Source organism: Pseudomonas sp. E1BtOHC1 (assembly GCF_058744285.1).
This window is the reverse complement of sequence record NZ_CP196023.1, coordinates 922,501-980,171: the sequence shown is the minus strand read 5'-3', so window position 1 is coordinate 980,171 and position 57,671 is coordinate 922,501. Positions and strand designations below refer to the sequence as shown.

Below are 57,671 nucleotides of genomic sequence, written 5' to 3'. Positions count from 1 at the left end.
AGGAACACCCCGCTGATATCCAGATCACCGATCATAGGGGCGCTCCATCGATGCCATGGGGAAGGGGTTCTTCAAGCTCGCTGGTGGCGACGAATTCCACCCCCGGCAGCAGCGCCAGGCGCAGGCCACTGAGGGCGTGCAGCAGGTGCAGGCGGGTTTCGTCGTCGCCTTGCAGGCCCTGGCTGTTGAGCGCACGCCGGGTGCGGTCCAGGGTCATCAGCAACGCACTGGGAGCGGGCAGGCGTTCGCCGGCCTTGAGGCAGGCCTTAAAGTATTCGCCGACCTCGGCCACCACCTGGCGCAGCAGGGACTGAGCCAGCCCCTGCACCCGCGGCGCATAGGCCTGCAGGTCCAGGACATTGAGCGCAACACGCAACTCCCGCAGGGCGGCACCGGTGTCCTGGCCGGTCATGGCCAGGCGCGGCAGGTGCTGCATCAGCCGGTCGAGCATCTGCGCCCCCATGTGCCGGTGCTCGGCCAGGGTTGCCGGCTCGGAGAGGCTGACAATGTCGCGCCAACTGAAGCGGGTCAGGCGCTTGGCCGCCAGTTCCGAGCCGAACGGCCGGGCAATCAGGGTCCAGACAAAGGCAAAGAGCAGGCCCATGGGCCCGGCCAGGTTGGAGTTGGCGAAGCTCAGAAAGTCCGCGTCGTAGGCGCCCTGGATGCTGATGAAGGACGAGGTGTTGACGATGGTCAGGAGCATACCCAGGTAGAACCGCGGCTGTACCGTCAGGGTGCCCACACAGATGAAGGGCACGGCAAAGGCCAGCACCAGCATCGGGAAGTCGTGCAGGTTGGGCAGGATCAGGAACAGGTAGAGGCTGGCGAACAGCACCGACATCGCGGTCCAGAAAAAGAACCGGTAGATCTGCGGCGCGGGGTCGTCCATGGAGGCGAAGAAGCTGCAGGCCACCGCCGCCAGGATCACCGCGCTGCCGCCGTCGGTCCAGCCCAGGAGGATCCACAGCACCGAGGCGACGATGATCGCGAGCACCGTCGAGCCCGCCGAATACAGCATCAGCCCGCGGTCAAGAAACGGCGTCAGCCGGCCCAGGCGCCAATGCCGGTAGACCGCGCGCCAGGGAGCCTGACTTTCGCTCTGGATGGCGTGCTGCAGGCTGCGGCAGTCTTGCCACAGATCGATCCACTCGCCGAGGCGATACAGGGCGTTGGACAGCAGCAGCTGGCGCCGGTCATCCAGGGCTTCAGGGCTTGGTTGCAGGGTTTCAAGCTCATCGCGCAGAGCTTGCCAGCGTTCCACTGAGGCATCCCGGGCGGTGCCTTGCAGCCATTCCTCGGCCTTGGCCAGCAAGGGGGCGAACTGCGCCACCAGTTCCGGGGTACGCCGTTCCAGGGCGTACAGAGCATCGTCCAGAGCATCCACCACCGGCAGCAGGTTGATCATCCGCCCGCGCAGTTCCTTGGTGTTGCGCACCGTCTGCGGCCGGGCGCCTTCGTGGGGCAACTGGCCGATCATCAACTCCAGGGTGTTGAAGGTGCCCACCATCGATGTGCGCAGGGCGCTGACTTCTTCAGGCTGCACATTGCGCGCGAGGAAGCGCTGGCTGTAGACCGCGGCATCGGCGAACCACTTGCCGGCGGAATCGACGAACACCGGGGCCAGCCGCCGGGGCCAGAACATGCTGCCAATGACCGCAGCGCAAATGATGCCGAGGAAGATTTCCTCGGTTCGTGCCTCGGCCACATCCCACACCGCCAAGGGGTTGTCCACCACCGGCAGGGCAATCAGCGGCAGGGTGTAGCCGGCCAGCATCAGGGCGTAGTTGTTGGCAGTGCGCAGGTGCATGGACAGGAACAACAGGATCCCGGTCCACAGGGCGATGATCACCACCAGCAGATAGGGGCTCTGCACGAACATCGGCACCAGCAGCACCGCAGCCGCCGCGCCGAGAAAGGTACCGATCGCCCGGTACAAGGCCTTGGAACTGGTAGGGCCGACAAAGGGGCTGGAGACGATGTACACCGTGGCCATGGCCCAATAGGGACGCGGCATCTGCATCAGCATGGCGATGTACAGAGCGATCATCGAAGCAGCGAAGGTGCGCACGCCGTAGAACCAGTCGCGCGCGGGGGGCATGCCAGTGAAAAAGCCTTTCAAGATGACAGCACCGGTACATGGCTGGCGGACTCGAAGGCGCGAATCACCCGCAGTGCCGCTTCCAGGTCGCTGGCGCTGATGCCTTCGAGGACTTCATGGCGCAGGCGCACCAACTCGCTCTCCACGGCTTGCACCAGCTCGCGGCCGGTGTCGGTCAGGCTCAGGCATTTGGCCCGGCGGTCGTGGGGGTCTTCACTGCGGCACACGTAGCCGGCGCTGCACAGTTGATCCAGCAAACGCACCAGGGATGGGCTTTCCATCCCCGCGGCCTGGGCCACCGTGACCTGGCGCACGCCCTCGCCCAGGCGCCCGATCATCAGCAGGGGCACCGCGCAGGCTTCGGAGATTCCAAAGTTGACCAGGGTGGTCTGGCAGATCCGCCGCCAATGCCGGGACGCGACCACCATGCCACTGCTGATGTTCATGTGGAGTGATTCAAGGGAGTTGGACACAAGACTGTTCGCACACTGTTAGTTTGCTAACTATCAATATGGCATCCACGGCTAAATCCAGTCAAGTTTTGTAACAATTACCCAGGCCAAGCGTTTTGCTGATCCGCCCCTAACCAAAACGGATACTGAAAAGGTATCTGTTTTTTCATGACTTTTTGCGGAGATCGCTCATGCCCAAGCACGCCGTCTTTAACCATGAAACTCGAAACTGAACTGCGGGATCAGTTCATGGAGCAAGCACAAGCCTGTCAACGTTCGGCCTCGCAGATCATTCGCGAAATGATGCGCGATTTCGTCCAGAAGCAGCACGAATCCAGGGAGTACGAAGCTTTTTTGCAGCAGAAATTTCAGCTCGCCCGGGCCTCTATGGAGGCTCAGCACGGGCCCAGCCATGAAGCAATAGAAGCCGAGTTCGCTGCCAGGCGCGCCCGGGCATCGAGGCTCGAATGAACATCGTCTTTGGGTCTCTTCTCGCCAATGGCCACCGCCGAGCTAGCCCCCTCGCCCCCTGCGCAACAACACATCCAACTGATCCACCACCTCCGCCCAATCGGCATCGTCGAGCAGCTCATCGCGCAGAAAGTCGGCCTGGCTCTTGCTCCAGAAGAACGCGTCCGCCAGGTGCAACTCCGGTTTCAGCGGGGAATGGGTAGCGATGAATCGATCGATGCTCACCGGGTCATCGGCCAGCCCCAGCTGCTTGAACAGCGCCGGCAGATTGTGGGTCGGTGATTCCATGGTCTGGCTCCTGATCAGTGAGAAACTTCGCAAACCTGAGCGTGGGGCACCATTTTCAGGTACTGAGCCATGCTCATGTGCACCAGGTTGTGGTGATTACCGGCCTCCAGATAGATGTCTTTCTGCCGGGTCAGCCAAGGGTCGATGACAACATCCAGGCCATAGGATTCGCCAAGGGCCGGCACCGCGCCGCGCTCGCAGTCGTTGAACAGATGGGCCAGGGTGCTTTCCCGGGTGATCTGCCACTCACCGCTGCCGCGGACCTTGCTCAAATCCAGATGACGGCTGGCGGGCAATACCGCCATCAGGTAGTGGCCGTGGTGATCGTCGAGAATCACCGACTTGGCCACCCGCTCCGCGGGAACCCCCGCCACGCGTGCGGTCTCCAGGCTGCTGGCCGAGTGAGGGTGAGTCACCAGATCAAATTCGCAATGCGCCAGCTCCAGGCTGCGTTGCACGGTTCTTGCCATACGCATGATGCACCTCGGTGCCCCGAAACCGATTCGAGGCGACAGGTTGACGTTCCCTCAAATGAGTCTAGGTCGGGCCAGGGTTGCCGCACCGCGCAACTTCCGAACGGCATTCAATTCGCTCTGGGCGAGCTGCAAGGCGTTGCCACAGAGGCGCACATGACAAACAGCCGGGCCCGGGTGCTGCCAGCGGCGAACTCGGTGACTTTGTGCCAGCCGGCCGGCAACGGCGCGAACTCCTCGGGTTGATCGTCGGTACCCACCAGCCAGACCCGGCCGCTGCCCACTGGCAACGAGCCCAGTTGATCCAGGTAGACCTCATCCGGTTGGTCGATCAGGGTGCCGAAACCATAGGCGTTCGGCCTGCCGGAGGCGCCCCCCGGCAACGGCGGCGTATACAGCAACGGCTGGGCGTCGGTACGGTTGTAGTAGACGTAGCTCAAGTACCAGAGCATGTCGCTGATGACGATGCGGTCGCCCGTGGCGTAGTGGGTGTTGACGTAATCCACCATCACGCTGATCTGGTCGTTGACGTCGACATCGGTGTTGTTTCGCAGCCCCTGGGCTTCGATCCCCACGAAGACCAGCAACAGGGCCAGGGCCAGCAGTCGAGCCGTTCGCAGCCAGCGGTCGATGACCATCGCCACGATCAACGGCAGGCCCAGGGCATAGGCGGTCAGGTAGCGTTCGATGAACACCGGGGAAATGAACGACACCGCAAACACCAGCAACAGCGGCAACAGGGTAAAACTCGTCAGCAGCCCGCCCAGCCTGGTTCGCGAGTGGTCACGCCACACCGGCACCAGGCAGACCAGCAGCATCAGCAGCGGCAACCCCACGAACAGCGGCCAGGGCAGGCTGTCGCCTTCGTCCTGGAGTAACAGCTGCCAGGTCATCGCCGGCAGGGACGACCAGGTCACCGCAGGCTCCCAACCGACATCGCCACCGGCCTTCAACTCGTCCAGGTGCCGCAGCAGTTCCAGCAGTTCGGGAACCCAGGGCAGATACAGCACCACGACGCAGGCATTGGCCAGCCACCAGACCGGCCGACCGAGCAAACGCCGACCGTCCTCGGCTCGGGCTCCCGATAACGCCAGGTACAGCCAATGGGCCAGAACACAGAGCACCGTGAAGTAATGGGTGTAGAACGCCAGCGCCAGCAACAGGCTGTAGATCAGCAGGTAGCGCCAGCGCCGGGGTTGGCGCACCCAGTACGCCAGGGCCAGAGTCGCCCCCAGCAGCAACATGCCCAGCAGGGCATACATGCGCACTTCCTGGCTGTAGCGCACGGCGGTGGGCAGCAACGCCAGGAGCACCCCGGCGATAATCGCCGCTCGTCGGCCAGCCAGCAGTGCCACCAGCCAGACACCCAGTCCCACTGTGACAATCCCCGGCACGGCGCTGAACATCCGCACCGACAAAATGCCGTCGCCGAACAGTTCGATCCAGCCATGCAGCAGCATGAAATACAGTGGTGGGTGGACATCGTGAGCGGCATGCCACCAGATCTCCACCAGGGAATACTGACTGAGCAACAGACTGGAGCCTTCGTCGCCCCAGATGGCTGCCGCCGTCAGGTCATAGAAGCGGACGCCGGCGGCCAGCAGCAAGATCGGCAGCAACCCATACTCCAGCACCCGACGAGCCAGCCGCTGCCACCCTGCGCCCTGCTGCACGTGCGCCTGCTCCGACAAACGCCCGACCAGATCCGGCGCTTTGCGAAATTCCATTCCCTGCTCCCCTCACCCGCATGACGTGGCTGCAATGACCGACACAGCATCTTCTTTTGCCTGGAAAACCGCAAAGGCCCGACAGCCGTTGCAAAACATCGGAATCTTCGCTGACTGCATAGGTGCGCCTCTAGCGCCTTCTGTATGATTCGCCCATCTTCAAGGTGCTCCCTCGCGGCTTTGCGAATTAAGGACAATTCATGCGTATCGGTCTTCTTCCATCATTGACCCTGGCCCTGGGCACCTTGTTTGCCGCCCTGGCCCAGGCCAGCTCCGATGACATGTGCTTCCCGAGCTGGAAGCTCTACTCCAACCAGCTGGATGCCTGCAGCAACCTGCCTTTTCTCAGCCCGGGCAACGACAGCCGGGTCAACCTGCGCCTGCTGCTGGCCGACCAGGGCAGTCTGCCTTTGACTCCCCGGGCCTTGACCCAGGATGACCTGGGCCTGGGTTTTGGCCCCGTGCCCTTCCCGGCCTATCGCCTGCGCCCGGCAGATCCCGATACCAGTAGCGAGTCCAAGGCCACTCCGGCACCCGCCACCGAGCAGCTCGACAACCTATTGCAGGCCCTGGGCCTGAGGCGCGATAGCAAGGACACCGCCGGCGACGCTTTTTTGTCCGGAGAGGGCAGCCGCTGTCGCAGCAACTCGGACGCCAGCGCCCTGGCGTTTGTCGAACAGCTCAACAAGACGCAACTCAGCGACGAGGAGCGCCAGGCCCTGGCCGAGGCCCGGGTGCAACTGCTGGCCAGCTGCGACTGGAACGCCAGCGAAATGAACAGGCTGCTGCCGGGCAACCTGAACTCGGCAGAGGCCAAGGCGTTCGCCCGCTACCTGCAGGCTGCCGCCGACTTCTATAGTGGCCGTTTCAGCGAAGCCGGCAACGGTTTTGCCGCCCTCAAGGACAATGCCCAGCCCTGGCTGGCCGAAACTGCGGCCTACATGGGCCCGCGCACCACGCTCAACCTGGCCCAACAGAACGCCTTCGATGAATGGAGCATGGTCAGCCTGGAGCATGTGGACAAAGCCGTCCTGCAACAGGCCGGAAGCGGTTTCGAGGCCTACCTGAAAACTTATCCACAGGGACGTTACGCCGTGTCCGCCAAGGGCCTGATCCGGCGGGTGCACTGGCTGGCGGGGGATTACCAGGCGCTGGCCGACGACTATGCCCAGCAATTGACCCAGGCTCCGGGTACGCCACGCAACATGCGCCTGGAAGACGTGGTGGAAGAGGTCGACTACAAACTGCTGAGCATTCCCGGCGACAACTTCCAGGCCCCGCTGCTGCTGGCGGTCAGGGACCTGATGCGCATGCGCGCTGAGACGCCTCCGGCATTGACCCGCGAAGCCCTGCAACAGCAGAAGGCCCTGTTCGAAGGACAACCGGCATTGTTCGACTATCTGCTGGCGGCCTTCAGCCTGTATGTGGAGCAGCAACCGGCCGCGGCGCTCAAACAACTGCCGACCCAGTTGCCGACGCAACTGGACTACCTGAGCTTCAGCCAGCAGACCCTGCGCGGCCTGGCCCTGCAGGCCCAACAGGACTGGAAAGGCGCCGAAGCGCTGTGGCTGCAACTGCTGCCCCTGGCCAAGCAACCCCTGCAACGGGAACAGCTGGAACTGGCCCTGGCCTTCAACTACGAACGCAGCGGCCAACTGGCCAAGGTGTTTGCCGCCGACTCACCGATCAAGACCACCCAGGTCCGCGACATTCTCCTGCGCCAGGTGGCCTCGCCCAAGCTGCTGCGCCAGCAGGCACGGCAGGCCGACTCTGCCACCGAGCGCAACACCGCCTGGTTCGTGCTGCTGTACAAGGACCTGACCCGCGGCCAGTACGCAGCCTTTGGCGAAGACTTCAAGCAACAACCCAGCCCCCTGCCCGAAGAAACCCTCAGCCGCGGCCTGGGCTACCTCTTCGACTATGGCCCCTCACTGGCGGTATTCCAGTGGTACGGCAAGCCTGACAGTGGCGAAGAGAGCAGCTATGCCTGCCCGAGCATCAAGGACAGCGCCGCGGCCCTGCAACAGGACCCGAAAAGCCCGGCCGGCCTGCTCTGCCTCGGAGAGTTCATGCGCCTGAACAACTTCGACCAGATGCCCCTGGATACACCGCCCAACGCCCAATCCCTGGGCGGCACCCAGGACAACTTCCCAGGCAAGCCCTTCTCGCGACTCGATGGTTATCAGGTGGTAATCAACAACCCCAAGGCCAGCCGTGACGAACGCGCCTATGCCTTGTACCGGGCGATCTACTGCTACGCCTCCTCCGGCAACAACCGTTGTGGCGGCGCCGGTGTCGAACCGGCCGTGCGCAAGGCCTGGTTCCGCCAGCTCAAGGGCAAGTTGGGGGACACCCAATGGGGCCAGTCGCTGCGTTACTACTGGTGAATCCAAAACGCCTGGCCTGCTGCCTGCTGTCACTGTGCCTGTACTGGGCAGTACCGGCAGGCGCCACCGTTGACGCGGCGCACTACGACGCCTTCTGGCTGTGGAGCGGGGTCAAGACCCAGCCAGTGCTGGCCCAGGCCAAGACCCTGTACATCCTCCAGGGGCAGATCAGTCGCTCGCGGCGCCATCCCGGGCGCGGTGTCGAGCTCATCGCCCAGGGCCTGCCGGTGTCGCAGCTGCCCCAGGAACAAGTCTGGGTGGTCTACCGCGCCCACACCCTGGCCTGGCCGGAGTCGCTGTATCGCCAGTTGCTTGGCCAGGTGCACCGCTGGCATGCCACGGGCACTGCGGTAATGGGCATCCAGATCGATTTCGACAGCAGCACCCGCGACCTCGAACGCTACGTGAGTTTCCTGCGCGACCTGCGCCAGCGCCTGCCGGCGCACTACCGCCTGAGCATCACCGGCCTGATGGACTGGGGCAGCAACGCCGACCCGCAAGCCATCGGCCAGCTCAAGGGCATAGTGGATGAAGTAGTGGTGCAGACCTACCAGGGTCGCCATAGCATTCCCAACTACGCAGCCTACCTGCCGCGCCTGGATCGCATGGGCATGCCTTACAAGGTCGGTCTGATCCAGGGCGGTGACTGGCAAGAGCCCCAGGCGCTGCGTGACAGTGCCTGGTTCAAGGGGTATGTGGTGTTTTTGCAGAATCCTCAGATCGAGCCTCAACTAAGGCGTAACACGCGTTCACAGTAATACGCGTCGACAACCTTGATCCTGAAAGCCTGCTCATGCAAAACGGTTCACGGGGAGTTGATGTTCAGCACAGCCATGGATCGACCCACACTCTCGTCGGACAAGGATTGACCACGACGAAAGCAGGCAATAGGATCGGGCTCACTACTCAACCCCGTACGCAGAGATTAAGTTCACTGGCCGTTGGGGTGAAAAAACCGGCTCCGGCCGGTTTTTTCGTTTCCAGGGAATGGAATAGTGCGCACGGCATTCTTCGTCGACGGCTACAACCTGTTTTACGGGTTACTAGCTGACACTCGATTCAAATGGCTCGATCTGCCCAGGCTGCTGATCCATATCGTGCAGATCGAGAACCCCGCCAGTCGCCGAGTTGACCCTCGGCGTCATCCTGCCTCACAGGCCCGAGTACCAACGTCCGCAACCCGGCTCACTGAAAGCACTGGCCCATTGGATGCGCCGGGTCATCAGCGCCGAAGAACTGCAAAAACACCAGTTCCCCGAGCGAGTCACGACCCACAAGGCGCCCGCGATCAAACCGGACTACTGGTGAATCCGCTCCCCTTACCAGTCATAGGTCAAACTCGACACCATGGTCCGGCCTTCGCCGTAATAGCAGTCCCAGATGGTGGTGCAATTGGCGACGTAGGTCTTGTCGGTGAGGTTCTTCACGTTCAGTGCCAGCTTCACGCCCTTCCATTGCAACGGCGATTTCTCCAGGTCGTAGGACAGGCTGGCGTCGTACACGGTGTAGGACGGGATCTGGAAGGCGCCGTCGTAATCGGTGCCATAGCTGCCCTTGACGTAGCGGGTGCCGACGCCTGCGCCCAGGCCCGCCAGCGGCGTGTCGCCGAGGATCGTGTAGTTGAGCCACAGCGACGCGGTCAACGGCGGCATCCCTGCCGGATGACGCCCTTCGCGCCCGTCGTTGTCCTTGGTGTACTTGATGTCGTTGCGCGACGCCGAGGCAATCACGTCCAGCGATTCGCTGAGGCTGGCCTTGGCTTCCAGCTCGATCCCCCGGGAGCGCACCGCGCCACTCTGGACGCTGAACCCGGGGTTGGCCAGGTCGGAGGTCAGGATGTTTTCCTGGTCCAGTTGGTAGGCCGATACCTGGACGAAGCTCTCCTGGCCCGGCGGCTGGTATTTCACCCCCACTTCGTACTGCTTGCCGCTGGACGGCTCGAAAGCGCCGCCCTGGCGACTGGTGCCACTCAACGGCAGGAAGGATTCCGAATAGCTGACAAAGGGCGCCAGCCCGTTGTCGAACAAGTACACCAGCCCGCCGCGCCCGGTGAAGGACTGGCTCTTGGCATTGGTATGACCACCGTTGAGCGGCGTCTTGTTATCGGTTTCCGCCCAATCGTTGCGACCGCCCAGAACCAGCACCCACTTCTCGTACTTGATCTGATCCTGCACATACAGGCCGGTCTGGATGATGGTGTTGTCCCACTGGTAAGGATTGCCGAAATTCAGCGACTGGCCGTAAGTCGGGGTGAACATGTCGAGAATCGGCGGGTTGAAGTCGTACTTGCCATGGAACTTCGAGTTGAAGTGGTAATAGTCCAGCCCCGTCACCAAGGTGTGGCTGAAGGGTCCGGTGTTGAACTCGGCCTGGGCGATGCTATCCACACCGTAAACCTTGTTGTGCTGCTTCCAATCCACACCGTAGCGGGTCATGTAGCGCTGATCGTTGAGGCCGGTCCTGGGATTGGTGACGAACCTGTAGCCGTGCAGCGGCGCGCGGTAGCGGTCATCGACGTCGGCGTAGCGGGCGTTCTGCTTCAGGGTCCAGACATCGTTCAGGCGATGGGAGAACTCGTAGCCGAGGACGAACTGGTCGCGGTCGTAGGCATTGACCCCGGGCTCGCCGAGAAACAGGTCGCGGTCGATCTTGCCATTGGGGTTGGCGAACACCGTGCCCACGCTGGGCAGGCCCTGGGCCTCGGGCACGTCGTTGTCCTTCTGGTACTGGGCGAACAGCGTCAGCTGGGTGTCGTCATCGGGCCGCCAGGTCAGGCTCGGGGCGATGAACTGCCGCTGCTGCTGGACGTAATCGATGGCGTCCTGGCTGTCGCTGGCCAGCCCGGTCAGGCGATAGAGGAACTGCCCCTGTTCATCCAGCGGGCCACCCAGGTCCAGGGCGATGCTCTTGTGGTCATAGCTGCCGGCTTCCAGCACCAGCTGGTGCAGCGGGGTTTCGGTGGGCCGCTTGCTGACCATGTTGACGATGCCGCCCGGCTGGTTCTGCCCGTAGAGCACCGAAGCCGGCCCCTTGAGCACTTCGATGCGCTCCAGGGCATAGGGCTCGATCTGCAGGGCACCGCCGGTACTGCCGCCGCCATAGGGCAAGTGCAGGCCATCGAGGTACATCGGTGTCGGGGAAAAACCACGGGAGGTCGGCTCGTCGAAAATCTTCACCCGGTCGGAAAAGCCACCACCGGTCATGCCCGGGGTGTAGAGCAGCGCTTCGGTCACGCTATGAGCGCCGCGAGCCTTGATCTCCTTGGCGCCGATCACGTTGATGGTCTGCGGAATCTCCACCAGTGCCGAGTCGGTCTTGCTCCCTGTGGCACTGCGCTTGGCGACGATTCCCGGTACCGCGCCCCAGGCATCCTCGGTCATCTGCGTGGCGCCGATCCGGGTTGGCGCCAGCTGCAGCGCGCCGTTCTCGGCCAAGGGTTGCAGGCCCCAGCTGGCACCGGTCTGCACCGCCTGCAAACCACTGCCGGCCAGCAACGTCTGCAGGCCCTGTGCGACCTCGTAACGCCCATGCAGGCCCGCACTGTGCTTGCCAGCAGTCATGCTCGCATCCACCGACAGGAGAATCCCCGCGGCACTGGCGAAACGATTCAGGACCTGATCGAGATTGCCGGCGGCAATCTGGTAGTCCCGCGCCTGGCTCTGGCTGCCGCTGTCGGCCTGGGCCATGCCCGGCAACACCGGGGCCATGGCCAGCAGCGCGACAAAGGCGCGGCGGCGGGCGGCGGTGCCCAGGGTCAAAATGGATGCTGTGGTCTGGTAAGGCATTCCTGAACTCCCCATGAGAATGCGTCTTGATCGGCTTTCATGGGGTATCCCGGACAGCTCGGCAGAATCGACAATCGCGCAGAATTTTTTTTTGCAATCAGCTCCGCGGCTTGAGGGTCACCCAGTAACGGGTCACCGCGTGCGCTCGCACCGGCAGCGAACGTTCCAGGGCCGCGAGTACCGCGTCGCTGTCCGCCAGGGGAAAGACCCCGGTGAGCAACAGGCCGGCCACCTGCTCGTCACAACGCAACAGCCCCGGGCGATAGCGCGCCAGCTCGGTGACGAACTGCCCCAGGGGCTGGCGTTCGGCAATCAGTCGGCCCTGGCTCCAACTGCTGGCATTGACTTCAGCCACTTGCCGCGCCGAAACCCGTCCGGCGCTGAACCACAGGCGCTCGCCGGCATTGAGTTGCACAGCCTGGGCATGCCGGGGGCTGACCCGCAGCGCACCTTCGTAAAGATCGACCCGAGTGCCGCCGTCCAGCTCGCGCACGGCAAAGCGCGTGCCCAGGGCCTGGATATCTCCGGCGGCGGTTTCGACGATCAGCGGCCGCGAGGAATCATGCCCGCTGGTGAGCAGGATCTCGCCCTGGATCAAGCGGATGCGCCGCTCACTGGCACTGAACAGCAGGTCGACGGCGCTGGCGCTGTTGAGGTCCAGGCGACTGCCGTCGCTCAGGGTCAGGTGGCGAATTTCCCCGGTGGCCGTACGCTGCCCAGCAAAGGCCGCCCGCCAAGGCTGGCTGTCCTGGACCAGATAACCGCTGCCCCCGGCCACCAACAGCAAGCCCAACAGTTTCAGCGCCGCACGTCGTTGCGGGTCCGGGGCCTGGGCCAGCAGCACATGGGCACTGTGCTCCGGCACCCCGCCCAGGGTCTGCTGCAGTTGCTGCAAGCGCTGCCAGGCCCGACGGTGTTCGGAATCAGCCTGCTGCCAGGCCACGAACGCCTCGCGCTGCTGCGCATCGAGCTCACCGCCCCAATGCAGCATCAGCCATTCACTGGCCTGCTCGACGATGGCGGGAGCAATGGGTGCCTGATGGACCTTCATTCTTCGTAAAGCACCTGATAGCAAGCCTGGATTGCACGGATCATGTACTTCTGCACCGAACTCACGGAGACCTCCAGGCGCTCGGCAATCTGCGCATACCCCAACCCTTCGAACTGCGACATGAGAAAGGCCTGGCGCACCTTGTCCGGCATGCGATCGAGCATGGCATCGATCTGCATCAGGGTTTCGAGGATCAGTGCGCGGCTTTCCAGGGAGGGCGTCTGGGGTTCCGGCAGGTGGGCGATGCTTTCCAGGTAAGCGCGCTCGATGCGCAACCGGCGCCACTGGTCGATCACCAGGTTGCGCGCGATCTGCGCCAGGTAACTGCGGCTTTCCTGGTGCCCGGGAAAGCGCCCCGACAGCAACAGGCGCAGGAAAGTGTCCTGCGCCACATCCGCCGCATGCTCGCGATCGCCCAGGCGCTTGCGCAACCAACTCTGCAGCCAGCCGTGATGATCTCGATACAGGCGATGGAGCTGGGCGTTACCGTCAGTGGTTGCTTCCATGAATGAAACTGCACACATGATTGAGAGCAATTATCATTACACTTTTTTCTCAATCCAGGCAAAAAGGCTTTCAGCGCACCGGGCTGGCGGCGTGCAGCGGATACACCGACTCCCAGCCTCCCCCCAGCGCCTTGTACAAACCGACCATGGACAGGGACACCCCGGCCGAGCTTTCCACCAGTTGCTCCTGGGTGGCCAGCAAGGCGCCCTGCACGGTCAGGACGTTGACGAAATCCACCACCCCTTCGACGTATTGCTGCTGCGCGGTGCGCAAGGCGATCTGATTTTGCCGCACCGCTTCGGCCAGGCTGTCGCGGCGCAACTGGCTGGCGTTGTAGCGAGTCAACTGGTCGTCGATTTCGTGCCAGGCCCGCAGCACGGTCTGCTGATAGGCCAGGGCTGCTTCCTGCTGCTGGGCCTCGCGCAACTGGAGCATGCCGCGCAAACGACCACCGTCGAACAGCGGCAGGCTGAACTGCGGGCCGATGCCGAACTGCCGGGAGCTCCAGGAACCGAAGTCTGCCAATTGCATGGCCTGGGAGCCGAAGTTGCCGGACAAGGTAATGCGCGGATAGAAATCCCCCTTGGCTACGCCAATGCTGGCCGTCGCCGCATGCAGCCGGGCCTCGGCCTGACGGATATCGGGGCGGCGTTCGGCCAACTGCGACGGCAGGCCGATGGCCACTTGGCTCGGGGGTTGGGGCACCGGCGCGTCACTGGCCAACTCCTGGTGCAGGGCCTGGGGCGGCTCGCCCAGCAGCAGGCTCAGGGCATTGATCAACTGCGCCTGGCGCTGCTGCAACTCCGGCAGCCGGGCCTCGATGGTAGCGACCTGGGCCGCCGCTTCGGCCACATCCAGGTCAGTGGCCACGCCATCGGCCAGGCGCAGTTGCGAGAGCTTCAGACTGTGACGCGCGACGTCGAGGTTCTGCTCGGTAACGGCCCGGGTGCTCTGCACGCCACGCAGTTGGATATAGTCCTGGGCGGTTTCCGCCAGCACCGACAACAGCACGCCACGCCGATCGTTCTCCGCCACTTCCAGGGTGGCGTCGGCTGCTTCGGTTTCACGCCGGACCCGGCCCCAGAAATCCAGTTCCCAGGAAGCCGAGAAGCCGGCTTCCCAGAGATTGAAGGCGGACCTGCCGTTGTTCCCCGACGGGTCGTTCAAGCCTTCGGCGCTGTTGCGCTTGCGCCCGTAGCCGCCATTGGCAGAGGTGCTCGGGTAGCGCTCGGCGGTGATCACCTGGCGCGCCGCCCGGCTCTGTTGCAAGCGGCTGCTGGCCAGTTGCAGATCGAGGTTGTCGCTCAGGGCCCGGCGACTCAGGGCCGACAGTTGCGGATCATTGAACACCTCCCACCAGCGCTCCTGCATGGCGCTGTCCACCGCCTGGCTGGCGGCGGCCTGTGCAGGTGTCGACCAGGCCTGGACCTGGGTCGCCTGGGGCCGCTGGAAATCCGGGCCGACGCTGCAGGCGCCCAGCGCCAGCAAGCCAAGCACCAGCAGTGCCCTGCCCCCGTGGCGAGGGAGCTTGCTCCCGTTCGAGTGCGCAGCACTCGCAAAGCGGCTTTCACTGAAGCCCTGGGCCACCGCATCAATCGCTTCCGCGGTAGCTGCGCTACCCAGCGGGAAGCGTCTGTGCCAGCTGCGTTCGATACTCATCGCTGGGTCACCTCACGTGCACTGGTGGCAGAGCTGTGGGTATCCACGCTGGCTTCCACCGACATGCCGACCCGCAGGCGCTCGGCCATGGGCTGATTGGGGTCCAGGAGAATCTTCACCGGAATGCGCTGCACCACCTTGGTGAAGTTGCCGGTGGCGTTGTCCGGTTTCACCGCCGCGAACGTCACGCCGGTGGCCGGGGCCAGACTCTCGACGCGGCCGTGCAGGGTCTCGCCGCCCAGGCTGTCGACGCGCACTTCGACCGTCTGCCCGGCGTGCATGGCGGTGAGCTGGGTTTCCTGGAAGTTGGCCAGCACATAGGCCTGCTGCAGGGGCACCACGGCGAGGATCTTGCTGCCGGGAGTGACATAGGCGCCGACCCGTACCGCACGTTCGCCGACCATGCCATCCACTGGGGCGACGATGCGCGTATACGACAGCTCGTAGCTGGCCATTTCCAGGGCGGCCTGGGCCCGCTTCAAGCCGCCTTCGGCCGCGTCGCGCTGGGCAGTGAGGATCTCCACCTGCTTGCGCTCCGCTGCCAGGGCCGCAGTGGCCGTGGCCAGCCGGGCGCTGGCCTGGTCGATGCGGGTCTTGGCCTGCTGGGCGTTCTGCACGGTGCCGGCGCCGACCCCTGCCAGGTGGTTGTAGCGATTGAGCTCGTGCTCGGCAAAGGCCATTTCGGCGCGAGCCGCCCCCAGTGCCGCCTGGGCCTGGGCAATCACCGAACTCTGCCGGTCCAGGGTGGCCCGGGCGTTCTGCAACTGGGCCTGGGCCACCAGGGTTTCGGCATCCGCCGCCTGCGCCGCGGCCCGCAGGTCACGGTCATCGATCAGCGCCAGCAGTTGCCCGGCCTTGACCTGCTGGTTGTCCTCCACCAGCACTTCCTTGATGAACCCGGCCACGCGTGGCGCCACCAGGGTGTAGTCGGCGGCGATGAAGGCGTCGTTGGTGCTTTGCTCGCTGGAGCGGCCAAACAGACCCGGCGCCACCAGATAAGCCAGCACGCCAAGGGCCGCTACCGTCGCCACAGCGACGGCGATTTTGTCTTTGCTCTGGATCGTCATAAAAACCTTCTCGTTCAAGTGGGCGCCCGCGGTGGATAGATCCGCGTCGGCAGCCAGAAAATCAGCAGGATCAGCGCAGCGGCCACCCCTGCCATGCAGAAATAGAGATCGGCGGAGGTCAGCACCACGGCTTGCTGGTGCAGGCGCTGGGCCAGCCCGGCTACCCGGTCATCCACCAGGGGGGAGTTGCCCAGGCTGTCCACCAGCATCGTCGAGTGGAAATGCAACCGGTGAGTGGTGAGCACATCCAGCACCCCGGTGGCGATCACCGCCGCCAGGCCTTTCACGGTGTTGAACCAGGCCGAAGCGAAGGGCCCTTCCAGCGGAGTGATGCTGCCGGTGGAGAGCATCAGCAACGGCAGCACCGCCATCGGCTGGCCGAAGATCTGCAGCAGTTGCAGCACATAGAAATCGTCACGAATCCAGGCCGAGGTCAGGTGCGTGCCCCCCAGGCAAGACAGCACCAGCATGCCCAGGCCGATCCCCAGCACCCAGCGGCAGTCGACCCAACGCAGGTTGCACAGGGCCGCCACCAGAGGCAGGGCCAGCAGTTGCGGCAGGGCCATCACCAGCATCACCGGGGCGGTCTGCAACGGGCGATAGCCCTGGACCTGAGCCAGGTACGCCGATGGGATGATGATCACCGCGGTCAGTACCACCAGCACCCCGGCCAGGGTCAACAGGGCGAAGGACAGGTTGCGGATGCCGAGCATCTGCAGCTTGAAGAAGGGAATCGGCTGCGACCATTCGTTGATCATGAACAGCACCAGCAACACCAGCCCGCCGACCAGCAGCACACTGATCAGCGGCGACTCGAACCAGTCCAGGCGATTGCCCTGGAGGATGCCGATCACCAGCATGCAGATCGCCGGGAAGCCCAACAGCAGCCCACGCCAGTTGAACTGCTTGAAACGCTCCAGACGCAACGGGTCCTGGGGCAGGCCGTAAGCCACCGCCGCCATGGCCAGCAGACAGGGCGCCACCACCTGCCAGAAGGCCCAGCGCCAGCCCACGTACTCGGTCCACAGTGCCGCCAGGGGCGTACCCAGGCTGGGGCCGAAGGTGGCTGTCAGGGCATAGCCGGCCAGGCCGTAGAGCTTGACGTTGGCCGGCAGGAACCGCAGGGCGACGGTCATCAGCATCGGCGGCAGCGCGCCTCCGGCCAGGCCTTGCAGCGTGCGCAGCAGCAACAGGCTCTGGTAGTTCGGGGCGAAGGGGCACAGCACCCCCAGCAGGGTGAACAGGCCAATGGCACACAGGGTGAAACGCCGCAGGGAAAAGGTCACCGAGCACCAGGGCGCGAAGGCCATGGCCGCCACCGAGGTGGCGGTGTAGCACGCCACCAGCCAGGTGCCTTCGTCGAATCCGATGAACAACGCACCGCGGATATCCGCCAGGGCGATCTTGGTCACCATCTCGTTGAGACCGGAGACCAGCACCGCCAACAACACACCGACCAGACCGATGATGATTCGCGGCCCGAAGATCGGTGGTGCAATGGCTGCCGGCTTGCTGGCGGCTTCAACCGAAGCAGGCGCAGCGACAGCAAGGGAACTCATGGAAATACTGCTCCAGACAAGAAAACCAGAGCAGTTTATGAACAGCCAGTGCTGACGAAAACTGACTTATCGACAGTTTATAAATGCACCAAACGCAACGATCATCCCCTGTTAATCGTAGGAGCTGGCTTGCCAGCGAAGAGGCCCTCAAGACCGCTTTCGCCGGCAAGCCGGCTCCTACGAAGAGGTCGGCTGGGCTTCTTGCCAGGTGGCCTGGCAGGAGCTGCGCAGGGTTTCGCGAAACCATTTGTGCGCCGGGTCCTTGTCGTAGCGCGGGTGCCAGGCCTGGGTCAGGACCAGGGTCGGCAGAGAAATCGGCAGGACGAAGGAGCGCAGACGCAGGCCCAGGCGCGAGACGCTGAGCAGGGTTTCCTGAGGCACCGGCAGGATCAGGTCCGAATCCGGCAGCATGAACATCGCGGCGTGGAAGCTCGGGGCAATCAGCGACACCCGACGCTCCAGGCCCTGCTCCGCCAGCGCCGCATCGATAGGGCCACGGGCGATGCCCCGGCGAGACATGCTGATATGGGGAAACGCGGCAAAACGCTCGGCGGTGATGTCCTCGTCCAACAGTGGATGGTCTTCGCGCACCAGGCCGACAAAGGCGGTAGTGAACAGATTCTGCACCTTCACTTCCGGGGTCAGGGGCCGGGTGTTGCTGATCCGCAGGTCGATCCGCCCCTCCCGCAGGGCCTCGTCATCGCCATCGCCTTCCGGCACGAAGCGCAGTTCGCACAACGGCGCCTGACGCTCCAGGGTATCGATGAGGCGACCGCCATAGACACCGACGAAAAAATCGTTGGCGCGCACATTGAAGCGCCGTCGCAACGAAAGCAGGTCCACCTGATCCGCCGAACGGAACAACAGCGCGGCCTGCTCCACCAGATCACGCACCTGACTACGCAGCTCCAGAGCCTTGGGGGTGGGCACCAGGCCACGTCCGGCCCGCACCAGCACCGGGTCACCCAGGGCTTCGCGAATCCGCGTCAGGGTACGGCTCATGGCCGCCGGGCTGAGGTTCATGCGCCGCGCGGCGCCGACCACACTGCCCTCGTCCAGCAGGGCATCGAGGGCGACCAGAAGGTTCATATCCGGGAGTTGCATACTGAGCACTCATGACTGATCAGGGATGATCCGGACGCAATGCTAGCAGGCTTGGTGCCGAGGGAAATGAGGGAGATCAATCCATACCCGTGAACCCACTACCCGCGTAGGAGCTGGCTTGCCGGCGAATGGGGTCTTCGAACCTTGCATCGCCCTTGAGGCCGCCTTCGCTGGCAAGCCAGCTCCTACGGTCGGGGGTGGTTCCGGTGGCGGGGCCATTCAGCGCTGCATGCCCCAGCGTTTCACCGTGACGCGCTCCAGGGTGTCGAAGATCAGGTTCTCCACCAGCAGGCCGATGAGGATCACCACCGCCAAGCCGGCAAACACCTTGTCGGTGTACAGCTCGTTGCGGTTCTGGAAGATGTACCAGCCCAGGCCGCCCTTGCCGCTGGTGGCGCCGAACACCAACTCAGCAGCGATCAAGGTGCGCCAGGCGAAGGCCCAGCCGATCTTCAGCCCGGCGAGAATCGACGGCAGCGCCGCCGGGATCAGGATGAACAGCACCAGTCGCAGGCCCTTGAGGCCATAGTTGCGCCCGGCCATGCGCAGGGTTTCGGAAACCCCGAGAAACCCGGCGTAGGTATTCAGGGCCAAGGCCCAGAGCACCGAATGCACCAGCACGAAAATCAGGCTGTTCTGTCCCAGGCCGAACCACAGCAGCGCCAGGGGCAACAGGGCAATGGCCGGCAGCGGGTTGAACATCGAGGTCAGGGTGCTCAGCAGGTCACGGCCGAACTGGGTCGAGACCGCCAGGGTGGTCAGGGCGAACGCCAGGACAATACCGATCAGGTAGCCCTTGAGCAGCACCACCAGGGAAATGCCCACCTTGCCCAGCAGTTCACCACTGATCAGGCCCTGGTACAAGGCGCCGGCGGTCTGCACAAAGCTGGGCAGCAACAGGTCATTGTTCTGGTAGCGGGCCACGGCTTCCCAGAGCACTGCCAGGAGGATCAGGATCAGGCCCTTGCGCAGCCAGCCCTGTTGCCAGAGTCGCTGGCCCAGGGGCAGCTCTCGTTCCAGCGGGACTTGCAGCAAGGGTTGCAGGACTACTTCGTATTCTTCGCGCACAGGGGATGACTGGCTCATCGGGCGTTCCTCGTTCAACGACAGCCTGACGGCTCAATAGGCGATACGGATATCGGCGAAATCCAGCTCGGTTTCGGTTTCAGGCCCCTGGCCTTCATCGAACAACAAGCGATGAATGCGCTGTGCCGTCTGCTGGAACGCCACGCCGCCAAGGCTTTGCAGGTCGTACTGGTGGCTGTGGACTTGCGCCCGCACCCGCCCCGGATGCGGCGACAGCAGGAGGATGCGATTGCCCACCACCAGCGCCTCTTCAATGGAGTGGGTAACGAACAGCAAGGTGAAGCGCACCTCCTCCCAGAGCAGCAGCAACTCCTCCTGCATCTTGCGCCGGGTCAGGGCGTCGAGGGCCGCGAAGGGCTCGTCCATCAGCAGGATCTTCGGCTGCATGGCCAGGGCGCGGGCAATCGCCACCCGGGCCTTCATGCCACCGGACAGGGTGTGCGGATAGGCATCGGCGAAAGCCGCCAGGCCGACCTTGGCCAGGTAGTGCAGGGCGCGCTCTTCGGCTTCGCGACGGCCGAGGGTTTTCGACGCCAGCAGCGGAAACATCACGTTCTGCTTCACGGTTTTCCAGGGCGGCAGTTGGTCGAACTCCTGGAACACCACGATGCGATCCGGCCCAGGCTGACTGACTCGCCGACCCTGCAGGCGAATCTCGCCCTCGCAAGGCTGGATGAACCCGGCCACCGCCTTGAGCAGGGTCGACTTGCCGCAGCCCGAAGGCCCCAGCAGGACAAAACGATCGGCCGGATCAACCTCGAAACTCACCTGGTGGGTGGCCCGTACCACGCGCTGCGGGGTGCGGTACTCCAGGCTGACTTGATCCACCGCCAACAGCGTTTCGGCGGTGGCGGTGGGGTTGCTGGCCGTGTGGCCTGGCAAAGGGGCGTTCATGGCCATCAGCTCCCTTGCAGCGGCTTGGCGTCCTGGAAGAAGTAGTCCTTCCACGATTCCGGCTTGTTCTTGATGGCGCCGACCCGGTACAGGAACTCCGCCAGCGGGTAGGTGTTTTTCGGCGTCACGCTGAATTCGAACTGCGGGTTGTCGATGATCTTCAGCAGCGTGGCGCGGTCGATCTTGGCCTTGGTCACGCGGATGTAAGTGTCGGCGGCCGCGCCTTTGTCGTTCTGGGCGAACTCGGCAGCTTCAGCCAGGGCTTCGACGAAGGCCTTGTAGGTTTTCGGGTTGTCGTTGCGGAATTTCTCGGTGGCGAACAGCACCGTTGGCGAGTTCGGGCCCAGCAGGTCGTAGGTATTGAGCACCACATGCACGTTGGGGTTCTCCAGGGCCTGATCCTGGAACGGCGGGTTGGAGAAGTGCCCGGTCAGCTCGGTGCCGCCGGCAATCAGCGCGGCGGTGGCGTCCGGGTGCGGCACGGCGATGGTGTACTTATCCAGGCGATTGAATTCCTGGTCGCCCCATTGCTTGGCTGCAGCGTATTGCAGGAAGCGCGACTGCACCGAGACGCCCACCGCCGGCACCGCGATGCGGTCCTTTTCGGTGAAGTCGGCGATGGTCTTGACCTTGGGGTTGTTGCTCACCAGGTAGTAGGGGAAGTTGCCCAGGGACGCCACGGCCTTGACGTTCTGCCGGCCGTGGGTGCGATCCCAGATGGTCAACAGCGGGCCGACGCCGGCTCCGGCAATGTCAATGGAGCCCGACAGCAACGCGTCGTTGACCGCTGCGCCGCCGGACAGTTGGGTCCAGTCGACCTTGATGTCGATGCCCTCTTCCTTGCCGTGCTTCTCGATCAGGTTCTGGTCGCGCACTACGTTGAGCAGCAAATAGACGATGCCGAACTGTTCAGCGATGCGGATCTCGCCTTCGGCATGGGCCGCTGTAGGGGCGACCAGGCTGCCGGCCAGCAGGCTGAAACCCAGGCCGATGGCCGTGGCCAGTTTGCCGAGGCGGGGAATGAAGGGAATGGATAAAGACATGATGATTCTCCTGCCGTGCCTGGCGATCAGTAAGGGGCGTCGCCCTGGATGGTGGTGCGATACAGCTTGCGGCGCAGATGGCTCGGGCAACCGGCGGCCAGGTGGATCAGCGAGCGGTTGTCCCAGAACACCAGATCGTGGGGCTGCCATTGATGGCGGTAGATGTTTTCCGGCAGCACGCTGTGGGCATACAACTCGGCCAGCAATTGGGCGCTTTCGTCTTCCGGCAGGCCAACGATGCGGGTGGTGAAACCCTCGCTGACGAACAGCGCCTTGCGGCCGTTTTCCGGGTGGGTACGGACGATGGGGTGCACCACCTCGACGACCTGGGCCAGTTGTTCCGGGGTCAAGGTCGGGCGCCAGTTGCCCTCGAACTTGGTCTCGCTGTAGCGGGCCGTGTAGGAGTGGGCGGCGCTGCGGCCCTCGACCGCCTTGCGCAGGGCCTCGGGCAGGTTGTCCCAGGCTTTGTGCATGTCGGCGAACAGGGTGTCGCCACCTTCGGCCGGTAACTCCTGGGCATGCAGCATCGAGCCCAGGCTGGGCAGTTCCTTGTAAGAGAGGTCCGAGTGCCAGAACTTGCCGGCGTCACCCAGGCCGATGGACTGACCGTTCTCGATGATGTTGGAAACGATGAGGATTTCCGGGTGCCCGGCCAGCAGGAACTGCTTGAGCACATGGATCTGCAGCACGCCGAAACGGCGGCTGAAGGCGATCTGCTGTTCCGGGCTGATGCGCTGGTCACGGAACACCACCACATGGTGATCCAGGTGGGCGCGGTGGATGCGGGCGAAGTCCCCATCGTTGACCGGCCGGGACAGATCCAGGCCGATGATCTCGGCGCCCACGGCGCCACTGAAGGGACGGATTTCGAAGGCTTGTGCGGCGATGGGCGCGGCACTGGCTGATGCAGACATGACTGAAACTCCCGCGCAGGCGCGCCCAGGGCGCGCGCGTCGATCAGAAACTCACGGAGATCCCGTGTGGGTTCATTTCGTGCGGCGCGCCGATTGGTCGGCAGGTACGCAGGGAGTCAACTTTATAGATATAAGAAAGCGAATTTAAATACCGTTAGCGAATAACGATATGTTGATTCGGGCGGTGCGATACCTGGGGACGCTGCGCTGTCGACGGCTCGATGAGACGAACTGTAGGAGCCGGCTTGCCGGCGAAGGCGCTCTCACGGGCCCCTTCGCTGGTAAGCCAGCTCCTACAAGGCTGGCAAGGTCGCTTTTTACACGGATCAGCGTTCGTGCAGGGCTTCGGCGCGGGCGCGGATGATCGGCTTGAGCAGATAGCTGAGGATGCTCTTCTTGCCGGTGATGATGTCCACCGAGGCGACCATCCCGGGAATGATCAGCAGCGGCTTGTCATCGGTGCCCAGGTGGCTGCGGTCGGTGCGCAGCTTGATCATGTAGTAGGTGGTTTTCTTGTCTTCGTCGGTGATGGTGTCGGCGCCGATCTGTTCCAGACGGGCCTTGAGGCCGCCATAGATGGTGTAGTCATAGGCGCTGAACTTGACCACCGCTTCCTGGCCCGGGTGCAGGAAGGCAATGTCCTGGGGACGGATCTTGGCCTCCACCAACAGGGTGTCGTCCAGGGGCACGATTTCCACCATGTCGCTGCCCGGCTGGATCACGCCGCCAATGGTGTTGACCATCAGTTGCTTGACGATGCCGCGCACCGGCGAGGTGACCAGGGTCCGGCTGACCCGGTCTTCCAGTGCCTTGCCGGTGGCGCTGGCCTTGTTCAGTTCGGTGCGCGCCTCATTGAGCTGGGTCAGGGCCTCGCTGCGGAACTTGCCGCGGGTTTCATCAATCTTGCGCTGCACTTCCTTGATCGCCGATTCGGCACGGGGAATCGCCAGGGTGGTGGCGTCCAACTGGCCACGGGTTTCCACTTCGGCACGCTTGAGCCGCAGCACTTCCACCGGCGATACCGCGCCCTGGGCCACCAGGGGCTCGGACATGGCAATTTCCTGGCGTTGCAAGCCCAGTTGCTGACGGTACTGAGCCTGCTTGGAAGTAAACTCCCGCAGTTCCTGCTGTTTCTGGATCAGCTGTTCCTGGAGGCCGCCGATTTCGTCATGCAGCTGCTGACGGCGGCTCTCGTACAGGGATTTTTCGCTGGCGGCCTGGCCCGGTGCGTCCTTGAGCGCTTGCTCCGGGAAATTCAACGCACGGTCATCGACCTCGGCGCTCAGGCGCTCCACCCGCAGCAACATGGACAGGCGCACGGTCTCGGTCTCGCCGACGTTGGACTGGAAGCGCGTGTCATCCAGGCGGATCAGCGGCGCGCCGGCCTCCACCACCTGGCCTTCCTTGACGTACAGCTCGGAGACGATCCCGCCTTCCAGGTTCTGGATCTTCTGCACCTTGGACGAAGGAATGGCCTTGCCCTCGCCTTTGGTCACTTCGTCGATGACCGCGAAGTTGGCCCACAGCACCAGGAACAGGAAAAACGCGATGATGCCCCAGATGGTCAGGCGAATGACCCGTGGCGCATCTTCGATCAGGGCCTTGTTGACCTCGGGCAACGGCTGCCCCTGGAGAGAATCGGTGCCTTTGAAATAGCGGCGGATCGAGTCCTTGAATCCCGACTTAAGCAACACTGATCTGCCCCTTCTTCAACGCTTCCATCACTACCGCTTTCGGGCCATCGGCCAGGATCTGTCCACGGTCCACCACCAACAGCCGGTCCACCAGCGACAACAGCGACGCCCGGTGAGTGACCAGGACCACGGTCTTGTTCTGCACCACTGCTTCCAGGCGCTGTTTCAAGCGTTCTTCACCGGTGTTGTCCATGGCACTAGTGGGCTCGTCGAGCAATAGGATCTGCGGGTTGAGCAACAGGGCACGAGCCAGGGCGACGTTCTGTCGCTGGCCACCGGAGAGGTTCTGTCCGCGTTCGCCCACCTGCAGTTCATAGCCTTGCGGGTGCAGCCGGGCGAATTCGTGAACCCCTGCCAGTTCGGCGGCTTGCAGCACCAGCTCGTCTTCGACGTAGCGGGCACCGGAGGTCAGGTTGTCCCGCAGGGTGCCGGCCAGCAGCTGGATGTCCTGGGGCACGTAGCCAATGTTGTGGCGCAATTCGCTGACATCGATCTGGCGGATGTCCACACCGTCCACCAGCAAGGCACCGGAGTCCGGCTGATAGAGCCCCACCAGCAGCTTGGCCAGGGAGCTTTTGCCCGAGCCACTGCGGCCGATGATGCCGACCTTCTCGCCCGGCTTGATCACCAGGTTGATGTTCTTCAGCGCCGGATTCTGCTGACCCGGGTAGGTGAAGTTCAGTTGCCGGCATTCGATGGCGCCCTGCAGCACGCTGCGACTCAGAGGGCGCTCGTCGAAATTGCGCTCCTGGGGCAGTTCCATCATCTGGTCCACCGAGGTCATGGTGACGCGGGCCTGCTGGTAGCGAGTCAGCAAACCGGACAGCGAGGCCAGTGGGCTCAAGGCCCGGCCGCTGAGCATGTAGCAAGCGATCAGCCCGCCCATGCTGAGGTTGCCGTCGATGATCTGGTACACGCCGAAGACGATCATGACCACCCCGGCCAGTTGCTGGATCAGCAAGGTGATGTTCATCGCCAGGCTGGAGAGCATCTTCACCCGCAGTTCCAGGCGGCTGAGGGTGCCGATGGTCTGCTCCCATTGATACTGACGCTCGCTTTCGGCGTTATTGACCTTGACCGCATCCAGCCCGGCCAGGGTTTCGATCAGGCTCGACTGGCGCTCGGCACCCAGGGCCATGGTTTTCTCCATGGTCGCCACCAGGGGCTTCTGCAAGGCGTAGCCGATACCCAGGGCAATGGGGAACGCCAGCACCGGGATCCACACCAGGTGCCCACCAAGGATGGCGATCACCAGGAAGATCAGCAGGGTAAACGGCAGGTCGATGAGGCTGGTGAGGGTCAGGGACGCGAGAAAGTCCCGCAGGCTCTGAAACTCATGGATGTTCTGGGCGAAGCTGCCGACCCGAGCCGGGCGGTACTTCATGGCCATGCCGACGATGCGCTCGAACAGCGTGGCGGAAATGATCAGGTCGGTCTTTTTCCCCGCCAGGTCCAGGCACAGGCTGCGCAGACTCTTGAGGATCAGGTCGAAGATGTAGGCGCCCATGATGCCAATGGACAGCACCCACAGGGTCGAGGTGGCCTGGTTGGGCACCACCCGGTCGTAGACGTTCATCACGAACAGCGGCGCGGCCATGGCAATGATGTTGATCAGCAGGCTCGCGGCGATGGCGTCGGCATACAGCCAGCGCGAACGCTTGAGGGTGTCGCGGAACCAGGAGCGGGCCCGGGGAATCAGCGACCCGTGATTGACATCGAACTTGTGCTGGGGCTGGGCAAAGAACACCTGGCCGCTGTAGTCGTCGGCCAGCAATTGGCGATTGACGCAGACTTCACCGCCATCGCTTTCGCTGAGCAGCAGCCGCGCCTGGTCCTCGCCCTGCCAGCCCAGGAGCACGGCGCTGCGGCCGTCCTTGAGCAATAGCAGGGCGGGCATCGCGATGGTTGGAATCTGTTCGAGCTTGCGGCGTAACACCCGCCCCTGCAGCCCGGCCCGAGCCGCCGCACGGGGCAGCAGCTCGGCGCTCAAACGCTGTGACGGCAATGGCAGACCCGTGGTCAGCATGGCCGCACTGGCAGGTTTCTGATGCAGGAAGCAAAGGGTCAGCAACCCATCCAGCAAGGGATCGTCATGCATGCCGCGCGGATCATGACTGAGTTGCACACGACTGACTTCTGATTCCACGCTGGACACTCTTGGCTGGCAATAGGATGAAAGTAGCTCAATTCATCCCAGGCAGCTGGACCTTGGGCTTCGCATCGTTCTGCACGACCGAAGCCATAGGTGCGACCACTCCCTGGCTCTTGAGCAACTCGCCCATGGTCGCCTTGATTCGATACTGAGTAAATAACTGAATGTTCTGGATCTCGGCCAAACGCCGGGAAGCGGTGAACAGTTCGTTTTCACTGTCGAGCAAGTCCAGCAGAGTACGTTCGCCCAGGCTGAACTGTTTCTGGTAAGCGGTGCGCACCGCAGTGCTGCGGTCGACATATTGCTGGGCGATCGGCACCTGGGCGTTGGCGTTGTTCTGGGCGTTCCAGGCCAGGCCCAGTTCTTCGTTCAGAACCCGCAGGGCGTTGTTGCGAATATCCAGGGCCTGGTTCGACTGGTAGGCCTTGGATTCCAGGTCGGCCTTGTTGCTGCCGCCGGCGAACAGGTTGAAGCGCATGCGCAGCATGGCCTGCCATTCATTGTTATGGCCGTTCTGACCGTCGAGGTCGTTATCGGCGGTGCGACCCAGCTCAGCATCGAAACGCGGGTAGAAAGCCGACTTGGCGGCGTCGTACTGCTTCTCGGCAGCGACGATATCAGACTCGGCGGAGCGCAGGATCGGGCTGTTTTCCAGCATCTGGCGTCGGGCTTCATCGAGGTTGGCCGGCAGCAGCGCCATAAAACTGGCTGGTCGCTCCAATTGATCCGGCATCTCTCCCACAGCACTCAGGTAGTTGGTCTGGGCATCGGCCAGGTTGGTCTGCTCGGTGATCAGATTGTTGCGGGCCTGGGCCATGCGCGCTTCGGCCTGGTCAAGGTCGGCACCACTGCCTACGCCACGCTGGGTGCGCAGTTTGATCTGGTCGTAGATGCGTTCGTGATTACGCAGATTGTCTTCTGCCAACTGCACAAACTGACGACGGGTCAACACATCCAGGTACACCTGGGCCACGGTCAGCGCGGTGCGCTCGGAAGTGCCCAGCAGGGAATAAGCCCGAGAGTTGACGGTGGCTTGTTGACGCCCCACTTCGCTGGAGGTGGCAAAACCGTCAAAAACCATCTGCTGGAGACGTAAACTTGACTCTCCGCGGTTCAAGGTTTCCCAGTGATTACTGCCAGTACCCGCACGAGTACTAGGGTTATCCGTGCCTTCACGGCCGTAGCCAGCGAGCATATCGACGCGCGGCAAATAGCCACCCTTGGCCGCTTTGAGTTGATAGTCAGCGGCTAGACGGCTGTTTACCCCGGCTTGTATTTCCGGATGCACATCCAGTGCTTTCTGCATGGCTTCGGGGAGTGTTTGTGCCTGCACGAAACTGGCGGCTAAGGCGAACGGCAGGGCCTTGAACAGGTGAAAACGCATGGTAAGAATTTCCCTCGGACAGCATGTCCAGAAACACGTCATTAACGTGGTGCCACATCGAATGATTACAAGCACAACGACCGTCCGTCGGAAAGCTCAAACTAAGAACTGGTTCACATACTTCAAGTCAGGTTATTGCATAAATATCAATGTGACATTAATCCGGCGATTGTTTAGGATGGCATCCATAAGGTCAATAGTTTGGCATAAAGTTAATCTCGAAAAAATCTAGCCAAAATATTGACAGCCATACTGTCAAATACCCGTTTCCAATTACACAGCAATGTACCTCCAGACTGAGTTGCGGCCCGCGCCCAAGCCGGTACATGGATGTCAACTGAGCGGTACACCGGAGAGTCCCCAATGAGCAGTGTTGTTGCCATCGTCAAAAGCATTGTCGGTCAGGTTTTCGTAGTTTCCCCGGAAGGAATCCGGCGCGTACTCATCGAAGGCGACCGCCTGTTCGTGGGTGACCAGGTGGATACCGGCCCGGCGGGTGCCGTCACTCTGGAGTTGACCGACGGGCGTACCCTCGACCTTGGCCGCGACACTCAATGGAGCGGTGCCGCCCCGGACTCCAGCACCGACCTGGCCCAGGCCAGCGCGCAAGCCGCGCCCTCGGTGGCTGAACTGCAGCAGGCCATTGCCGCCGGTGTCGACCCGACCACCGACCTGGAAGCCACCGCTGCCGGCCCGTCCGCAGCAGGTACGGGTGGTGCTGCCGGGGGCGGCCACAGCTTCGTCCAGCTTGAGGAAACTGCAGGCCGGGTGGACCCGACCATCGGCTTCCCGACCGCCGGCCTGGGGCTGGCCAATTCGGCCCAGGACAACACCATTGGCGGGCTGACCAACAATAATGGCCTGGCCAATGGCAACGGCAGTGGCAGTGATTCGCTGCGCCCGGCGACCCTGACCCTGGGCGCCACCCCGACCATCACCGAAGCCGGTGGTGTGCTGGTGTATACCGCCACTCTGACCCAGGCACCGCTGACCGACCTGACCGTCACCCTGTCCAATGGCGCGGTCATCGTGATCGGCGCCGGCCAAACCACTGGCAGCGTGCAGGTCCCTCTGGCGCCCCATGACAACGTCTATATCGACCCCGGCCAGATCAGCGTTAGCGTGACCGGCACTGCTGGCGGCGGCGGCCTGCTGGTGACCGTCAACCCGACCCCGGCGGTGACCCAGGTCACCGACACTATCGACACCACCACCGTCACCCTGACAGCCGATGCCAACGTCACCGAAGGCGGACAGATCACCTACACCGCCACCCTGACCAACCCGGCGCAGACGCCGGTGACCATTACCCTGTCCAACGGTTCGGTCATCACCATCGAAGCGGGCAAGTCCAGCGGCTCGATCGACGTCGCGGCCCCGGCCAACGATGTCTACAAGAACGGCAGCACCCTCGAGGTCGGCATCACCAAGGCTGAGGGCGGCAACTTCGAGAGCCTGGTGCCCAGCACCGACAAGGCCGTGACTACAGTCACCGACACCATTGACGATACCGGCCTGAGCCTGTCGGCCACCGGCACCGTGGCCGAAGGCGGCTCCATCGTCTACACCGCGACCCTGACCAATCCTGCCGGGACTGCGCTGACCGTCACCCTGAGCAACGGCGCGGTGATTACCATCGCTGCTGGCGCCACTTCCGGCACCGCCACCGTCGCGGCCCCGGCTGATGACGTCTATAAGGACGCGGGCAAGGTCGAAGTCACCATCACCAAGACCGATGGCGGCAACTTCGAAAACCTGGTCACCAATCCAGCCCCTGCCGTCACTGACGTCACCGACACCATCGATACCTCGACAGTCAGCCTGACCGCCACGCCGAGCGTCGCTGAAGGCGGAACCGTGGTTTACACCGCGTCGGTCACCGCGCCAGTGACCGGTTCACCAGTTGTCGTGACCCTGTCCAACGGCCAGACCATTACCATTCCGGTGGGCGAGTCTTCCGCCACCGTGAACTTCACCGCGCCCAACGATGCCCTGGCCGGTGGCAGCTCCTTGAGCACCAGCATCACCAAGGTCGACGGCGGCAACTACGAAAAACTCGATTTCAGCGATAAGCCGGCAGACACCGCCGTCACCGATACTCCGGACACCACGACGCTGAGCCTCTCGGCCACTGACTCGGTGGCCGAAGGCGGCTCCATTGTCTACACCGCCACACTGACCAACGCTGCCGGTACTCCGGTCACCGTGACCCTGAGCAACGGCGCGGTGATCACCATTGCCGCAGGCGCCACAACTGGCACCGCCACCGTCGCGGCACCAGCCGATGACGTCTACAAAGATGCCGGTAAGGTTGAAGTCACCATCACCAAAGCGGACGGTGGCAACTTCGAAAACCTGGAGACCAATCCGGCTCCGGCGGTGACTGATGTCACTGACACTATCGATACGTCGACTGTCAGCCTGACCGCGACCCCGAGCGTGGCTGAAGGCGGCACCGTGGTATACACCGCGTCGGTGTCGGCGCCGGTTACCGGTTCGCCAGTCGTCGTGACCCTGTCCAACGGCCAGACCATTACCATTCCGGTGGGCGAATCGTCCGCTACCGTGAATTTCACCGCACCCAACGATGCCCTGGCTGGCGGCAGCTCCCTGAGCACCACCATCACCAAGACCGAGGGTGGCAACTACGAAAAGCTGGACATCAACGACAAGCCGGCTGAAACCAGCGTTACCGACACCCCAGACACCACGACTTTGAGCCTGACCGCCACCGATTCAGTGGCTGAAGGCGGTGCCATCGTTTACACCGCCACACTGACCAATGCTGCCGGGACTGCGCTGACCGTCACCCTGAGCAACGGCGCGGTGATCACCATCGCTGCTGGCGCCACTTCCGGCACCGCCACCGTCGCGGCCCCGGCTGATGACGTCTATAAGGACGCGGGCAAGGTCGAAGTCACCATCACCAAGACCGATGGCGGCAACTTCGAAAACCTGGTCACCAATCCAGCCCCTGCCGTCACTGACGTCACCGACACCATCGATACCTCGACAGTCAGCCTGACCGCCACACCGAGCGTCGCTGAAGGCGGAACCGTGGTTTACACCGCGTCGGTCACCGCGCCAGTGACCGGTTCACCAGTTGTCGTGACCCTGTCCAACGGCCAGACCATTACCATTCCGGTGGGCGAATCGTCCGCTACCGTGAACTTCACCGCACCCAACGATGCTCTGGCCGGTGGCAGCTCCTTAAGCACCACCATCACCAAGGCTGACGGCGGCAACTACGAGAAGCTGGAGATCAACGACAAGCCAGCTGAAACCTCGGTCACCGACACACCGGACACCACCACCCTCAGCGTGACTGCTACCGATACCGTGGCAGAAGGCGGTTCGATTGTTTACACCGCGACCCTGACCAACGCTGCCGGTACTCCGGTCACCGTGACCCTGAGCAATGGCGCGGTGATCACCATTGCCGCAGGCGCCACAACTGGCACCGCCACCGTCGCGGCACCAGCCGATGACGTCTACAAAGATGCCGGTAAGGTTGAAGTCACCATCACCAAAGCGGATGGCGGCAACTTCGAGAACCTGGTCACCAACCCAGCTCCGGCTGTGACTGATGTCACCGACACCATCGACACTTCCACCGTCAGCCTGACTGCCACTCCGAGCGTCGCCGAAGGCGGCACAGTGGTGTACACCGCGTCGGTTACGGCTCCGGTTACCGGCTCGCCGGTTGTGGTGACCCTGTCCAACGGACAGACCATCACTATTCCGGTTGGCGAAAGCCAGGCTTCGGTGAACTTCACCGCGCCGAACGATGCCCTGGCTGGCGGTAGCTCCTTGAGCACCACCATCACCAAGACCGAGGGTGGCAACTACGAAAAACTGGAGATCAATGACAAGCCGGCCGAGACCGCTGTCACCGACACTCCAGACACAACGACGCTGAGCCTGTCGGCCACCGACTCCGTGGCCGAGGGCGGCTCCATTGTCTACACCGCCACACTGACCAATGCTGCGGGCACGCCAGTCACCGTGACCCTGTCCAACGGTGCCGTCATCACCATCGCCGCCGGTGCCACAACTGGCACTGCGACTGTCGCGGCGCCTGCCGATGACGTCTATAAGGACGCGGGCAAGGTGGAAGTCACCATCACCAAAGCGGACGGTGGCAACTTCGAAAACCTGGAGACCAATCCGGCTCCGGCGGTGACTGATGTCACTGACACTATCGATACGTCGACTGTAAGCCTGACCGCGACTCCGAGCGTGGCTGAAGGCGGCACCGTGGTGTACACCGCATCGGTCACCGCGCCAGTGACCGGCTCGCCGGTTGTGGTGACCCTGTCCAACGGACAGACCATCACTATTCCGGTTGGCGAAAGCCAGGCTTCGGTGAACTTCACTGCACCGAATGACGCCCTGGCTGGCGGTAGCTCTCTGAGCACCACCATCACCAAGACCGATGGCGGTAACTACGAAAAACTGGAAATCAGCGATAAACCCGCTGAGACCAGCGTTACCGATACGCCAGATACCACCACCCTGAGCCTGTCGGCCACCGACTCCGTGGCCGAAGGTGGGTCCATCGTCTACACCGCCACCCTGACCAACGCCGCTGGCACACCGGTCACGGTCACACTCTCCAACGGTGCCGTCATCACCATCGCGGCAGGCGCCACTTCGGGGACTGCAACCGTTGCCGCTCCTGCGGATGATGTTTACAAAGATGCCGGCAAGGTCGAAGTCACCATCAGCAAGGCCGAGGGCGGCAACTTCGAGAACCTGGAAACCAACCCGGCTCCAGCGGTGACCGATGTCACCGATACTATCGATACGTCGACGGTGAGCCTGACCGCCACGCCAAGCGTGGCCGAAGGTGGAACCGTGGTGTACACCGCATCGGTCACCGCGCCAGTGACTGGCTCGCCAGTGGTAGTGACCCTGTCCAACGGACAGACCATCACTATTCCAGTGGGCGAGTCCTCCGGCAGCGTGAACTTCACTGCACCGAATGACGCCCTGGCTGGCGGTAGCTCTCTGAGCACCACCATCACCAAGACCGATGGCGGTAACTACGAAAAACTGGAAATCAGCGATAAACCCGCTGAGACCAGCGTTACCGATACGCCAGATACCACCACCCTGAGCCTGTCGGCCACCGACTCCGTGGCCGAAGGTGGGTCCATCGTCTACACCGCCACCCTGACCAACGCCGCTGGCACACCGGTCACGGTCACACTCTCCAACGGTGCCGTCATCACCATCGCGGCAGGCGCCACTTCGGGGACTGCAACCGTTGCCGCTCCTGCGGATGATGTTTACAAAGATGCCGGCAAGGTCGAAGTCACCATCAGCAAGGCCGAGGGCGGCAACTTCGAGAACCTGGAAACCAACCCGGCTCCAGCGGTGACCGATGTCACCGATACTATCGATACGTCGACGGTGAGCCTGACCGCCACGCCAAGCGTGGCCGAAGGTGGAACCGTGGTGTACACCGCATCGGTCACCGCGCCAGTGACTGGCTCGCCAGTGGTAGTGACCCTGTCCAACGGACAGACCATCACTATTCCAGTGGGCGAGTCCTCCGGCAGCGTGAACTTCACTGCACCGAATGACGCCCTGGCTGGCGGTAGCTCTCTGAGCACCACCATCACCAAAGCGGACGGTGGCAACTACGAAAAGCTGGACATCAGCGACAAACCCGCTGAGACCAGTGTTACCGATACGCCGGACACCACCACCCTGAGCTTGTCGGCCACCGACTCCGTGGCCGAAGGCGGTTCCATCGTTTACACCGCGACCCTGACCAACGCCGCTGGCACTCCGGTCACTGTGACCCTGTCCAACGGTGCCGTCATCACCATCGCCGCGGGCGCTACCTCGGGTACCGCCACCGTCGCCGCACCGGCTGACGACGTGTACAAGGATGCGGGCAAGGTCGAAGTCACCATCAGCAAGGCTGACGGTGGCAACTTCGAAAACCTGGAGACCAACCCAGCGCCAGCCGTCACCGATGTCACCGACACCATCGACACCAGCACTGTGTCCCTCACCGCAACGCCGAGCGTCGCTGAAGGCGGCACCGTGGTGTACACCGCATCGGTCACCGCTCCGGTTACCGGCTCTCCGGTTGTGGTCACCCTATCCAACGGCCAGACCATCACCATTCCGGTGGGCGAATCTTCCGGCAGCGTGAACTTCACTGCACCGAATGACGCCCTGGCTGGCGGTAGCTCCCTGAGTACCACCATCACCAAAGCGGACGGTGGCAACTACGAAAAGCTGGACATCAACGACAAACCCGCTGAGACCAGTGTTACCGATACGCCGGACACCACCACCCTGAGCCTGTCGGCCACCGAGTCCGTGGCCGAGGGCGGCTCCATTGTCTACACCGCTACCCTGACCAATGCCGCAGGCACTCCGGTCACTGTGACCCTGTCCAACGGTGCCGTCATCACCATCGCCGCGGGCGCTACCTCGGGTACAGCCACCGTTGCCGCACCGGCTGACGACGTGTACAAGGATGCGGGCAAGGTCGAAGTCACCATCAGCAAGGCTGACGGTGGCAACTTCGAAAACCTGGAGACCAACCCAGCGCCAGCCGTCACCGATGTCACCGACACCATCGATACCTCGACGGTGAACCTGACTGCCACGCCGAGCGTGGCCGAAGGCGGCACCGTGGTGTACACCGCATCGGTGTCGGCGCCGGTGACCGGCTCGCCAGTCGTGGTGACCCTGTCCAACGGTCAGACCATCACCATCCCGGTCGGCGAAAGCCAGGCTTCGGTCAATTTCACCGCGCCCAACGATGCCCTGGCCGGTGGCAGCTCTCTGAGCACCACCATCACCAAGGCTGACGGCGGTAACTACGAGAAGCTGGAGATCAGCGACAAGCCCGCTGAAACCACAGTAACCGACACCCCAGACACCACCACCCTGAGCCTGTCGGCCACCGACTCCGTGGCCGAAGGCGGCTCCATTGTCTACACCGCTACCCTGACCAATGCCGCAGGCACCCCGGTCACCGTGACCCTGAGCAATGGCGCGGTGATCACCATCGCTGCGGGCGCCACGTCCGGCACCGCCACCGTTGCCGCACCAGCCGACGACGTCTACAAAGACGCCGGAAAAGTCGAAGCCACCATCACTAAAGCGGACGGCGGCAATTTCGAGAACCTGGTGACCAATCCAGCGCCAGCCGTGACTGATGTCACCGATACCATCGACACCAGCACCGTTTCGCTGACCGCTACACCAAGCGTCGCCGAAGGCGGCATCGTGGTATACACCGCGTCGGTCTCGGCGCCGGTTACCGGTTCGCCGGTTGTGGTGACCCTGTCCAACGGCCAGACCATCACCATTCCGGTGGGCGAGTCTTCCGCCACCGTGAATTTCACCGCACCGAACGATGCTCTGGCCGGTGGCAGCTCCTTGAGCACCACCATCACCAAGGCTGATGGTGGCAACTACGAGAAGCTGGACATCAGCGATAAACCCGCTGAAACCAGCGTTACCGATACGCCGGATACAACCACTCTGAGCCTGACGGCCACCGACTCCGTGGCCGAAGGTGGTTCCATCGTTTACACCGCCACCCTGACCAATGCCGCTGGTACGCCAGTGACCGTGACCCTGTCTAACGGTGCGGTGATCACCATCGCCGCGGGCGCTACTTCGGGCACCGCCACAGTGCCTGCGCCTGCCGATGACGTTTACAAAGATGCGGGCAAAGTCGAAGCCACTATCACCAAAGCGGATGGCGGCAACTTCGAAAACCTGGTCACCAATCCAGCGCCGGCAGTCACCGACGTTACTGACACCATCGACACGTCCACCGTCAGCCTGACCGCTACCCCGAGCGTGGCCGAAGGCGGCATCGTGGTTTACACCGCGTCGGTCACCGCTCCGGTGACCGGCTCCCCGGTTGTGGTCACCCTGTCCAACGGCCAGACCATCACTATTCCGGTTGGCGAGTCCACCGGCAGCGTCAACTTCACCGCACCCAACGATGCCCTGGCTGGCGGCAGCTCTCTGAGCACCACCATTACCAAGGCCGATGGCGGTAACTACGAGAAACTGGAGGTCAGCGATAAACCCGCTGAGACCTCGGTCACCGATACCCCGGACACCACCACCCTGAGCCTGAGCGCTACCGACTCCGTGGCCGAAGGTGGTTCCATCGTTTACACCGCCACGCTGACCAATGCAGCTGGCACACCGGTTACCGTAACCCTGTCTAACGGTGCGGTGATCACCATCGCAGCCGGTGCCACCACTGGCACCGCCACTGTTGCGGCACCAGCCGACGACGTCTACAAAGACGCCGGCAAAGTCGAAGCCACCATCACCAAAGCTGACGGTGGCAACTTCGAAAACCTGGTCACCAACCCAGCTCCAGCTGTGACTGATGTCACCGATACCATCGACACCAGCACCGTTTCGCTGACCGCTACGCCAAGCGTGGCTGAAGGTGGCACCGTGGTTTACACCGCGTCGGTAACCGCGCCGGTGACCGGCTCCCCGGTTGTGGTCACTCTGTCCAACGGTCAAACCATCACCATTCCGGTGGGCGAATCTTCCGGCAGCGTGAACTTCACCGCACCGAATGACGCCCTGGCTGGCGGTAGCTCTCTGAGCACCACCATCACCAAGACCGATGGCGGTAACTACGAAAAACTGGAAATCAGCGATAAACCCGCTGAAACCAGCGTTACCGATACGCCAGATACCACCACCCTGAGCCTGTCGGCCACCGACTCCGTGGCCGAGGGCGGCTCTATCGTCTACACCGCCACTCTGACCAACGCTGCCGGAACTCCGGTGACCGTGACCCTGAGCAACGGTGCTGTGATCACCATCGCCGCTGGCGCCACGACCGGCACCGCCACTGTTGCGGCGCCAGCCGACGACGTCTACAAAGACGCCGGCAAAGTCGAAGCCACCATCACCAAAGCGGATGGCGGCAACTTCGAGAACCTGGTCACCAACCCAGCTCCAGCGGTGACTGATGTCACCGATACCATCGACACCAGCACCGTTTCACTGACTGCTACGCCAAGCGTGGCCGAAGGCGGCATCGTGGTGTACACCGCATCGGTCACCGCGCCAGTGACTGGCTCGCCGGTCGTGGTCACCCTGTCCAACGGCCAGACCATTACCATCCCGGTGGGCGAGTCCTCCGGCAGCGTGAATTTCACCGCGCCGAACGATGCCTTGGCTGGCGGTAGCTCCCTGAGCACCACCATCACCAAGACCGACGGTGGCAATTACGAGAAGTTGGATATCAGTGACAAACCGGCTGAAACCACGGTTACCGATACGCCGGATACAACGACGCTGAGCCTGACCGCTACCGATTCCGTGGCTGAAGGCGGCTCCATTGTCTACACCGCAACACTGAGCAATGCGGCCGGGACTCCGGTCACCGTGACGTTGAGCAATGGCGCAGTGATCACCATCGCCGCAGGCGCCACTTCCGGCACCGCGACTGTCGCCGCCCCGGCCGATGATGTTTATAAGGACGCCGGCAAGGTCGAAGCCACCATCACCAAAGCTGACGGCGGCAATTTCGAGCACCTGGTCACCAACCCGGCTCCAGCCGTGACTGATGTCACCGATACTATCGATACGTCGACGGTGAGCCTGACCGCCACGCCAAGCGTGGCCGAAGGTGGAACCGTGGTGTACACCGCATCGGTCACCGCGCCGGTGACTGGCTCGCCAGTAGTAGTGACCCTGTCGAACGGTCAGACCATCACCATCCCAGTCGGTGAAAGCCAGGCTTCGGTCAATTTCACGGCGCCGAACGATGCTCTGGCCGGTGGCAGTTCTCTGAGCACCACCATTACCAGGGCCGATGGCGGCAACTACGAAAAACTGGCTATTAGCGACAAACCGGCCCAGACCTCGGTCACCGACACCGTCGACACCACCAATCTCAGCCTCAGTGCCACCGGTACCGTGGCTGAGGGTGGCCAGATCACCTACACCGCGACCCTGACCAACGCGGCCGGCACTCCGGTCACCGTGACCCTGAGCAACGGTGCCGTGATCCATATCGAAGCAGGTAAAACCACCGGCACCGTGACCGTCCCCGCACCAGCCGACGATGTCTACAAAGACGCCGGCAAGGTCGAGGCCACTATCACCAAGGCCGAAGGTGGCAACTTCGAGAAGCTGGTGCCGAACACCACGCCAGCCGTGACCGATGTGACTGACACCATCGACAACTCCACCGTCACGCTGAAGGCCACGCCTTCGGCTGCCGAGGGTGGCAACGTCACTTACACTGCCACCGTTAGCGCTCCAGTGACCGGTTCGCCTGTCACCGTGAACCTGGCCAATGGCGAGAAAATCACCATCCCGGTCGGCGAAACCACCGGTTCGGTGAGCATCAGCGCACCGAACGACGTATTGGTCGGTCACACTCCACTGACCAACTCCATCACCAACGTCAGCGGCGGCAACTACGAAAATCTCGTGGCCGACAAGACCCCGGTCAGCACCACCGTGACCGACACCGTCGACACCACCAGTGTCAGCCTCAGTGCCACCGGCACCGTGGCCGAGGGTGGTTCCATCGTTTACACCGCCACACTGAGCAATGCTGCAGGCACTCCGGTCACCGTGACCTTGAGCAATGGTGCAGTAATCACCATCGCCGCAGGTGCGACTACTGGTACCGCCACCGTCGCGGCGCCAACCGATGATGTTTACAAGGATGCAGGCAAGGTCGAGGCCACCATCACCAAGGCCGAAGGCGGCAACTTCGAGAAGCTGGTGCCGAACACCACGCCAGCCGTGACCGATGTCACCGACACCATCGACAACTCCACCGTCACGCTGAAGGCCACGCCTTCGGCTGCCGAAGGTGGCAACGTCACTTACACCGCCACCGTTAGCGCTCCAGTGACCGGTTCGCCTGTCACCGTGAACCTGGCCAATGGCGAGAAAATCACCATCCCGGTCGGCGAAACCACCGGTTCGGTGAGCATCAGCGCGCCTAACGACGTTCTGGTCGGCCACACTCCGCTGACCAACTCCATCACCAACGTCAGCGGCGGCAACTACGAAAATCTCGTGGCCGACAAGACCCCGGTCAGCACCACCGTGACCGATACCGTGGACACCACCAGTGTCAGCCTCAGTGCCACCGGCACCGTGGCTGAGGGCGGTTCGATTATCTACACCGCCACCCTGACCAACGCGCCTGGCACTCCGGTCACCGTGACTCTGAGCAACGGTGCCGTGATCCATATCGAGGCCGGTAAAACCACTGGCACCGTGACCGTCCCCGCACCAGCCGACGATGTCTACAAAGACGCCGGCAAGGTCGAGGCCACTATCACCAAGGCCGAAGGTGGCAACTTCGAGAAGCTGGTGCCGAACACCACGCCAGCCGTGACCGATGTCACCGACACCATCGACAACTCCACCGTCACGCTGAAGGCCACGCCTTCGGCTGCCGAGGGTGGCAACGTCACTTACACCGCCACCGTTAGCGCTCCAGTGACCGGTTCGCCCGTCACCGTGAACCTGGCCAATGGCGAGAAAATCACCATCCCGGTCGGCGAAACCACCGGTTCGGTGAGCATCAGCGCGCCTAACGACGTTCTGGTCGGTCACACTCCACTGACCAACTCCATCACCAACGTCAGCGGCGGCAACTACGAAAATCTCGTGGCCGACAAGACCCCAGTCAGCACCACCGTGACCGACACCGTCGACACCACCAGCGTCAGCCTCAGTGCCACCGGCACCGTGGCCGAAGGCGGCTCCATCGTCTACACCGCAACCCTGAGCAATGCTGCCGGCTCGCCGGTTACCGTGACCCTGAACAACGGTGCGGTGATCCATATCGAAGCCGGTAAAACCACCGGCACGGTCACCGTCCCGGCACCGGCAGATGACGTCTACATCGACGCCGGCAAGGTCAATGCGTCCATTACCGGCGCCACCGGCGGCAACTTCGAGAAGCTGGTACCAGACACCACGCCAGCCGTGACCAACGTCACCGATACTGTCGATACCACCTCGGTGGGCATCAGCGGCAGCACCTCGGTCACCGAAGGCCAGACCGCCAGCTACACCGTGAGCCTGACCCACCCGGCGCAAACCGAAGTCACCCTGAAGATCAGCTACAGCGGCACCGCCACCGACGGCTCGGACTTCAGCGGCGTGTACACCGTGAAGATCCCGGCCGGCGCCAGCAGCGCCACCTTCAACGTCGCCACCCTTGACGACAAGATCACCGAAGGCACGGAAAACTTCACGGTCAAGATCGACTCGGCCACCGGCGGCAACTTCGAGAATCTGGTGGTGGGCAGCAACAATACCGTCACCACCTCGATCATCGACAACGATGCGCCACCGGTCATCGACCTGGATGCCAACAACTCCAGCGGCGCCACCGGAGCCGACTACAAGGTCACCTTCACCGAAGGCACCGCAGGCCCTGGCGTGTCGATCGCCGACACCGACCTGAGCATCACCGATCCGGACAGCACCCTGCTCACCGGCGCCACCATCGTGCTGACCAACCGTCAGCCGGGGGACTCGCTGAACCTGGGCAACAGCGTCAACGGCATCAACATCAATGCCAACAGCAAGGACGGTTCGATCACCCTGACCCTGTCGGGCAACGCGACGCTGGCCGACTACATGCAGCAGATCAAGAACATCACCTTCACCAACAACAGTGAAGACCCGAGCACCACGCCACGGACCATCACCGTGACCGTGACCGACGGCGGCAACTACTCCAACGTCGCCACCACCACGGTCAATGTGGTGGCGGTGAACGATGCCCCAACCGCCACCGGCAGCGCTGTCACCGGTACCGAAGACACGCCGCTGGCCCTGACCTGGTCCAACTTCGGCGTCAGCGACGTCGACAGCCCGGCGGCCAACCTCGGGGTGAAAATCACCCAACTACCGGGTGAAGGCAAACTGCAGTACCTGGACGGTTCGACCTGGAAGGACGTGGCCAACAACCAGACCTTCAGCAAGGCCGATATCGATGCCGGCAAACTGCGCTTCACGCCGGACGCCAATGAATCCGGCACCAATGGCTACGGCGGCAGCGGCGTAGGCAACCAGCAGGCGGATTACGCCCAGATCAAGTTCCAGCCAACCGATGGCCAGGCCCTGGGCAGCACCGGTACGGTCACGGTCGACATTACCCCAGTGGCCGATGCCCCGACCCTGAGCGTGGCGGGCAACAATGTGAACTCGGTCGGTCTGCTCAAGGAAGTCTGGACCGGCCTCAGCGGCCTGGGCACCGACGGCAGCGGCGCGTCCGCCAGCACTCTGAAATCGGTCATTGATGCTGCCGGCACGCCTAACAGCAGCAGCCTGGCGACCAACGTCCAGTCCGACGGCAACATCACCCCGGGCACCGCATCGAAGACCTCCGGCCTGATCTACCTGGAAGCCGGCAAGGCCTACACCTTCTCCGGCACCGGCGACGACAGCCTGCTGGTGACCATCGGTGGCAAGAACGTGGCCAGCACCACCTGGGGCGCGGGCGGTAACCTCAACGGTACCTTCACCCCGACCACCAGCGGCTACTACACCATCGACATCTACCACCATAACCAGAGTGGTCCGGGCGCTTACGACGTCAACCTCTCGGTCAATGGCGGCGCCGCGGTAGACCTGAGCAACGCCGGCGTGCCGCTGTACACCGGCGTCACCGACCTGACCAACGCCGGGGTTTCGGTATCCGACCTGCACGGCACCAACGGTGAGGGTTACTACGACGGTTACAAGCTCAACGAAGGCGGCGAAGGCGGCAGCGTGCATCTGGCGAAGATCAGCACCGGCCTGACCGATACCGACGGCTCGGAAACCCTGAGCGTGAAGATCAGCGGCATTCCTGCCGGTTCGGTCCTCAGCGATGGCGCCGGGCATACCTTCACCGCCACCGCGACCTCCGGCGAAGCCAATGTCACCGGCTGGAACCTGGGCAACCTGACGGTCACCCCGCCGCCTTACTACAACGGCACGTTCAACCTCAACGTGACCTCGACCTCCACCGAGTCCCTGGGCGGTTCTGCCAGCACTTCGGCGCAGATCCCGGTCAAGGTCTACCCGGCAACCTACAACGCGGTGGTCGCTACCTCCGGCGACGATACCGTCACCGGTACCGACGGCAACGACATCGTGGTCGCCGACATCGGCGGCCTGACCGTGGTCCCGGGCACCAACTACAACATTGCCTTCATGGTGGACACCTCGGGCAGTATGAGCAGCGCCTCGATCACCGCGGCCAAGAACTCCCTGACCTCGGTCTTCAATACCCTGAAGAACAGTATCGGCAGCGCCGGCTCGGGCACCGTGAACATCTTCCTTGCCGACTTCGATACCCAGGTCAACAAGTCGGTGTCGGTGAACCTCAACGACCCGAACGCCCTGGCCCAGCTCAAGGCCGTGCTGGATTCGATGGCTTCCGGCGGCGGCACCAACTATGAAGACGTGTTCAAGGCCACGGCCAACTTCTTCCAGAGCAGCCAGGCCACCGGCAACAGCAACGCCACCAACCTGACGTACTTCATTACCGACGGTAAGCCGACCTACTACCAGAGCGGCGAGCAGACCAACCCGACGCTGTACGGCAACGTGCGCCTCGACGATGTGGTGACCACCAGCAACTACAAGCTGGGGGATACCTTCGGCAAGTACCTCGACAACTCACACTACCTGAGCGTCGCCAGCGATGGCACGACGATCCTGCAGACCAACAATGGCTGGGGCTGGAGCAGCAAGACCCTGGGCACCCTGCACGCCCAGGGTGACGGCACCTACGAGCTGTCGAACCTGGCCGGCTCCGGCAGCAGCACCGATTACTACACCTCCACCAACTCCAGCAGCGGCTTTGCCCTGCTCAGCGGCCTGTCGAACGTCGAAGCCATCGGTATCAACAGTGGTGTCAGTCTCAACGACCTCAAGCCCTACGACAGCGACGGCAAGCCGCAGACCAACATCGACCCGGCCGACCTGGCCAACTCGATCATCGGTCACACCGAAGCCACCATGCCGGGGGCCGACAAGGTCAGCGGCGGCGACGGCAACGACATCCTGTTCGGCGACCTGGTGAGCTTCAACGGCATCGCCGGCGAGGGTTACCAGGCCATGCAGGCCTACGTGGCCAAGCAGAGCGGGGTCGATGTGAGCAAGGTCACCACCAGCAACGTGCACCAGTACATCACCGAGCACTACACCGAGTTCGATGTGTCCGGCAGCCACGACGGCAACGACACCCTGCTGGGCGGCGCCGGCAATGACATTCTCTTCGGCCAGGGCGGCAACGACACGCTGGACGGCGGCAAGGGCAATGACATCCTGCTGGGGGGCACCGGCAACGACACCCTGATCGGCGGCCAGGGCAACGACATCCTGATCGGCGGATCGGGGGCCGATACCTTCGTCTGGAAAGCCGGCGATACCGGCAACGACGTGATCAAGGACTTCAAGGCCAGCGAAGGTGACCGTATCGACCTGCGGGATCTGCTGCAGGGCGAGAGCGCCAGCACCATCGACAACTTCCTCAAGATCACCACCGTGGACGGGGTCTCGACCCTGCAGGTCAGTTCCGAAGGCAAGCTCAACGCCGCCGGAGGCCTGGCCAACGCCGACGTGACGATCAAGCTGGAAGGCAACAACTGGTCCAACGCCAACATCAACTCGTTGATCGCCGGCAGCGACCCGACCATCAAGATCGATCACAACAACAGCTGATCGGCTCCTGGCAGCCCCCCCTGGCGGGTGGTTGCCGGGTCCTGGCAAACAGCCTGCGCCGTGACGATTGTCGCGGCGCACCGCATACTCGCGCTCTGAATGCTGCGCTGGCCTATGCTGCTGACAGCCGGATGCCGAAAAAAAAGCCTGAGGGATTTGCCATGTTCTACGTGCAACGCGATGCGCAAGGTCAGCTGATTCGCGTGGAAGCCGCCGCATACGCCGAGGCTACCGAGACGCTGCCCGCCGATCACCACGAGATCCAGACCTGGTACGCCAACGAGGCGGTGGAAGTCAGCCTCAAGCAGCTCAAGCAGAGTGACCTGGAAATGATCCGGGTGCTGGACGACCTGATTCAGGTCCTGACCAGCAAGGGCGTGATTCGTGTCACCGACCTGCCGGCGGCGGCTCAGGCCAAGCTGATGGATCGCAGCCAGGCCCGTGAGGCCCTGGGTGGACTCAGCCGGCTGATCAATGATGATGAAACCGGTTTGATCTGAACGCCCCTCGCCTGTAGAAGCCGGCTTGCCGGCGAATGCACGTTCAACCCCAAGGCGCCGGCTCGCCGAACAATTGCCCCTGCACGCCATATAGCCCCATCTCGCGAATCACCTGCAGCTCGCCCTGGGTCTCGACCCGCTCGGCAATCAGCGGCAGGTCGATGCTGTGGGCTGCCCGCTGGATAGCCTCGATAAACAGGCGCTTGTCGCTTTCCTGATCGATGTCGCGGATGTAGCTGCCGTCGATCTTCAGATAGGCCAGGCCCAGGCGCGCCAGGTTGCCGATCATGCTGAAGCGCCCACCAAAGCGTTGCAGACTGAGGGAGAAGCCCAGTTCCCGCAGGCGCCGGGTCAACTGTTCCAGCTGGATCTGCTCAGGCAGCTGTTCCTCACCGATTTCCAGGGTCAGGCGCGGCCCCAGGTCAGAGTGCTGGCGAAGAATCTCGAAGACCCGGTTCAGGGCCTGAGGGTCTTCCAGGGTGGCCGCCGACAGGTTCAGCGCCAGGCTGTCGTCATGTCCGACCATCTGCTTCAACACCTGCTCCAACATCAGCAGGTCCAGGCGCGAGGTCCAGCCAAAACGCTCCAACCAGGGTAGGAAACGCCCGGCCGGGATGGTCTGGCCCTGCTCGTCCAGTAGCCGCGACAGAACCTTGTAATGCAGCACCAGCGTGGTGTCCTGGGCCGCCACCACCGGCTGGAAGTACAGCTGGAAGCGTTGCTCCGACAGCGCCCGGTCCAGCAGCCGGTGCCAGGCATGGTGATCATCCCCGACTTGAGCTCCGCCCCCCTGATCCAGACAGGCCCAGTTGGTCTCGCCCTGGGCTTCGGCCTGGGCCAGGGCCTGATCGCCGAGGCTGAGCACCGCTTGTGGCGAATCTCCGTGGGCAAAGGCCGCCAGACCGATGGAGGCCACTGCGGCAACGTCGGTGGCGCCAGTGGCATGCAGGTTGCCCAGGGCGCTGTCCAGGCTTTGGGCCAGCTGGATGGCTTCCTCGCGCACCAGGCCCGGCGCCAGCACGGCGAACTCGCCACCGCGGACCCGGGTCACCAGGTTGTGAGTTTCAGGGTACTTGTTGCACTCGCGCAGCAATTGCTCCCCTACCGCTTGCAGCAGTTGGTCGGTGCGTTGGCCCCCCAGGCGCTGGTTCAGGCCGGCCAGGTCCTTGACCCGCAACAGCAGCAGGTAACCGGAGCTGGCCTGCTCCGGGTTGCTCACCCGGGCATGCAGTTGCATTTCGAAATAACGTCGATTGGCCAGCCCGGTCAGGCTGTCCTGATAAGACTCGATGCGCAGTTTTTCACTGCGCTCGGCCTGCTCCTGGAACAACGCCTTGAGCTTCTCCACCATCTGGTTCATCGCCTGCACCACCCGGCGCAGCTCCGGGGTGCGGGGCAGTTGCGGCAGGCTGAGAAACTCGCGGCGGGCAATGGCATGGGACTGCTGGACCATGTAGTCCAAGGGCTTGAGCTGGCGTCGCAGCAACAGGGCTCCGAGCACCGCACTCACCGCACCGCAGATCAACAGCCAGCCCAGGCTGCCCAGGGCGCTCTGCCAGAGCTTGGCGACGGCGAACATCGGATGGCTGAGCACCTCGACACGCGCCGCCTGCTCCCAGCCGCGACTGACGATGGCGTCACCGCCGGCCGGCTCCAGGCCGATGAGTTTGACGAACCACTGGGGCACATTGCTGACTTCCGGGATGCCGCTGCGCTCGACGATGGTCTTGTCCGTGGCCAGGTCCACCACCCGGATGCTGGCGTAGTAGCCGCTGTCGAAGATCGAACTGACCATCAACTCGACCATCGCCGGATCGTCGATGTTGGGTGTCAGCGACAAGGCCAGGGCCGTGGCCGCGTCCTGGGCATGGGAGCGCAGCTGATTGACATACTGGGTGCGCGAGCTTTCCAGGCTGACCATGAAGCTGCCACTGAAGGCGACCACCAGGAACACACAGATTGCGATCAACAGTTGTTTGAACAAAGACATCTGAGCTCGTGCTCCTAGTTAGTCGTCTCGACCGGAAAACCTTCGGCCTGCATTTTTTTCAACACGTCCTGCCAACGGGACAGGCGCTTGGTATCACCGACCCGCTTGTTGCCCTTGGCGCCCGGCAGCCACAACCCTTCGGCATTGAAGGAGTACACCGGCAGCAGGTCGGTTCGCTCGCTGGCCGGGCGGATCGAATCCTCCAAGCTGTCGAGCACCAGCGGCATGGCGTCCGCAGTGGAATAGTAGGTCAGGACCATGTGCGCGCGGTTCTGGCGCAAGGCCTTGACGTAAGTGATGCGCAGCTTGTCACTGGACACCCCGAGATGGCGCAGGCTGAAGTACTTGGCAATCGCATAGTCCTCACAGTCGCCGGCGCCCTTCCACAGCGCCTCGATCGGCGTTTCCCAGTAGTCCACCTGGCGCCACAGATCGATATCTTCCATGTAGCGCATGTTCTTGTTGAAGAACAGGTTGACCACTTTCAACTGCTCGCGCTCGGACACCTGCTTCTGCGTGGCCAGCAGGTGCTGCCAGGCATCGATACGTTGCTGACCTTCGCCCAGCGGACCGTAGAGCGCCGTGGCACGGCGGCTGATCAGGGAGAAGTCCCAGTCGGCGTGCAGGCTGCCCAGCAGCGCGCCAGCCAGCAGCAGTGCCGAGCAGAACCAGCGCAAGGTCCGAAAAAGAGCTAAACGTGCCGCCAATGCGATGAGTCCATGGGAGCTGTCGTAAATCGGCTGATGGTGAAGGCTGGCCCGACAAAAAACAATGGCACCTTACAATCACCGGCCACCAGGGAAGGGCCTGCACGGAACATTCAGAGAATAGCTTCAAGTGGCATTTGCGCTGCGGGTGACAGCCCATGAATTTCCCCAGTCGTCACGTGCATTCACCCACGCCAGCCACTATGTTAGAAACCATTCGCGGACTGGGACGTCCCCCTCGAACGGCCTCTTGTCAGCACCGAGAACCCGCCCACGGGCCACCTTGCTTAAGGAAAAGCTGTGTACACCGACACCCGACAATGGACGCTGGTGATCAACTCAGGGCAAACCACCCGCATACGCCTGATCTGCTTTCCCCAGGCCGGGGCGGCGGCGGAGCAACTGCGGGTATGGTCCAACAGCCTGGCCGATCACATCGAGCTGGTGGTGATCAACCTTCCGGGGCACGGCCCGCGCCGCGACGAAGCGCCCTGTGACAACTGGCCGAGCCTGCTGGAAAACACCTTCGCCGCCCTCAATCCCTGGCTCGACAAGCCCCACGCGCTGTTCGGCCACGGCCTGGGTGCACTGCTGGCGTACGAAACCTGCAAATACGCCCAGGAGCGGTTTCCACAGCAGACCCGCCACCTGTTCGTCTCTGGCTGCCGCAGCCCCGACAGCCTGCCCCGCCGGCCCTTGCTGCACTCGCTGCCGATCGCGGCATTTCGCGAGGCGATCCTGACCCTCGGCGCCAGCCCCCTGGAGATGCCCCGGGGGCAAAACGACCTGCAATCCTACGAACGCTTGCTGCGCAACGGCCTGAAGCTCTTTGAAACCTGGTACGACACCTCCAGCGGCTGCCTCGATATACCGCTGACGGCTTTCTATGGCAGCGAGGACCCGCTGGCGACAGCCGACCATATGCTCAATTGGCGGGAGTTCACCGGGCGCGAATTCGAATTGATCGAAGTGGCCGGCAACCATTTCTTCATCAAGTCCCAGCGCCAACGCCTGTTGCAGGTGATCAACACGCACCTGGGCCTGCTGGGGGAACACCTGGCCTGAGCGCCACCCATGAAAAAGCCCGCCCTGCAGTGATGCAGGAGCGGGCTTTGAGGTCGGTTACGGATTGCCTCAGATCTTGAAGCTGTCCACCAGTTGCTTCAGGCGGCTGGCCTGTTGCGACAGTGCATCACAGTCCTTCAGGGTTTCGTTGAGGTTGGCAACGCCTTGCTGGTTCAGCAGGTTGATCTGGTTGATGTCGACGTTGAGGGTCTCCACCACCGCGGTCTGCTCCTCGGTTGCCGCAGCCACCGACTGGTTCATGCCATCGATCTCGCCGATCCGCTGAGTCACGCTGACCAAGCGTGCACCGGCCTGGTTGGCCACTTCGACGCTCTCTTCGCTGGACACCTGGCTGGCGTTCATGGTCGAGACCGCCTCGCGAGACCCGACCTGCAGGGAGGTGATCATCTTGTGGATCTCTTCCGCCGACTCCTGGGTACGGTGGGCCAGGTTACGCACCTCATCGGCCACCACGGCGAAACCACGGCCGGCTTCACCGGCACGGGCCGCTTCAATGGCAGCGTTGAGGGCCAACAGATTGGTCTGCTGGGAGATGCCCTTGATCACATCGAGAATGTGCCCGATGTTGTCGGTGCTGGCATTCAGGGTCTCGATCTGGGTGCAGGACAGGCTGATCTTCTGCGACAGCTCGGTCATCGCCTGAATGGTCTGTTCCACCACCTGGCGACCGTCGTCGGCCTGTTCACTGGCGCCACTGGCATGTTGCGAGGCATCAGCGGCGTTGCGGGCGATTTCCTGGGTGGCAGCACCCAGTTCGTTGATCGCCGCGGCCACGCTGTTGGTACGGGCGCTCTGCTCATCGGAACCGATGATCGACGCGTTGGACGATGCCATCACCCGTTGCGAGAGGTCATGCACCTGGCGAGTAGCCGAGGACACTTCGGAAATCGAGGCGTGAATCCGCTCCACGAACTGGTTGAACGAACTGCCCAACTCGCCGAACTCGTCCTTGCTTTCCACGACCAGGCGCCGGGTCAGGTCGCCTTCGCCCTGGGCAATGTCCTGCATCGCCCGGCCCATGGTGATCAGCGGGCGCATCAGCACCTGGATCAGCAGGGTCAGCAGTACCGCAATCACCGCCACCGCGATAAACATGGCGATCAAGGCGGAAGTACGGAACTGGCTCAGTGGTGCGTAGGCCTTTTCCTTGTCGATGGACAGCCCGATGTACCACTCGGCATTCGGCAGGCCGGTCACCGGGGTGAAGGACAGGATGCGTTCCTGTTTGTTCAGGACCACTTCCTGGTTGCCGCTGGCGATCCGCACATTGGCGCCGGGGTAGATGTCCTTGAGGTTCTTCATCACCTGGTCTTTATCCGGGCTGACGATCACCTGACCGTCGGCGCTGACCAGGAAGGCATGGCCCAGGCCGCCGAAGTCCACCGAGTTGATGATCTTCACCAGGGTTTCCAGGCTCAGGTCGCCACCGACCACGCCCAGCAATTCCCCCTGCTTCTTCACCGGCATGGCGATGGTGACCACCAAACCACCGACGGCCGCCATGTAGGGCGGGGTCAGCATGGTTTTGTCGGCGGTCACGGCCTGTTTGTACCAGGGCCGCTGACGCGGGTCGTAGCCGTCGGGCATCTTCGCGTCAGGACGCTGGGTGAAGGTGCCGTTGGATTGGCCGACGTAGGTGAACTGGAAGTTAGAGGTGAAGGCCGGCTGATCCACCAGGCCAGGGAAGTCTGCGTTATGACCTTGGTGGGCGACGTTCTGCGCCAGGTTCTCGAGCACCAGGATCCGCCCGCTCATCCAGTTCTGCACACTGCTGGAGGTGAGCTCACCGGCCTGCTGGATGGAGGACTCGAGGTTCTGTCGGATGGTGTTTCGCTGCAAGTAGTCGTTGTACAAAGTGAACAACGCAAAAGCCAGAACCACTACGCCGGAGGCGGCCAAAAGGATTTTATGGCTGAACTTGAGATTCATTTCATGGGACTTCTTATGCCGAAAGTGGGGATGCGTCCGTAAAGCAACATTCCATGTAACAGTGCAGGCGACATTCTTTGGCCGCTCTACTTTGGTGCACGCATGTCTTATCAGTCTTTCGGCAAGATTCCCCGAACCCTTAGAGATTTATCTGAATTACTCGTCTGAATTTGCCGAATCCCGCCGAACGGCATTCCAGAGCGTCCGCCGCGCATTTTCAGATGACCGACAGCACCCTGCTTGTTGCCAAATCGATAATCCTTCAATGACAATGCGACTAATTATCATTTGTGACACTCAGGCAGTCCGGCTCCATGTCATCAACCGAGTTCGCCGTACAGACGCTCTACAGCCATCACCACGGCTGGCTCAACAGTTGGCTGCGTCAGCGTCTGGGCAACGCTGCGGATGCTGCTGATCTGGCCCAGGACACTTTCGTACGCCTGTTGCAGAAAACCGAACGGCTGGAGCTCAAAGCACCGCGAGCTTTTCTACGCACTATTGCCCGAGGGCTGGTGATCGATCACTGGCGCCGCGAGGAAATTGAACGCGCTTACCTGGAAACCATCGCCCATCTGCCCGAGGCTGAAGCCCCAAGTGCCGAGGCTCGTGCCTTGATTCTGGAGTTGCTGGAAAGCATTGCGCGGATGCTGGAGGGGCTAAAGCCGAAAGTGCGTCAGGCGTTTCTTCTATCTCAGTGCGAAGAACTTACCCACAAGCAGATCGCCGAGCAGATGTCTCTGTCCCTGCGCACTGTGGAGCGCTATGTGGCTCAAGCGCTCTATCACTGTTACCTGCTGCGCTATGAGAGCTGACGCCTGTGGATAACTTTTCCGGCAGCCTGCCCCTGAAGCCCAATCCAGATCACCTGGTGGTCAAGCAGGCAATTAACTGGTTACTGCGCCTGCGCAATAACGGCGCCAATCCCAAACTGCAGCAACAGTGCGATCTGTGGCGTGCCGCTCACCAGGAGCATGAACTGGCCTGGCAACGGGTGCAGTCATTGCACCAAGAGCTCAATGCCAATCTGCGAGCCGTGCCTGGGGCCCAAGTGGCGCTGCACACCCTGGAAAACAGCAGCCAGCGCCTGGGCCGGCGTCAGGCCCTGAAACTGTTGAGCGGCGCCCTGCTCCTGGGCTCCAGCGCCTGGGTTGGCAAGGATCTACTGGGCTGGCAGCAGTGGAGCGCGGACTTCGCCACTGCCGTGGGCGAACAACGAGGCTTCCAACTGCCCGACGGCACCCGGCTGGAACTCAATACCGACAGCGCCGCGGACCTGAATTTCAACGCACAACAGCGCCTGATCAAACTGCGTCGGGGCGAGATCATGGTGGCCTGTGGAGCCGATCAGCAGGGCACTCAACGTCCACTGCTGGTGGAAAGCCGGCATGCTCTGCTGGAAGGTTTCGACGCCCGTTTCGTGGTGCGCGTGGATGACCGTTGTACCCGCCTGAGCGTGACCCAAGGCAGCGTGGCCATTCATTCGCCGCACGCTGCCGAGGGTCGCAGCGCCCGGGTCGGTCCGGGGCAGAGCTATCGGATCAATCATCGACTGGCGGAGCCGGCCGCACCGCTGGCCATGGACGTGGGGGCCTGGGCCGATGGCCTGATCGTGACCCGCAACATGCGCCTGGATGACTTCCTGCAGGAAGTCGGTCGCTATCGCCATGGTTACCTGGGGTGCGCGGCAACCATTGCCCATCTGCGCCTGTCCGGGGTGTTCCGCCTGGAGGATACCGAGAAGCTGCTGGCCATCCTGCCCCAGACCCTGCCGGTGCAACTGCGTTACCGCACCCGCTGGTGGGTCACCCTGGAACCTGTGGTGTGAACTTCACGACCCAACTGTTTTTTTGGCGGGTTTTGTCTGGACGTCCGGCTTAGTCAGTAAGCAATTCAATCTGCTTCCTGCGACTTCAACGGAACCTACAATGACCCTCCGCGATCACCGCCCAAGCGCTTCCTGCGCCCCGACTCTACGTCAAGCCATCCACGCCGCCCTACTGTGCTCCAGTATCGGCCTCGGACTTGTGGCCACTACCGTACAGGCCGCCGACACCGCCCCGGATGCACCGCACCACAGCTACAACGTTGCCCCGGGCAGCCTGGGTGATGCGCTCAATCAATTTGCCCGGCAGGCAGCAATCACCTTGTCCACCACACCGGCCCAGACCCTGGGCCGACACTCTGCCGGACTGCAGGGCAGCTATTCGGTGAGCCAGGGCCTGAACCAGTTGCTCAAGGACACGGGGCTGGAGGCGGTCAGCCAGGATGGCAGCAGCTATATCCTGCGCCCGCTGCCCCAAGGCAGCGCGCTGTCACTGCCGACCACGCAAGTCAAAGGCTTCGCCCTGGGTAACGCCCTGGGCAGCATGGACGGCTACAACGCGACCCACAGCCAGATCGCCACCAAGACCAGTACCGCGTTGCTGGAAACCTCGCAAAGCGTGTCGGTGGTGACTCGCGAACAACTGGACGACCAGGGTGCACAAACCGTCGCCCAGGCCATGCGCTATACCCCGGGTGTGCTGACCAACCCCTATGGCGCCACCCATCGCTACGATTATGTGGCGATGCGCGGCTTCAACGATGGCTCGGTGGATAACATCTACCTCGACGGCCTCAAGTCCATGGGCGACAGCGGTACCTACAGCAGCATGCAGGTCGATCCCTATTTCCTCGAGCGCGTGGACATCCTCAAGGGACCGTCGTCGGTACTCTATGGCCGCAGCTCCCCCGGTGGCCTGGTGGCCCTGACCAGCAAAAAGCCGCTGTACGAGCCCTACCACCAGATCCAGGCGACCGTAGGCAGCCAGGGCAAACAAGGTCTGGGCTTCGACTTCAGCGGTCCACTGGATGATGACAAGCGCATTGCCTATCGGCTGATCGGCCTGACGGACAAATCCGACACCCAGTTCGACCATACAAAAGAAAAGCGCTTTGCCCTGGCTCCCACTCTGAGCATCGACTTCAGCGACGACACATCCCTGACGCTCCAGGCCTACCTGCAAAATGATCCTGATGGCGGCTACCACGGCGGCATGCCGGCCAACGGCACGCTGAACCAGCGCAATGGCCAGCGGATTTCCGAGCACTTCTTCGAGGGTGAGCCAGGCGTCGATGGCTACAAACGCGATCAACAGTCGTTCGGCTATCAGTTCGAGCATCGCTTCAACGACGTCTTCACCGCCCGGCAGAACTTCCGCTACCTGGATTCCAAGGTGAAGCTCGATCAGGTGTATGCCTATGGCTGGACCAATGCCACCAGCAACGACTTGAGGCGCTATTACTCGGGAGGCAATGAAAAGCTGCACTCCTTTATCGTCGATAACATGCTGCAAGCCGAATTCCTGACTGGCGACGTCAAGCACACGATGCTCCTGGGAGCGGACTATCAGCGGCGCAAGACCGTGGTCGACTGGGATCAGGGAACGCTGCAGGCGATCAACGCGTTCAACCCGATCTATGGCAACTCGACGATCGATTATTACAGTCACACCAGCTATGTACGGCGCCTGGAGCAGACCGGCGTATACCTGCAGGACCTGATCGAGCTGGATAAATGGCGCTTCTTCCTGGGGCTGCGTCAGGACTGGGTGGAAACCTCGGATGAAAACCGTCTGGCCGAAGACAAGCGCCCCCTGGGCACCGAGATCAGCGACAAGCGCACCAAACTCACTGGACGCGCGGGAGTGCTGTATCTGTTCGATAACGGTCTGGCGCCCTATCTCAGCTATTCCGAGTCGTTCAACCCCAACTCCTACGCAGACAGCGCCGGTAATCCCCTGCCACCTACCGACGGCACTCAATGGGAAGCCGGCTTGAAGTATCAGCCTCCCGGTACGGAAAACCTGTTCACCGCCTCGCTGTTTCGCATCGACCAGGAGAACCTGGCGTCGAAACTGCCGCAGGAAAATTTCTACCGCGCAGTCGGCGCCGTTCGTTCCCAGGGGTTGGAACTGGAAGCGCATATGCAACTGACCGACAACCTGAAACTGTTGAGCAGCTATACCTTCACCGACATCCAGTATTCGAAGTCGATGGTCAGCACCCTGAGCAGCCCCGGCAACATCATCGAGAACAAGGGCAACTCCCCTACTCAGGCGCCACGGCAGATGGCTTCGCTATGGGCCGACTACAGGTTCGACAGTGCAACCCTGGATGGGCTGCGCCTGGGAGGAGGAGTGCGCTATGTGGGGTACAGCTGGGCCGATGCCGAGAACACCATGAAGGTGCCGGCCTACACCCTGTTCGACGCCTCCATCGGCTATGACCTGGGCAAGGTGGGTTTGAAGGGGGTGGATGTGCGCCTGAATGCCAACAATTTGACCAACGAGTCCTACGTCGCGTCCTGCGCGAGCCTGAGTTACTGCTACCTGGGTGAAGAGCGCAACGTCGCAGCCACGGTGAGCTACCAGTTCTAATCAAGATTGACTTCCACAAAGCCAGCGCCTGCAAACAGCCGCTGGCTTTGTCGTTTGTACAGGAACATTCAATGCGCGCTGTTCTGGTTCTGCTGCATCGCTACATGGGTTTGGCCACTGCGTTGTTTCTACTGCTGGCTGGGTTGACCGGAAGTGTCCTGGCCTTTCATCACGAGCTGGATCAGTGGCTCAATCCCCAGTTCTATGAAGTATCTGGAGATGGGCCGTTACTGGCACCCGGAACGCTGGTGGATCGAGTGCAGGCCGAGCATCCACGGCTGCAGGTCTGGTACATGGAATATCCGCAAGAGGCCACACACACTGCGTTGCTGGCTGCGGTACCACGTACGGACCCTGCCACTGGCAAGCCTTATGCCGAACGCAATCAGGTGTTTTATCTGGATCCGGTCAGTGCTGAACAACGGGGACAGCGCTTTTGGGGAGCCTGCTGCTTCCAGAGAGAGAATCTGGTGCCGTTTCTGCTTGAGGTCCACTACAACCTGGTCCTTCCCGGTAATTGGGGGCTCTGGCTGATGGGGTTGGTGGCTATCGGCTGGGTCATCGATTGCTTCGTTGCCGTGCTGTTGACGCTGCCCCGTGGTCGGCCGTTCTGGCACAAGTGGTCTACCGCCTGGAAGATCAAGGGAGGACACGCCTACCGCCTGAATTTCGACCTACATCGCGCCGGGGGCTTGTGGCTATGGTTGCTGCTGCTACCGATCGCCATTAGCAGCGTGGCCATGAATCTACCGAGCCAGGTCTTCAAACCAGTGGTGTCCTTGTTCTCCCCTATCGAGCCGAGTGTCTATGAAGCCCGTGGGCGAATGTCGACTGCGGAGCTTGGGGTAACTCGGCTGACGTATCAACAAGCGTATGAGCGGGCTGTGGAAGAGGGACGGCGATTGGATTTGAAGGAGACAATCGGTGAGTTGTACTACAGCTTTGAATACAACTTCTATGGGGCGGGTTTTGGCCAGCACGATACCCAGGCCCATGGTAAGTCCTGGTTGTTCTTCCACGGTACGAATGGACACCTGCTGGGGCAGGAAATCGCGGGACAGGGCACTCTGGGAGAACGCTTCTATCGGCTGCAATTACCGATACATGGCGGGAGGATCATCGGTTTTACGGGACAGGTGATCATTGCTGCATTGGGTGTACTGATAGCAATGCTGTCGCTTACTGGCATCTATATCTGGTGGCGTAAGTTGATTGCCCGCAGGAGCGGCAAGCGGCGTAGAGCCCGACATTGAGGATCAAGCCGAACCTCGGTAATAGCCGTCTGTTCAAAGCCGCTACAGGGATTCTGCCGGACGTTGCGACTTGAATACCCAGACTTTATCGAGCGCAAAAACAAAACCCCTGTCTGCGTCAGCAAACAGGGGTTTTGGAATTTGATCTTGACGATGACCTACTCTCACATGGGGAAACCCCACACTACCATCGGCGATGCATCGTTTCACTTCTGAGTTCGGGATGGGATCAGGTGGTTCCAACGCTCTATGGTCGTCAAGAAATTCTGTGGCCGATCCGTTGGACTCAAGAGTCGAACGTGTCAGCAAAATCAGTAACTTCTATATAAAGACAAAACCCCAATTGCTTTCGCAATTGGGGTTTCGGAATTTAATCTTGACGATGACCTACTCTCACATGGGGAAACCCCACACTACCATCGGCGATGCATCGTTTCACTTCTGAGTTCGGGATGGGATCAGGTGGTTCCAACGCTCTATGGTCGTCAAGAAATTCGGTAGCCAGACCGTCGCTTATGCAACGTGCCAGCAAATGGGTATGTAATAGATTTGTGTGCTTTGTGAGCGGTGCAAACTTTCGGTTTGTTTCGTCTTCACACACCGCAACTCGCTTCTTAAGCAAATTGCTTGGGTGTTATATGGTCAAGCCTCACGGGCAATTAGTATTGGTTAGCTCAACGCCTCACAGCGCTTACACACCCAACCTATCAACGTCGTAGTCTTCGACGGCCCTTCAGGGAACTCAAGGTTCCAGTGAGATCTCATCTTGAGGCAAGTTTCCCGCTTAGATGCTTTCAGCGGTTATCTTTTCCGAACATAGCTACCCGGCAATGCCACTGGCGTGACAACCGGAACACCAGAGGTTCGTCCACTCCGGTCCTCTCGTACTAGGAGCAGCCCCTCTCAAATCTCAAACGTCCACGGCAGATAGGGACCGAACTGTCTCACGACGTTCTAAACCCAGCTCGCGTACCACTTTAAATGGCGAACAGCCATACCCTTGGGACCGGCTTCAGCCCCAGGATGTGATGAGCCGACATCGAGGTGCCAAACACCGCCGTCGATATGAACTCTTGGGCGGTATCAGCCTGTTATCCCCGGAGTACCTTTTATCCGTTGAGCGATGGCCCTTCCATACAGAACCACCGGATCACTAAGACCTACTTTCGTACCTGCTCGACGTGTCTGTCTCGCAGTCAAGCGCGCTTTTGCCTTTATACTCTACGACCGATTTCCGACCGGTCTGAGCGCACCTTCGTACTCCTCCGTTACTCTTTAGGAGGAGACCGCCCCAGTCAAACTACCCACCATACACTGTCCTCGATCCGGATAACGGACCTGAGTTAGAACCTCAAAGTTGCCAGGGTGGTATTTCAAGGATGGCTCCACGCAAACTGGCGTTCACGCTTCAAAGCCTCCCACCTATCCTACACAAGCAAATTCAAAGTCCAGTGCAAAGCTATAGTAAAGGTTCACGGGGTCTTTCCGTCTAGCCGCGGATACACTGCATCTTCACAGCGATTTCAATTTCACTGAGTCTCGGGTGGAGACAGCGCCGCCATCGTTACGCCATTCGTGCAGGTCGGAACTTACCCGACAAGGAATTTCGCTACCTTAGGACCGTTATAGTTACGGCCGCCGTTTACCGGGGCTTCGATCAAGAGCTTCGCGTTAGCTAACCCCATCAATTAACCTTCCGGCACCGGGCAGGCGTCACACCCTATACGTCCACTTTCGTGTTTGCAGAGTGCTGTGTTTTTAATAAACAGTCGCAGCGGCCTGGTATCTTCGACCGGCATGAGCTTACGGAGCAAGTCCTTCACCCTCACCGGCGCACCTTCTCCCGAAGTTACGGTGCCATTTTGCCTAGTTCCTTCACCCGAGTTCTCTCAAGCGCCTTGGTATTCTCTACCCAACCACCTGTGTCGGTTTGGGGTACGGTTCCTAGTTATCTGAAGCTTAGAAGCTTTTCTTGGAAGCATGGCATCAACCACTTCGTCACCTAAAAGGTAACTCGTCATCAGCTCTCGGCCTTAGAATCCCGGATTTACCTAAGATTCCAGCCTACCACCTTAAACTTGGACAACCAACGCCAAGCTGGCCTAGCCTTCTCCGTCCCTCCATCGCAATAACTAGAAGTACAGGAATATTAACCTGTTTTCCATCGACTACGCTTTTCAGCCTCGCCTTAGGGACCGACTAACCCTGCGTCGATTAACGTTGCGCAGGAAACCTTGGTCTTTCGGCGTGGGTGTTTTTCACACCCATTGTCG

At 62.1% G+C, this 57,671-nt stretch carries 33 protein-coding genes, 3 rRNA genes and 2 pseudogenes (2 of these 38 only partly in view); 11 read left to right on the top strand and 27 right to left on the bottom strand.

What is annotated here, in order from left to right:
* The 3 genes in view from ACSSVC_RS04530 to ACSSVC_RS04520 are tightly spaced (each overlapping or abutting the next) and all read right to left on the bottom strand, a layout consistent with a single transcriptional unit that may run on beyond the window.
* Window positions 1-35 carry the 5' end (the start) of a DUF1656 domain-containing protein gene (locus tag ACSSVC_RS04530; RefSeq protein ID WP_011058538.1) on the bottom strand. 175 nt of this gene lie to the left of the window's left edge, so only the first 35 of its 210 coding nucleotides appear in the window; the start codon lies at window positions 33-35; its stop codon lies off the left edge, out of view.
* Complete coding sequence (locus tag ACSSVC_RS04525) at window positions 32-2,119, bottom strand: FUSC family protein (protein WP_446439592.1); 2,088 nt, start codon at window positions 2,117-2,119, stop codon at window positions 32-34. The genes ACSSVC_RS04530 and ACSSVC_RS04525 overlap by 4 nt, the downstream gene beginning before the upstream one ends.
* Window positions 2,116-2,544, bottom strand: a complete 429-nt coding sequence (locus tag ACSSVC_RS04520; protein ID WP_346634024.1) for a MarR family winged helix-turn-helix transcriptional regulator — start codon at window positions 2,542-2,544, stop codon at window positions 2,116-2,118. Before ACSSVC_RS04520 ends, ACSSVC_RS04525 begins: the two co-directional genes overlap by 4 nt.
* A 222-nt stretch (window positions 2,545-2,766) precedes the next feature.
* On the opposite strand from ACSSVC_RS04520, the gene ACSSVC_RS04515 reads away from it, so the two are divergent.
* A complete protein-coding gene (locus ACSSVC_RS04515) occupies window positions 2,767-3,021 on the top strand; it encodes an antitoxin of toxin-antitoxin stability system (RefSeq protein WP_492612019.1) in 255 nt (84 codons plus the stop codon).
* Between the two features lie 42 nt (window positions 3,022-3,063).
* On the opposite strand, the gene ACSSVC_RS04510 is transcribed toward ACSSVC_RS04515, so the two are convergent.
* The 3 genes from ACSSVC_RS04510 to ACSSVC_RS04500 all read right to left on the bottom strand — a co-directional run bounded on the left by ACSSVC_RS04510 (window position 3,064) and on the right by ACSSVC_RS04500 (window position 5,509).
* Window positions 3,064-3,309, bottom strand: coding sequence for a DUF2789 domain-containing protein (locus ACSSVC_RS04510; RefSeq protein WP_123725423.1), 246 nt, complete (start codon window positions 3,307-3,309; stop codon window positions 3,064-3,066).
* A gap of 14 nt (window positions 3,310-3,323) precedes the next feature.
* Entirely contained in the window at window positions 3,324-3,785 is a 462-nt protein-coding gene (locus ACSSVC_RS04505; protein ID WP_346634022.1) for an aminoacyl-tRNA deacylase, read from the bottom strand.
* Between the two features lie 107 nt (window positions 3,786-3,892).
* Window positions 3,893-5,509, bottom strand: a complete 1,617-nt coding sequence (locus ACSSVC_RS04500; RefSeq protein WP_492612018.1) for a glycosyltransferase family 39 protein — start codon at window positions 5,507-5,509, stop codon at window positions 3,893-3,895.
* A gap of 200 nt (window positions 5,510-5,709) precedes the next feature.
* Between ACSSVC_RS04500 and ACSSVC_RS04495 the strand changes: the two genes are divergently transcribed.
* From ACSSVC_RS04495 to ACSSVC_RS04485, 3 genes and pseudogenes are all read left to right on the top strand, one after another.
* Window positions 5,710-7,896, top strand: a complete 2,187-nt coding sequence (locus ACSSVC_RS04495; RefSeq protein WP_346634020.1) for a PA5441 family protein — start codon at window positions 5,710-5,712, stop codon at window positions 7,894-7,896.
* Window positions 7,866-8,654, top strand: coding sequence for a DUF3142 domain-containing protein (locus ACSSVC_RS04490; protein ID WP_492612017.1), 789 nt, complete (start codon window positions 7,866-7,868; stop codon window positions 8,652-8,654). Before ACSSVC_RS04495 ends, ACSSVC_RS04490 begins: the two co-directional genes overlap by 31 nt.
* Before the next feature lie 237 nt (window positions 8,655-8,891).
* Window positions 8,892-9,204 (top strand): annotated as a pseudogene (locus tag ACSSVC_RS04485) (hypothetical protein).
* Between the two features lie 11 nt (window positions 9,205-9,215).
* Here the strand turns inward: ACSSVC_RS04485 and ACSSVC_RS04480 are convergent.
* From ACSSVC_RS04480 to ACSSVC_RS04415, 14 genes are all read right to left on the bottom strand, one after another.
* On the bottom strand, window positions 9,216-11,681 hold the full coding sequence (locus ACSSVC_RS04480) for a TonB-dependent siderophore receptor (protein WP_404938010.1): 2,466 nt from the start codon (window positions 11,679-11,681) through the stop codon (window positions 9,216-9,218).
* Window positions 11,682-11,778: 97 nt separating this feature from the next.
* Complete coding sequence (locus tag ACSSVC_RS04475) at window positions 11,779-12,732, bottom strand: FecR domain-containing protein (RefSeq protein ID WP_404938009.1); 954 nt, start codon at window positions 12,730-12,732, stop codon at window positions 11,779-11,781.
* Complete coding sequence (locus ACSSVC_RS04470; RefSeq protein ID WP_346634016.1) at window positions 12,729-13,238, bottom strand: sigma-70 family RNA polymerase sigma factor; 510 nt, start codon at window positions 13,236-13,238, stop codon at window positions 12,729-12,731. The genes ACSSVC_RS04475 and ACSSVC_RS04470 overlap by 4 nt, the downstream gene beginning before the upstream one ends.
* A gap of 70 nt (window positions 13,239-13,308) precedes the next feature.
* Window positions 13,309-14,898 (bottom strand): efflux transporter outer membrane subunit, encoded by a 1,590-nt coding sequence (locus ACSSVC_RS04465; protein WP_446439593.1) that lies wholly within the window; start codon window positions 14,896-14,898, stop codon window positions 13,309-13,311.
* Window positions 14,895-15,965: an HlyD family secretion protein gene (locus tag ACSSVC_RS04460; protein WP_404938007.1), complete on the bottom strand. Its 1,071-nt coding sequence runs from the start codon at window positions 15,963-15,965 to the stop codon at window positions 14,895-14,897. Before ACSSVC_RS04460 ends, ACSSVC_RS04465 begins: the two co-directional genes overlap by 4 nt.
* A gap of 14 nt (window positions 15,966-15,979) precedes the next feature.
* Window positions 15,980-17,524 carry an MFS transporter gene (locus ACSSVC_RS04455; RefSeq protein ID WP_446439594.1) on the bottom strand — a complete coding sequence of 515 codons (1,545 nt, stop codon included), beginning with the start codon at window positions 17,522-17,524 and terminating at the stop codon, window positions 15,980-15,982.
* A 177-nt stretch (window positions 17,525-17,701) separates the two neighbouring features.
* Window positions 17,702-18,628 (bottom strand): LysR family transcriptional regulator, encoded by a 927-nt coding sequence (locus tag ACSSVC_RS04450; RefSeq protein ID WP_346634013.1) that lies wholly within the window; start codon window positions 18,626-18,628, stop codon window positions 17,702-17,704.
* A gap of 219 nt (window positions 18,629-18,847) precedes the next feature.
* On the bottom strand, window positions 18,848-19,714 hold the full coding sequence (locus tag ACSSVC_RS04445) for an ABC transporter permease (RefSeq protein ID WP_346634012.1): 867 nt from the start codon (window positions 19,712-19,714) through the stop codon (window positions 18,848-18,850).
* A gap of 33 nt (window positions 19,715-19,747) precedes the next feature.
* Window positions 19,748-20,608 carry an ABC transporter ATP-binding protein gene (locus ACSSVC_RS04440; RefSeq protein ID WP_346634011.1) on the bottom strand — a complete coding sequence of 287 codons (861 nt, stop codon included), beginning with the start codon at window positions 20,606-20,608 and terminating at the stop codon, window positions 19,748-19,750.
* A 5-nt stretch (window positions 20,609-20,613) separates the two neighbouring features.
* Window positions 20,614-21,651 carry an ABC transporter substrate-binding protein gene (locus ACSSVC_RS04435; protein WP_492612016.1) on the bottom strand — a complete coding sequence of 346 codons (1,038 nt, stop codon included), beginning with the start codon at window positions 21,649-21,651 and terminating at the stop codon, window positions 20,614-20,616.
* Between the two features lie 26 nt (window positions 21,652-21,677).
* On the bottom strand, window positions 21,678-22,565 hold the full coding sequence (locus ACSSVC_RS04430) for a TauD/TfdA dioxygenase family protein (RefSeq protein WP_492612015.1): 888 nt from the start codon (window positions 22,563-22,565) through the stop codon (window positions 21,678-21,680).
* A 326-nt stretch (window positions 22,566-22,891) separates the two neighbouring features.
* Entirely contained in the window at window positions 22,892-24,259 is a 1,368-nt protein-coding gene (locus ACSSVC_RS04425; protein WP_346634009.1) for an HlyD family type I secretion periplasmic adaptor subunit, read from the bottom strand.
* Window positions 24,249-26,405 (bottom strand): type I secretion system permease/ATPase, encoded by a 2,157-nt coding sequence (locus ACSSVC_RS04420; protein ID WP_404938003.1) that lies wholly within the window; start codon window positions 26,403-26,405, stop codon window positions 24,249-24,251. Before ACSSVC_RS04420 ends, ACSSVC_RS04425 begins: the two co-directional genes overlap by 11 nt.
* 37 nt (window positions 26,406-26,442) lie before the next feature.
* The gene (locus tag ACSSVC_RS04415; RefSeq protein ID WP_346634007.1) at window positions 26,443-27,795 is read right to left on the bottom strand and encodes a TolC family outer membrane protein; all 1,353 of its coding nucleotides are present in this window, start codon (window positions 27,793-27,795) and stop codon (window positions 26,443-26,445) included.
* A 363-nt stretch (window positions 27,796-28,158) separates the two neighbouring features.
* Between ACSSVC_RS04415 and ACSSVC_RS04410 the strand changes: the two genes are divergently transcribed.
* Both ACSSVC_RS04410 and ACSSVC_RS04405 read left to right on the top strand, forming a co-directional pair.
* Complete coding sequence (locus ACSSVC_RS04410; RefSeq protein WP_492612014.1) at window positions 28,159-43,512, top strand: LapA family giant adhesin; 15,354 nt, start codon at window positions 28,159-28,161, stop codon at window positions 43,510-43,512.
* A 161-nt stretch (window positions 43,513-43,673) separates the two neighbouring features.
* The gene (locus ACSSVC_RS04405; protein ID WP_346634005.1) at window positions 43,674-44,012 is read left to right on the top strand and encodes a tryptophan synthase subunit beta; all 339 of its coding nucleotides are present in this window, start codon (window positions 43,674-43,676) and stop codon (window positions 44,010-44,012) included.
* Between the two features lie 43 nt (window positions 44,013-44,055).
* Here ACSSVC_RS04405 and lapD read toward each other — a convergent pair whose 3' ends face one another.
* Both lapD and lapG read right to left on the bottom strand, forming a co-directional pair.
* Window positions 44,056-46,002 (bottom strand): cyclic di-GMP receptor LapD, encoded by a 1,947-nt coding sequence (gene lapD, locus ACSSVC_RS04400; protein ID WP_346634004.1) that lies wholly within the window; start codon window positions 46,000-46,002, stop codon window positions 44,056-44,058.
* A gap of 14 nt (window positions 46,003-46,016) precedes the next feature.
* On the bottom strand, window positions 46,017-46,709 hold the full coding sequence (lapG, locus tag ACSSVC_RS04395) for a cysteine protease LapG (protein WP_346634003.1): 693 nt from the start codon (window positions 46,707-46,709) through the stop codon (window positions 46,017-46,019).
* A gap of 300 nt (window positions 46,710-47,009) precedes the next feature.
* On the opposite strand from lapG, the gene ACSSVC_RS04390 reads away from it, so the two are divergent.
* The gene (locus ACSSVC_RS04390; protein WP_346634002.1) at window positions 47,010-47,774 is read left to right on the top strand and encodes a thioesterase II family protein; all 765 of its coding nucleotides are present in this window, start codon (window positions 47,010-47,012) and stop codon (window positions 47,772-47,774) included.
* Window positions 47,775-47,843: 69 nt separating this feature from the next.
* On the opposite strand, the gene ACSSVC_RS04385 is transcribed toward ACSSVC_RS04390, so the two are convergent.
* Together ACSSVC_RS04385 and ACSSVC_RS04380 are read right to left on the bottom strand one after the other, a co-directional pair.
* Window positions 47,844-48,629, bottom strand: a complete 786-nt coding sequence (locus ACSSVC_RS04385) for a methyl-accepting chemotaxis protein (RefSeq protein ID WP_402893213.1) — start codon at window positions 48,627-48,629, stop codon at window positions 47,844-47,846.
* 69 nt (window positions 48,630-48,698) lie between these two features.
* A pseudogene (locus ACSSVC_RS04380) lies at window positions 48,699-49,724 on the bottom strand (HAMP domain-containing protein); the annotation flags it as partial.
* Window positions 49,725-50,038: 314 nt separating this feature from the next.
* Between ACSSVC_RS04380 and ACSSVC_RS04375 the strand changes: the two are divergent.
* The 4 genes from ACSSVC_RS04375 (at window position 50,039) to ACSSVC_RS04360 (ending at window position 55,398) form a co-directional block, all read left to right on the top strand.
* Window positions 50,039-50,539 (top strand): sigma-70 family RNA polymerase sigma factor, encoded by a 501-nt coding sequence (locus ACSSVC_RS04375; RefSeq protein WP_346634000.1) that lies wholly within the window; start codon window positions 50,039-50,041, stop codon window positions 50,537-50,539.
* Between the two features lie 5 nt (window positions 50,540-50,544).
* Window positions 50,545-51,552 (top strand): FecR domain-containing protein, encoded by a 1,008-nt coding sequence (locus ACSSVC_RS04370; protein ID WP_346633999.1) that lies wholly within the window; start codon window positions 50,545-50,547, stop codon window positions 51,550-51,552.
* 100 nt (window positions 51,553-51,652) lie between these two features.
* Window positions 51,653-54,145: a TonB-dependent siderophore receptor gene (locus ACSSVC_RS04365; RefSeq protein ID WP_492612013.1), complete on the top strand. Its 2,493-nt coding sequence runs from the start codon at window positions 51,653-51,655 to the stop codon at window positions 54,143-54,145.
* Between the two features lie 71 nt (window positions 54,146-54,216).
* On the top strand, window positions 54,217-55,398 hold the full coding sequence (locus ACSSVC_RS04360) for a PepSY-associated TM helix domain-containing protein (RefSeq protein ID WP_492612012.1): 1,182 nt from the start codon (window positions 54,217-54,219) through the stop codon (window positions 55,396-55,398).
* 145 nt (window positions 55,399-55,543) lie between these two features.
* On the opposite strand, the gene rrf (ACSSVC_RS04355) is transcribed toward ACSSVC_RS04360, so the two are convergent.
* The 3 genes from rrf (ACSSVC_RS04355) to ACSSVC_RS04345 all read right to left on the bottom strand — a co-directional run.
* Window positions 55,544-55,659 (bottom strand): 5S ribosomal RNA (gene rrf, locus ACSSVC_RS04355).
* Between the two features lie 113 nt (window positions 55,660-55,772).
* Window positions 55,773-55,888 (bottom strand): 5S ribosomal RNA (gene rrf, locus ACSSVC_RS04350).
* Window positions 55,889-56,036: 148 nt separating this feature from the next.
* Window positions 56,037-57,671 (bottom strand): 23S ribosomal RNA (locus tag ACSSVC_RS04345); it runs 1,257 nt beyond the window's last position.

Coding starts and splice junctions, on each gene's coding strand:
- ACSSVC_RS04430 (WP_492612015.1), bottom strand. CDS start 22,565: ATGTCTGCATCAGCCAGTGCCGCGCCCATCGCCGCACAAGCCTTCGAA.
- ACSSVC_RS04475 (WP_404938009.1), bottom strand. CDS start 12,732: ATGAAGGTCCATCAGGCACCCATTGCTCCCGCCATCGTCGAGCAGGCC.
- ACSSVC_RS04490 (WP_492612017.1), top strand. CDS start 7,866: ATGGGGCCAGTCGCTGCGTTACTACTGGTGAATCCAAAACGCCTGGCC.
- ACSSVC_RS04510 (WP_123725423.1), bottom strand. CDS start 3,309: ATGGAATCACCGACCCACAATCTGCCGGCGCTGTTCAAGCAGCTGGGG.
- ACSSVC_RS04445 (WP_346634012.1), bottom strand. CDS start 19,714: ATGAGCCAGTCATCCCCTGTGCGCGAAGAATACGAAGTAGTCCTGCAA.
- ACSSVC_RS04360 (WP_492612012.1), top strand. CDS start 54,217: ATGCGCGCTGTTCTGGTTCTGCTGCATCGCTACATGGGTTTGGCCACT.
- ACSSVC_RS04500 (WP_492612018.1), bottom strand. CDS start 5,509: ATGGAATTTCGCAAAGCGCCGGATCTGGTCGGGCGTTTGTCGGAGCAG.
- ACSSVC_RS04480 (WP_404938010.1), bottom strand. CDS start 11,681: ATGCCTTACCAGACCACAGCATCCATTTTGACCCTGGGCACCGCCGCC.
- lapD (WP_346634004.1), bottom strand. CDS start 46,002: ATGTCTTTGTTCAAACAACTGTTGATCGCAATCTGTGTGTTCCTGGTG.
- ACSSVC_RS04375 (WP_346634000.1), top strand. CDS start 50,039: ATGTCATCAACCGAGTTCGCCGTACAGACGCTCTACAGCCATCACCAC.
- ACSSVC_RS04410 (WP_492612014.1), top strand. CDS start 28,159: ATGAGCAGTGTTGTTGCCATCGTCAAAAGCATTGTCGGTCAGGTTTTC.
- ACSSVC_RS04415 (WP_346634007.1), bottom strand. CDS start 27,795: ATGCGTTTTCACCTGTTCAAGGCCCTGCCGTTCGCCTTAGCCGCCAGT.
- ACSSVC_RS04505 (WP_346634022.1), bottom strand. CDS start 3,785: ATGCGTATGGCAAGAACCGTGCAACGCAGCCTGGAGCTGGCGCATTGC.
- ACSSVC_RS04520 (WP_346634024.1), bottom strand. CDS start 2,544: ATGAACATCAGCAGTGGCATGGTGGTCGCGTCCCGGCATTGGCGGCGG.
- ACSSVC_RS04470 (WP_346634016.1), bottom strand. CDS start 13,238: ATGGAAGCAACCACTGACGGTAACGCCCAGCTCCATCGCCTGTATCGA.
- ACSSVC_RS04440 (WP_346634011.1), bottom strand. CDS start 20,608: ATGAACGCCCCTTTGCCAGGCCACACGGCCAGCAACCCCACCGCCACC.
- ACSSVC_RS04515 (WP_492612019.1), top strand. CDS start 2,767: ATGAAACTCGAAACTGAACTGCGGGATCAGTTCATGGAGCAAGCACAA.
- ACSSVC_RS04450 (WP_346634013.1), bottom strand. CDS start 18,628: ATGCAACTCCCGGATATGAACCTTCTGGTCGCCCTCGATGCCCTGCTG.
- ACSSVC_RS04455 (WP_446439594.1), bottom strand. CDS start 17,524: ATGAGTTCCCTTGCTGTCGCTGCGCCTGCTTCGGTTGAAGCCGCCAGC.
- ACSSVC_RS04460 (WP_404938007.1), bottom strand. CDS start 15,965: ATGACGATCCAGAGCAAAGACAAAATCGCCGTCGCTGTGGCGACGGTA.
- ACSSVC_RS04435 (WP_492612016.1), bottom strand. CDS start 21,651: ATGTCTTTATCCATTCCCTTCATTCCCCGCCTCGGCAAACTGGCCACG.
- ACSSVC_RS04365 (WP_492612013.1), top strand. CDS start 51,653: ATGACCCTCCGCGATCACCGCCCAAGCGCTTCCTGCGCCCCGACTCTA.
- ACSSVC_RS04465 (WP_446439593.1), bottom strand. CDS start 14,898: ATGAGTATCGAACGCAGCTGGCACAGACGCTTCCCGCTGGGTAGCGCA.
- ACSSVC_RS04385 (WP_402893213.1), bottom strand. CDS start 48,629: ATGGCATCGTCCAACGCGTCGATCATCGGTTCCGATGAGCAGAGCGCC.
- ACSSVC_RS04495 (WP_346634020.1), top strand. CDS start 5,710: ATGCGTATCGGTCTTCTTCCATCATTGACCCTGGCCCTGGGCACCTTG.
- ACSSVC_RS04405 (WP_346634005.1), top strand. CDS start 43,674: ATGTTCTACGTGCAACGCGATGCGCAAGGTCAGCTGATTCGCGTGGAA.